The organism is Nocardia rhamnosiphila NBRC 108938 (genome assembly GCF_000720425.1).
Lineage (GTDB): Bacteria > Actinomycetota > Actinomycetes > Mycobacteriales > Mycobacteriaceae > Nocardia > Nocardia rhamnosiphila.
Map to the genome: position 1 here is coordinate 1 of NZ_JOAJ01000003.1, position 57,158 is coordinate 57,158.

Sequence of the window (57,158 nt, forward strand, 5' to 3'; positions counted from 1 at the left end):
CAACTCCCACTCCACGACGGAGACCTTCACCATTTCAACGATCACCTACAGCGTGTCGCCACAAACCCTCGACCAACCTGCCTGGGCAGTACACCTAGGAGGCCGGCCCCCGGCCGGATCCATGAGCGGGTGATCTTCACCTGCGGACCGTCTGGTTTGCTGAGCGAATGGATGTGACCGACTGGTTGATGCTGCTGTCGGCCGCGGCCGCCGCCGGCTGGGTGGACGCCGTGGTGGGCGGCGGCGGTCTGATCGTGCTGCCGACCCTGCTGCTGGTGGCCCCCGGCCTCGCCCCGCAGACGGCACTGGGCACCAACAAGCTGGCGGCGGTCGCGGGCACGGCCACGGCGGCGGCCACCTTCGCCCGCAAAGTTCCGCTCCAGTGGCGGCTGCTGATACCCGCCGCCGTACTGGCGGCGATCACCGCGGCGGCGGGCGCGGCGGCGGTGGCGCTCATCGACCGGGACCTGTTCATTCCGATCGTGCTGGTGGTGCTGATCGGGGTGGCGATCTTCGTCACGGCCCGGCCCTCGATCGGGATCACCCTGGCCACCCATCCCCCGTCGCGGCGCAAGGTCGTTCTGGTGGTGGCGCTGGCCGCGGGTCTGATCGGCGCCTACGACGGACTGCTCGGTCCCGGCACCGGGACATTCCTGATCATCACCTTCGCCACCCTGCTCGGCACCGAGTTCGTCCGGGCGGCGGCGATGGCGAAGGTGATCAACTGCGGCTCCAATATCGGGGCGCTGATCTATTTCGGTGCCACCGGGCATGTGCTGTGGGCGCTGGGCGCGGCAATGGCGCTGGCCAATATCGCGGGCGCGGTACTGGGTTCGCGGATGGCACTGGACCGCGGCGCGGAGTTCGTCCGCGCGGTGCTGCTGGTGGTCGTGGTGGCCATGGTGATCCGGCTGGGCTGGCAGCAGTTCGGTTGAGGCCGGGCGCACCACCCGGCATCCGCCGGGTCGGACTGACTGATCGTTTCAGAATCAAGTTCGGGTGACTGCGGGAAGCTGTCAGCCGTCGAGCCGCTGAAGCAACTGCGTGAACCCACCGCTTTCGACCAGCCCGACGAGCACTTGGGTCATGTTGCTGATGCCGGCAACGCGGACGATGAGCCCGTCCGAGACCCAGAAGCAGCGGCCCCACGGCTTCACCAGGACCGCTGATCACGCCCGCAGCGTGGCGGAAGATCCCCGACCATGCCAGCACAGCCGGTGTTGTGCACACTGTTCAACTGAAGCCCTTGGTCGTTGAAGGTCTCTCCGTCGCAAGAGGACAAGGTCAACCAAGGGCTTCGCTCACGATCTCTCGAGTCATAAATCAGCAGATCAGAGGTTAGAACTCGAGGTAAGAGGGTGTCTGAGATCTCCGATTGCCGGTTCGGATCGGTGGACTGGGGGGTAGAGAGCGTGCGCACTGGCGTAGGGGTTCTGGTACCCATGTTGTCCTGCGGTTCTGCTCGCGGTTCGGAACGTGCCGGAGTCCTTGCCGCGTAACTCGCGAAGTTGTCGGTGGCCTCTGCCATAGTCGCCGGCGATGAGTAGGCACACCGCGTTCCGGTACTGTCTCGACCCCACCGTCGAGCAGCAGACCGTACTGGCCAGGCACGCGGGCGCGGCACGCTTCGCCTACAACCAGTGCCTGGCAATGGTGAAAACCGCGCTCACTCAGCGGCGGACCGACCCCGAACACCCTGTCCCGTGGACCCGGTTCGACCTGATCAACGCCTTCAACACCTGGAAGAAGTCCGAAGCAGCCGGCCGACTGTTCACCGTCGACCCCAGCGGGGTCACCACGGTCGAGGTCACCGGGCTGGTATGGCGTGACCAGGTGTGTCAGCAGGTGTTCGAGGAAGCCGCTACCGACTGCGGCCGCGGACTGGCCGGCTGGTCGGACTCCTGTAGCGGGAAACGCCGGCGCCCGAAGGTCGGGTTTCCCCGGTTCAAGGAGAAAACCACCAGCACCGCATCGTTCCGGCTCCGCAACAAACACTCCAGAACCGGGCGATCGGCGATCCGGGTCGGCGACGACGACACGCCGCGGTCGGTGACATTGCCCGGTCTCGGGCAGTTGCGGGTCCGGGAGGACACGCGTCGCCTGCGCCGGATGCTGACCGCCGGTCGGGCGAAGATCCTGTCCGCCACCGTGTCCCAGCGGGCGGGCCGTTGGTGGGTCAGTGTGACTGTGGAGGCCGCGGATCTGCACCCGGGCCACCACCATCCGGCTCGGGCCCCCGACGACGGTGGCGGGTGGGTCGGTATCGACCGTGGGTTGTCGGCGTTCCTGATTGCCGCCACCAGCGAGGGCCGTGAAGTCGCGCGGGTCGATGATCCGCCGAAACCCCTGGCTCGCGGGTTGGCGCGGCAGCGGCGGCTGGCGAAGACCTTGTCGAGGAAGGAGAAAGGTTCCCGCAACCGGCGAGAGGCAGCCGCCCGGCTGGCCCGCCATCATCATCGGGTCGCGAATGTGCGTCGTCATTTCCTGCATCAGGTCACCAACGAGCTGGTCAAAACCCACGACCGGCTCGTTGTCGAGGACCTGCATGTGGCGGGGATGCTGCGTAATCGCCGGCCGCAAGACCCACCACGATCCCCGGACCTCCGAGCAGGGGGCCGGGTTACCAATGCCCGCCGACGGGAAGGCACTGACCGGCACCCGATGGGTGCCGGTGCAACCGGCCCGGACGACGCGGGAACCAAGGCTCCTATCCCGGTCGGGGTATGAGCCGAGGACGCCCGAGAAGGGCGGTGTCCGATAACTCAGCGAGTTATCGGACGCGCTGTAAGTTGTGCAGGGTGACGGCGACAACCTCTATCGAATCGGGCGGCCTACCGTCCGGGCACGATATCGATCCGGAGTTCGCGAACCTACCGCTGGCGGCGCTGGCGGAGTCGGCTCTCGCCACGGCCCGCGCGGCCGGGGCCGAGCACGCCGATCTGCGGGTGCACCGATTGTGTACGCAGACACTGCGGTTACGCGACGGCCGGGTGGAGGCACTGACCGATACCGTCGAACTCGGGTTCGCGGTCCGCGTCATCGTCGACGGCACCTGGGGTTTCGCCTCGCACGCGGCACTCACCCGGGAGACCGCGGCCGAGGTCGCGCGGTCCGCGGTGGCCGTGGCGACCACCCTGCGCGACCTGAACCGGGAACGCGTCGAACTCGCCGACGAACCCCGCTACGACAACGCCCGCTGGATCTCCGACTACCGGATCGATCCGTTCACCGTGCCCTCGGCCGACAAAGTGGCCCTGCTCCAGGACTATTCCGGCCGGCTGACCGCCGCCGACGGCGTCGACCACGTCACCGCGTCACTTCTCCAGGTCAAGGAACAGACCTACTACGCGGACACCGCCGGTTCCTCGATCACCCAGCAGCGGGTGCGCCTGCACCCGGAACTGGAGGCGATCACTGTCGACACCGCTTCCGGCGCGTTCGAGACCATGCGCACCCTGGCGCCGCCGGTCGGCCGCGGCTGGGAGTACGTCACCGGCGCCGACGGGGTCTGGGACTGGGATACCGAACTCGCCCGGATCCCGGAATGGCTGGCCGAGAAGGTAAAAGCGCCGACCGTCACCGCGGGCCCGACCGATCTGGTGATCGACCCCACCAACCTGTGGCTCACCATCCACGAATCCATCGGTCACGCCACCGAGTACGACCGCGCGATCGGCTACGAATCGGCGTACGCCGGGACCTCGTTCGCGACCCCGGATCTGCTGGGCACACTGCGCTACGGCACGCCGGTCATGCATGTCACCGCCGACCGGGTCCAGCCGCACGGGCTGGCCACCGTCGGCTACGACGACGACGGAGTGGCCGGTCAGCGGTGGGATCTGGTGCGCGACGGGGTGCTGGTGGGCTACCAGCTCGACCGGGTGTTCGCGCCGCGGCTGGGCCTGGACCGCTCCAACGGCTGCTCCTACGCCGACTCCCCGCATCATGTACCGATCCAGCGGATGGCCAATGTCTCGCTACAGCCCGATCCCGACACCGATACCAGTACCGCCGAACTGATCTCGCGGGTCGCCGACGGCATCTATATCGTCGGCGACAAGAGCTGGTCGATCGATATGCAGCGCTACAACTTCCAGTTCACCGGGCAGCGTTTCTTCCGGATCCGCAACGGTGAGCTGGCCGGCCAGTTGCGCGATGTCGCCTACCAGGCGACCACCACGGATTTCTGGGGTTCGATGGAGGCGGTCGGCGGACCGTCGACCTGGCAGCTGGGCGGCGCGTTCAACTGCGGTAAGGCGCAGCCCGGCCAGGTCGCGGCGGTCAGTCACGGCTGCCCGTCGGTGCTGGTGCGCGGCGTGAACGTCCTCAACACCCGGACGGAGGCAGGACGATGACGGTGATCGGTGCGGGGGTACTACCCGCGGGTGCGGTGGTAGAGCGGGCCCTCGGCGCGTCCCGGGCCGACGAGACGATCGTGATCGTCAGCGACGAGTACGAGGCCTCGCTGCGCTGGGCCGGCAACTCCATGACCACCAACGGCGCCTCCGTATCGCGGCGCTGGTCGGTGATCTCGGTGTTCCGGGACGGGCCGCGTTCGGCGCGCGTCGGCAGTGTGGCCTCGACCAGCGTCGACCCCGTCGATATCGAGGCCGTGGTGCGGGCGAGTGAGGAAGCGGCCCGATCCGCCGAACCGGCCCGCGACGCCATGCCGCTGCTGGACGCGGACGCGGTTCCGGCGGCACCGGATTGGGAGCAGGCCCCGGCTGTCACCGGGATCGATGTGTTCACCGGGCTCGCCGCCGATCTGGCCACCGGTTTCGACGGCGGCGACCGGCTCTACGGTTTCGCGCACCATCAGGTACAGACCACCTGGCTCGGTACCTCCACCGGTGTCCGGCGCCGCTACACCCAGCCCACCGGGTCGATCGAGATCAACGGTAAGCGCGGCGACGGGGCGGACCTGGCCAGTGCCTGGGTGGGGGCGGGCACCGCCGATTTCACCGATGTGGACACCCCCGGCCTGCTGGCGGAGCTGTCCCGGCGGTTGGACTGGTCGGCGCGGCGGGTGGAACTGCCCGCCGGGCGGTACGAAACCCTGCTGCCGCCGTCGGCGGTCGCGGACCTCCTCATCTATATGTACTGGTCCATGGAGGGCCGGGGCGCGCAGGAGGGACACACCGCGTTCGCCGCCGCGGGCGGTACCCGGGTCGGTGAGAAGCTCACCGATATCCCGCTGACCCTCTTCTCCGATCCCGCGGCGCCCGGATTGCAGTGCCTGCCGTTCGTGGCCACCCCGGCCTCATCGGAGACGGTGTCGGTCTTCGACAACGGGTTGTCCGCGCCGCGGGTGGACTGGTTGCGCGACGGCGCGATCGCCGATCTGGTGTATCCGCGCGCCACCGCCGCCGACTACGCCGCCTCCCCCACCGTCCCGGTGCAGAATCTGCTGCTCACCGGCGGTTCCGCCGCGACGCTGGACGAGATGATCGCGCGCACCGAACGCGGTCTGCTGCTCACCACCCTCTGGTACATCCGCGAGGTCGACCCGGCCACCCTGCTGCTCACCGGTCTCACTCGCGACGGTGTGTACCTGGTCGAGAACGGGGAGGTCACCGCGGCGGTGAACAACTTCCGGTTCAACGAGAGCCCGCTGGACCTGCTACGCCGGGTCACCGAGGCCGGGGCCACCGAACTCACGCTGCCACGGGAATGGAAGGACTGGTTCACCCGCACGGCCATGCCGCCGCTGCGGATCCCGGACTTCCACATGTCGTCGGTGAGCCGGGCGACCTGAGCCGGGAGGCGTCGTCCCGGAGCTCCACCCCGGACCGGTCGGGTACGGCCCGGCGCCCGGCCGGTCACGCCGCCGCGGTCAGCACCCGGGGCCCGTCGGCGGTGATCGCGACGGTGTGCTCGGAGTGGGCGGTGCGGGAGGCGTCGGCCGAGCGGATGGTCCAGCCGTCGGGATCGGTGACGATCCGGTCGGTGGTCGCGGCGAACCACGGTTCCAGGGCGAGGGTGAGGCCGGGCCGCAGCCGGAAGCCGCGGCCCGCGCGTCCGGCGTTGGAAACATGCGGGTCCTCGTGCATGGTCCGCCCGAGCCCGTGACCGCCGAACTCGGTGTTGACCGGATAGCCGTACGCGGCGGCGACGGCGGAGATCGCCGCGGAGATGTCACCGATCCGGTTACCCGGCTGCGCGGCCTCGATCGCCGCGGCCAGCGCCTCTTCGGTGGCCCGCACCAGCCGCAGATCCGCGGCGGCGGGTGTGCCGACGATGACGGTGGTGGCGGCGTCGGCGACCCAGCCGTCGATGCTCAACGCCAGATCCGCGGTCAGCACATCACCGTCGCGCAGCGCGTAGTCGAAGGGCAGCCCGTGCAGGACGGCGTCGTTGACCGACAGGCACACCGTATTGCGGAACGGACCGCGCCCGAACGAGGGCGCGTAGTCCCAGTAACACGACACCGCGCCCCGCTGCCGGATCCGTTCACGCACGATCATCTCCAGCTCGAGCAGGTTCACACCCACCGCCGCGACCGCCCGCAGTTCCGCCAGGATCTCGGCCACGAACGCGCCCGCGACGCGCATCCGCTCGATCTCCTCGGGCGATTTCAACTCCACCATCACAACCTCCACAGCCAATGGTATTTCTATACCGTCATTGCGGTACATTAATACCACTCTTTAGAGTGGAGGCATGGTCCGCCTGCCCCTCACCGCCTCCCAGATCGACGCCGGCCGCCGCCTCGGAGTCCGATTGCGCACCGCCCGCGACGGGCGCGACCTCGCCGAGGTCGCCCGCGCGGCCGGCATCTCCCCGGAGACCCTCCGCAAGATCGAAACCGGCCGCCTCCCCTCACCCGGCTTCGGCACGGTCGTATCCCTGAGCCGCGTGCTCGAACTGCCCCTCGAAGAGCTCGCCGAGATCTGGACCGCGGACAACCTCGCCGAATCCGCCTGAACGATCGGGAACGGCCCGGCCGCCCACTCCTTCGCGTCCCGCGGAGACCGGACCCGGGCCCACCCGCCGGGACCTACGCGCCGTCGTCGCGAACAGGACGGTAGTGCGCGAACTCCCACCGCGCAATCCGGTCGATCGCACGGGCCAGCGCGTCCCAGGTCGGACGTTCCAGATCACGCAGAAAATCCTGGACGTAGCGGCGAATCTCCGCCGTATCGATACGGGCGAGCTCGAGCGCGTGATCGGCCGGGCGGAACCCGCCCCCGCGCGCGCCCTCCGCACTGCTCCCCCATGCCCGGACGACGAGATCGAACGCCTCTTCACCCGCCCCTTTCACCGGGCCGATCATCAACTGCACCAGCACCTCGTCGGCCGCCCACACAGCGTCCGGGTCCGCGAGATCGACATCCGGACTGTGCATCCCCTTCAGTTCCGCTCTCATCACCGCTCCCCGACCTCCAGATGCGCGTTGCTCTCCCAGTGCCGGCCGGTCTCCGACCGTGACTCGTAATTGGCCTCCACACCCCGCCCGGACGGTTTCTGCTGGGGCGGGCGGTACTGCCGCAATCCGTCTTCGCTGACCCAGCGATGGGTGGTGCCGTAGGGCAACCGTCCGGCCTCGGCCCCGACCCACGCCACACCGGCGGCGTCCGCCTCGGCCCACCCGGCCCGGCCGATACCGAAATTGCCGGCACCCGCCCCCGCACGATGCACGATCTCGACCACCCGCCGCCGATCCGGCCGCGCCGGTGTCGGCTTTTCCGCGCCCGCCCGTGGGATCGCGGCGGCGTCCCGGCCCGATGTGTCCGCGCCGGCCCGCCCCCCGGCAGCGGCCGGCCCGCTCCCGGAGATGCGCTCCGCTCCCGCCGCGTCCTCGGCCACCAGCCTCCCCGGCCCGGTACCGGCGCCGAGGCCGATCAGACCGTCGACTTCGGCCCGGACCTTCTGGACGTATGTCTGGACATAGCCGGACAGACGGTTCGCGAATGCGACGTACTCATGCGGGACCCGCGACACCGGCAGCCTCTCAGAAATCCGAAACGCCGTTGAGTCTATTTTACGGTGTCAAATCGATGTTCACCGGCTATCGATGCCGTTAGAGGCCATGGCACCACTATGCCGACAGGCCGATTTGGCGGTCACCTGAGTGACCGGGTGCGGTCCGCGGTGCCGGGTCAGGCGACCGTGCGGACATCGTCGAGGATGACCAGCGAGAGGTCGCGCGCCCGAATGATGTTCACGAGTTGCTCGTATCGCGGACCCGACCGGACTACCCGGACCGTGGGCGCCCGGCCGGTGATCAGAACTGATCGAACTGTCGGCGACAGCGGCGGACCGCCTACCGTGCCACCTATGGGGTTTCGAGATACTGATGCCGCGCGCGAACGAGCCGAGCCGTGGCCGGGGCACCGCGCCGAACGCCATCACCTCGGCCGGGCTGCCGAGGCGCGAGCGCAACGCGGTACGCGGTGGATTCGTCCGGCGGTCGTCCTGCTCACCGGCCTACTCGTTTCCGCATGCACCGGAGAAGCGCCCGCCCCGGCGGCAACCGACGATGTCCTGGGCACCGTCGTGCACGACACCTTCACGGCGTTGCGCGAAGCGCACGACATTCCCGGCATCGCCGTGGGGGTGGTACACGGGGACCGGACCCGGCTCTTCGAGTTCGGCACCACCGCGCCCGGCGGTGATCACCCGGTCACCGAGCACACGATCTTCGAGATCGGCTCGATCAGCAAACTGTTCACCACATTGCTGGCCGGTACCGCCGCGGCCCAGGAGCGGCTCGACTTCGACGAGACCCCGGGCCGGTACCTGCCGCAACTACGCGATTACCCGATCGATGGCGCGCAGATCAGGGATTTCGCCACCTACACCGCGGGTGGCCTGCCGCAGCAGTTCCCCGGCGAGGTGACGACGGAGGCCGAGATGTGGCGCTACTTCCAGCAGTGGCGCCCGACATACCCGGTGGGAACCACCCGCCTCTACGGCAATCCGGGTATGGCGCTGCTGGGGCAGGCGACCGCCGCGGCGCTCGGCCGCCCGTTCGAGGACGCGATGCGTACGGAGATACTCGAGCCGCTCGGCCTCCGACACACCTACTTCGATGTACCGGCACCGGCGCAGGACGACTATGCCTGGGGGACAGAACGATCGGGCGCTGCGGTACGGGTTTCTCCCGGTCCGGGGGATACCGAGGCCTACGGGTTGAAGACGACCGCGGCCGACCTGCTGGCGTTCGTGGCGGCGAATATGGACAACCGGCGCGCTCCATCGGCCCTGCGCGGACCGCTGGAGGCGACCCGGCACGGCCGCTACCGGGTCGGCTCGATGACCCAGGTCCTGGGCTGGGAACGTTTCGAGTATCCCGTCTCCCTCGAGACGCTCCAGGCCGGTAACTCGGCCGATATCGTCAACCGGCCGCAGCCGGTCGAACCGGCCGCGGCCGCATCCGGTCCGGCGTTGTTCGACAAGACCGGGTCGACCGGCGGATTCGGCGCCTACGTCGCCTACGTACCGAGCCGCTCCCTCGCCGTCGTCGTCCTGATGAACCGGAACATCCCGATACCCGCCCGGGTCGCCGCCACCCACCGGGTGATCGAAGCCCTCGACTCCCCGTAGCGACGACCTGCGGCGGGCGCGCGCCGGGAGCGCATCGGCGCGACCATGCGGGTCCACCGGCTTCGAGGGCACCGCCCGGCCGCTGCCAGGCGACGAGCGTGGGCACGGCCAGGGCGCCGAATGCCGTTCGGAACGGCCCGGTGAGCCCGGTCCAGAACCTCGGAGAACGGTACCTGCGGCCACCCCGGCGAAGTCCAGCAGGTTGTGCACGCCGGCTATCCGGACCGATCTACCCGCGACCGCATCCGCTCAGTGATTGCGTTTGGAGGTGGTGGGTTTGCTGGGCTTCTTCTTGCTGTTGTTCTTGCCGTCGCTGTCGGGCTCCCATTCGTAGCCGGGAGTTCCGTTCTCGCAGTATGAATCGGCGACCTTGGTGTCGGTGGCGTCGAATTCGCACCAGCGGTCGCTGCTGCAGGCGACCGAACCGAAGCCGGCCGCGAGGGCGATCACCACGGTGCCGGTGACGGTGCGCAGACGGGTGCCGGAATACATGTTCTCTCCTGGTTTTTCGTGGGAAGGGCGACCGCGCGGTGGCGGATCAGGGGATGAGCCGGAGGCGGGCCACGACGGCGCGGTGGTCCGTACCCGCAAGGGTGAATGTACTGATGTGCTCGGTGGTGCCGCCGGATACCAGAATATGATCGATACCGATCAGCGGGCCCCAGGTTCGGTCGGCCGGATAGGTGAGCAGCCTGCCCGCACCGGCCTGTTCGGCGGCGGCGGCGAAATCGCCGCTCACCAGGCGGCGGAAGGCCGCGTGGTCACTGGTCGCGTTGAAGTCGGCGCCGACCACCGCCGGTCCCGCAGATGCGCGCAGGATGGTGTCGACGGCGCTCATCTCCTTCGCCCAGACGGCGGCGTCCGCGGTCGGCGGGAGCGGGTGGAAGGCGTGGATCGCGACAGACCCGAGGGCGGGATGGGTGAGCGTCGCGGACAGGTTGCCAAGCACGAACTCCTGGTGGCGCACCGGATCCGACAGCGGGAACCGGCTGTAGATACCGGTACCCCCGCCGCCGGGCCCGGGGTCCAGATAGGTGTACGGGAGCAGAGCGCCGAGACCGTCCGCGGTCAGGGCATCGACCGCCTCGGGCGTGAGTTCGTCCACGGTGAGCACGTCGACGCCGCGTTCCCGGACCGCGGTCACGAGCGCGGTCGTATCCGCGCCGCCGAACAGCAGATTCGATTGCAGGACGGTCAGTTCGGCGCCGGTCGCGGCGCGGCTGTCCGGAACGAACAGGGGCAGCTGGGTCCACAGCACACCGGCGAGCACGATCACCGCCGCCGCGGCGCTGCGCCATCCGCGCGCGGCCAGGAACAGCAGGAGGGCGGCCACGGCGCCCAGCATCAGATACGTCGCGCCCGCGGCCAGCAGGATCAGTTCCCGCCGCTGCCAGCCCCCGAGATGGAGGGCCAGGCCGAAGGTCCCGGCCAGCAGCGCACACCACCCCGCGCCGAGCAGCACCCGGCGGACAACTCCGTGCGTCATACCCGCAAACCTATCGGGCGCGCTCGAGAAAACCTTGCGAAGTCCTTGCGGCGACGCCCACCCCCGCGCTACAGCAGTTCGGTGCGCGCACGCCGGATCGCACCCGCGACACTCCGGCGCGCGAGGGCCGTACTCGTGCAGCCGACACGCGGAGGCACCGGAAACGAGCGGGACGGCTACCTATGGTCGGCGGTCAGAGCGCCCCACCGGCATCGATCTGCTGGGTGGTCCCGGTGATGTAGCGACCGTCGTCGGAGACCAGATGCAGCACCGTGGCGGTGATGTCCTCCGGCTCCAGGGCGACCACCGGTAGCCGGTTCAGGGTGCGGGCCGCCTCTTCGAAATCGGCCCGGTCCGGGTTCGGCAGATCCGGCCGGAACAGGCGGTAGGTGGCGTCGTTGAGGATCATGGGGGTGGCGACGGTCGTGGGGTGCACGGTATTCACCCGGATAGCGTGCGGGGCCAGTTCTTTGGCGAGCACCTTCATCAGCATCACCAGGCCGGCCTTGGACGCCGCATAGTGCGCGGTGTTCTCGTTGGCGTGGTACGCGGCCAGCGAACTGGTGATCACCACGGCACCCCCGCGGCCTCCCGCGATGATATGCGGTACGGCGGCCTTGAGCGATTTCCATACCCCGGTGAGATTGATGTCGATCATGTCCTGCCAGACATCCTCGCCCATCTCGAGGGTCGGGGCCGGACTGGAGATCCCGGCATTGGCGACGACGATATCGAGCCGCCCGAATTCCGCCACCCCCGCGGCGACCGCCGCGGTCAGAGCGGCGAGATCACGGACATCGGCGTCACGGGCGACGATACGGCGGCCGGTGGCCTCCACCAGGCGCACCGTCTCCGCGAGGTCGGCGGCATTTGCCAGCGGATAGGGCACACTGGCGACCTCGGCCGTGGTGTCGACGGCGATGATATCGGCGCCCTCCTGCGCAAAACGTACTGCGTGGGAGCGGCCCTGGCCCCGCCCGGCGCCGGTGACGAATGCGATCCTGCCGTCCAGTTTGCCCATGAGTCACTCCGTATCGCGCGCCGTATCTGCAGCTTTGCCGTAGACCGACAATATGACACCGACTGCCGAAAGTCGATGGCCACTGTGCCCACTCACGGCAACCCGGGCGCAACCTTCCCGGCGCGAAGTGACCTATGATCTTGGTGCCCGCAGCGCAGCGGACCGGCCGAAACAGTTCCCGGGCCAACGTCTCTGCCTCGTCATGCCGTTGGCTGCCGATATGCTTGGAGCACGCCATGATCACGCCGCCCGACCCCGTGCCATCGCCCCCGGGGCCCGGTCGAGGCGACGAAGAGCGATTCCCGCTGTACTCGGCGGAATTCACCGCCGACCCGCACCGCGCCTACCAGGAGATGCGAAAACGCCACGGTTCGCTGGTGCCGGTGGAGCTGGCACCCGGCGTCTCCGCCACCTTGGTCATCGGATACCGCGCCGCGCTGCGGATCCTCAACGATCCGGCGCGTTTCCCCGCCGATCCCCGTCACTGGGAGACAACCGTCCCCGCCGACTGCCCGGTACTGCCGGTACTGCAGTGGCGGCCGAACGCGCCGCGCAGTGCCGGCGCCGAGCACACGCGCTACCGGGGCGCGGTCACCGCGGCGCTGGCCGGGGTGGATCTGCACCGGCTGCGCGCCACCGTCGAACGCTTCGCGGCACCGCTGATCAATACGTTCTGCGAGTCCGGCTCGGCCGATCTGGTCGCCCAGTACGCGTTCCCGCTGACCTTCGAGGTCATCAACGCGATGCTCGGCTGCCCACCCGAGATCAGCGACCGCGCCGCCGCCGCGACCGCCGCAATCTTCGACGGCGTCGACTCGGAGAAGGGCAATCTGATGTTCGGCGAGGCGGTGCAGGAACTGGTGGAGGCCAAACGCGCCGAGCCGGGCGACGATGTCACCACGCGGCTCCTGCACCACTCCGCGGCCCTCGACGCGACCGAGATGACCCACCAGGTGATAGCCCTCTACGGCGTCGGTATGGGGCCGATGCAGAGCCTGATCATCAACACCCTGTGCCTGATCCTCACCGACGACAGGTTCGCCGACGAGATGCTCGGCGGCGCGCTGGCGACCCGTGACGCGCTCGACGACGTGCTGTTCGACGATCCGCCGCTGCCCAACGCCAGCGTCACCTATCCGCGTCAGCCCACCATGGTGGACGGCGTCTGGTTACCGGCCCACCAGCCGGTGGTGATCAGTCTCGCCGGATGCAACAAGGATCCGGAGATCGGGACCGGTCACCACAGCGGCAACCGGTCGCATCTGGCCTGGGGCGCCGGGCCGCACGCCTGCCCGGCCCGGCCGACCGCGTATCTGATCGCGCAGGAGGCCATAGACCAGCTGCTCGACGCGCTGCCCGAGCTGCGGCTCGCGGTCCCGGTGGCGGAACTGGCCTGGCGACCGGGCGTGCTGCACCGCACCCTGGCCGCGCTACCGGTGACTTTCCCGCCCACGCCCCCACTGCCCGTGGGCTGAGGCACGGCCGCGCCGGGAACCGGCCGGGCCGCGATGGCCGATATATTCGGGCTCCCCGTAACGGCTTCCACCAAAAATCGCCGACGCGGGGAGCAGGTGGTGTGGACCGATCGCCCCGCATCGGCGGCCACCATCCCCGCCTCGGCGATACGCCCGGCCTCGGCTGCCGCGTACCCCCATGCCTGCTCCCGGGTCGGGAGCGCGAGCTATCGCGCGACCAGGTCGGGTGCAGAACGACCGGGGACCGGAACAAATCGCGGGATGTACCGGAACATCACTCCCGCACCGGTCACCGAGACCACTCCCAGGGCCGCCACCGCCACGCCGAGCGCGACCACGGTGGCCACGGCCCCGGCGGCCAACGGCCCGAGGAACATGCCGAAATCATGGGTGAGCCGCCAGGCCGCCAGGAATTCCGCGCGGGTGGCGGCCGGGGCCACATCGGCGCCCAGGGTCATGATCACGCCGTTACCGAAACCGTTGCCGATCCCCATGATCACGGCCACCGCGCCGATGGTCCACACATCATGGGCCAGCGGCAGCAGGAAATAGGACAGCGCGATGATCAACAGCGACGGCACCGCGATGAACCGGCGGCCGTAGCGGTCCATCAGCTGCCCGGCCGGATACGAACACAGCAGGTCGAACGCGGCGCCGACACCGAAAACGAGCGAGGCCGAGGCGGCGTCCAGGCCGATATGGTCGGCCCACAGCGGAAGCGCCGCCTCCCGGGAGGCCCGGGCCGCGCCCATGAGCAGCGATCCGGCGCCCAGCGTCGCCAGCAGCCGCCGGTGCCGGCGCAGGATCGTCCCCAGCGAGACCCCACCGCCCGGTGCGTCGTGGGCACGCGGCGGGTCGGGCACCCGCGACATCAGATAGCCGGACACGATCACCCCGGCCAGCTGAACGGCGAACCCGCCGCGGGTGCCCATCCCGAGGATTACCAGCGCGCCCGCGAAGGGGCCGATCAGAAAGCCCAGCCGCCACATCAGCGCGAAGGTCGCCATGGCCCGGGCCCGCATCTCGACCGGGACCACCTCGGCGAGATAGCTCTGCCGGGCCAGCCCCCACACCGCGTTGGACACCCCGGTGAGCAGAGCGCCGACCGCCAGCACCGCCGGCGTCCAGGCCAGCAGCGACAGCAGCACCCCCGTGGTGCCGATCAGCGAGCCGGCGATGATCGAGCGCCGCTCGCCGAACCGGGCGACGATCCGGCCCGCCGGGAGATCGCCCAGGACCGCGCCGAGCCCGACGAGGGCCACGATCAACCCGGCCACGCCCACCGAGGCGCCCAGGTCCCGAGCAGTCAGCGCGATCACGGGGGAACCGGCGCCCTGACCGATCCCGAACACCGCGGACGGCAGGAAAACGGTGGGCAACAGGGGACGCAGCGTTGTCCAGGTGGATGTCATCCGTTCGGCTCGGCCGCGGCCTACCCGACCACCTTGCCGTCCGGTCCGGCGTTCTCCGGATAGGTGCCGTTGGCGTAGGGGTTGAACTCGTTGGTGTAGAGGTCCTTCGCGGTCAGCTTCCCGCTCTCCACCTCACCGTTGCGGACCAGCCAGTCGACCCACAGCTGGATCTCCTGCTCGCGTGTGACACCACCGGGCCCCGCGACGCCGGTGCTCTTCCAGTAGTTCGCCTTGTCGGGGCTCTCGCCCTCCCGTCCGCGGCGCGTGATGATGTCCTTGAACTTGGCGATCACCTGGTCGCGCGGCGTGGTCTGGGCCCAGCGGATCGCGCGGGCGGTGCCCTGGGTCAGATCGGCGACGGCGTCGCGGTTGCGGGCCAGGAAGTCGTCGCGAACGATATAGGTGCCGTAGCTGAACGCACCGAACAGGTCGCCGTCGGTGAACAGCGGCCGGACTCCGCCCCGGGCCACCGCCTCGTCCCGCCAGATATCGAACAGCGCGACCGCATCGATCCGGCCCTGCCGCAACGCCTGTTCCGCATTGACCGGCGGTACCACGGTCAGCTCCACTTGGGCGATCTCGTCATTGGACAGACCCTGCCGGGCCAGCCATTCACGGGCCACGAACTCGTGATGCGCACCGAGGGTGTTCACCCCGAACTTCTTGCCGATCAGATCGCGGGCACTGCGGATCGGGCTGTTGTCCAGCACGTAGTAGCCGGTGAAGTTCTCCTTGTCCGAGCCGTAATAGCTGATCACCGAGGTGATCGGGGAACCCGCGGCGGCGAGTTTCACCACGGCGCCGTTGAACGCGCCGCCGATATCGGTGGCGCCGGTGGCCGCCGATTGGATGTCCTGCGGACCGCTGGTCGTATTGCCGACCCAGTCCAGCGCCACCTTGTCGAAATAGCCCAGATCGGCGGCGAGCTCGGGATAGGTGACCTGGCCGGCCCAGCCCTGGTACCGGATGAGCGTCCGCCCGTCCTCGCTCGTCCGGGCTTCCGACGAGGTGCCGCACGCCGACACCAGGGAGACGGCCGCGAGCAACGCGAAGAGCAAGGCCGGCACACGTTTACGCATGGCGTGATCATGACGACGCCGGCCGCCGGCGACGATATTTGCACTACCCGCGATTCCAATCGTTGTCGCCCGGGTGGGCCCGGGTGCAGCCTGGCATTCGTCACTGTGACCCGCGCTGCGCCGAGGTGGACGCGGTCGTCGGAACGAGGGATTCGAATGACGGATGTGCACGAACTGAGCACCGATGTTCTCGTGATCGGTGGTGGCCCCGCCGCCACCTGGGCAGCCCTGCGGGCCGCCCGAGCCGGCGCGCAGGTGGTGCTCGCCGACAAGGGCTACTGCGGGACCAGCGGCGCCACCGCCTCGGCCGGCACCGGCGTGTGGTACGTCCCGCCGGACCCGGTCGATCGTGCGGCCGCGATCGCGAGCCGCGCGGGCCTGGGCGGCTATCTGGCCGATCGGCGCTGGTCGGAACGGGTCCTGGACGAAACCTACGAACGCCTGAACGAACTCGCCGAACAGGCCCGCTTCCCGTTCCCGGTCGGACCGGACGGGAAGCAATTGCGCAACGGACTGCAGGGCCCGGAGTACATGCGGCGGATGCGGATCCGCGTCCGCCGGGCCGGTGTGCGGATCCTCGACCACAGCCCGGCCATCGAACTGCTGGTCGACGCGGCGGGTGCGGTCGCGGGAGCCGCGGGCTACCGGCGTCAGGCCGGGGAGAGCTATCGGGTCCGGGCCGGTGCGGTGGTACTGGCGACCGGCGGTTGCGCTTTCCAGTCCAAGGCGTTGGGCTGCGATGTGAACACCGGCGACGGCGCGCTGTTCGCGGTCGAGGCCGGGGCCGAGTTGTCCGGAATGGAGTTCTCGAACGCCTACGGCATCGCACCGGAGGGGACCTCGGTGACCAAGACGGCGTTCTATCATTTCGCCACCTTCTATCGCGCCGACGGCAGCGTGCTCGAGGGAGCCGGCGGCCGCAACCGCTCACCCATCGCGGCGGAACTGCTGCGCGACAGGGTTTTCTGCCGAATCGATCAGGCCGACGAACCGGCCCGGGCCGCCATGCGCCGTGCCCAGCCGAATTTCTTCCTGACCTTCGACCGGCTGGGCATCGATCCGTTCACCGAGAAGTTCCCGATCACGCTGATCGCCGAGGGCACCGTCCGCGGCACCGGCGGTATCCGGCTCGTCACCGACGAATGCGGTACCAGCGTGCCGGGCCTCTACGCGGCCGGTGACGCCGCGACCCGCGAACTGATCTGCGGCGGTTTCACCGGCGGCGGCAGTCACAATGCCGCCTGGGCGATCTCCTCGGGCACCTGGGCGGGTGCCGGCGCCGCCCGGTACGCGCTGGCGCTCGGGGCCGGTGCGGCGGGCCGCCGCGTGACGGGGATCGGCGACGTGGGTGCCCGCCCCGAGGGCCGCCGGACCGAGCACGATCCGCGGCAGGTGGTGGCCGCCGTCCAGCGCGAAGTACTGCCCTACGACAAGAACTATCTGCGGCACGGCAGCGTGCTCACCGAATCGCTGAACACCCTGGACGCGCTCTGGTCGGAGATCCGCGAATCCTTGGGCGGCGACGGCGCGGAGCGGGTGCGCACCCGGCAGGCCGCGGCGATCACCGCGCACGCCCGCTGGATGTACCGAGCGGCCCTGGCCCGCACCGAAACCCGGGGCATGGCGAAACGGCTCGATTTCCCCGACCAGGACCCCGATCAGCACCATCGGCTCGTCACCGGCGGGCTGGACCGGATCTGGGTGCGGCCCGAACAGGCGGCGATCCCCGCGGCGGTGGCGTCGTGATCGAACTCGTATCCGCGCAGCGCTGCATCGCCTGCGATAAATGCATCGCCGTATGCCCCACCAATGTGTTCGACCGCGGTGTCGGCGGTATTCCGGTGATCAGCCGGCACAGCGACTGCCAGACCTGCTTCCAGTGCGAGGCGAACTGCCCCGCCGACGCGCTGTTCGTCTCGCCGCGTACCACCCCGGAACCGGAATCCTCGGCGGCCGGAGACCAGGAGGAGTTGGTCCGCAGCGGGCTGCTGGGCAGCTACCGCGCGCAGATCGGCTGGGGCAAAGGCCGCAAACCCGGCACCCTGCGGGCGGTCGGGCCCGCACTCCAGCCCAACGGGTCGCCGCTCACCAGCTGATCGACCGCTACTGCGCGTCCGTACTCGCGGCGATCGCCTCGCTCTGGATCCGGTCGAACTGCGCGCCCATGGCCTCGGCCAGCGCGGTCGCCGCCGAGAGCGGACGCACCATCACCATGAAATCGTCGATCTTGCCGTCCTCGTCGAAGTGCAGGAAATCGCATCCGGTGAGCCGCTTACCCGCGACCGTCGCCTCGAAGACAAGCGCGTGGTCGCGGCCACCGGGGTCGGTGATCTCCCGGATATAGCGGAAATCCTCGAATACCCGCAGCACACCGCGCAGGATGGCCGCGGTGAGGGGTTTACCGGGATAGGGCTTGAACGCCACAGGACTGGTGAACACCACATTGTCGGCCAGCAGTGCCTCGATGGCGGCGGAATCGCGCTCCTCCACGGCCTTGCGGAACGGGTGCATGCGGAACCTCGCTCTTCGATGTGCCGACCGGGGCTGCCCCAGCCGCTTTCAACGCACGCTAATCAGGTCCCTCGCCGATGTCCACGACGTTCCCCGGCGCTTGCCACCGACCTGTGGCGGCCGATCGCAGACCACCGGCCTTCTCGAGCTCTTGCCATGGACCTCGCCGCCACTGCATCGGCCCCACCGGAGGGTCGCGCGAGACCTACCGCGGCCACCGCAGGGCAGAAGTCCATTTCGGCAGATCCGGCGGGCCGACGGTGAATGCTGCCGCTGGAGCGCAGATGGCCACTATCACACTGCGCACGTTACTGATTCGAGTCTTCAGCTGCGTAATCTCTTTTTCTGTGGCCCGTAGCGACCTGGACGCCGCCGTGGCGCAGGCCTTTCAGCGAATCAGCGGATCCATCGACGATGTGGCGGGAATCATCCGTCACGATACCGATTCGATCGCGCTCCGATTGAACAGGGGCACGGACACGCTGGTGGCCCGGGACAGACTGAATATCCGCGATCCGTCGACCGACCTCGTCGGTTCCCGCGACTACATCGAGAGGTTCCTCCCACGGTGGATCCAGCCACCGGTGCCCCGGGTCCACAACGCTCCCGAATTGATAGCGGACGAACTGGAACGTATTCATCGCTCCGGAGCCAAGGCCCGGTGGGCGAACTACGACCCCGAACTTTTCCGGCAGGGGCACCGCGGGTACGAAGGGTGGTTGAAGTCCGACGAACCGCTCGGGCCGCTGAACGACCGCTACGGGCTCAACTGCTGGGAGATGATCTGCTACGCGGCGGCCCGGACCGGCGTAGTGGACAAGCCCTATCTGCGCGAGCTGACCGAGTTGCCACGTGACCCCGACGGCGGTTGGAGCGAGCCTTTCCTCATGAAGGCATGGCTTCCCCGCATGGGCAACTGGTTGATCCCCGAAGGGCGCCGGGTGTACACCGGCGCAGCCGACGGCCCGGCGCCACAGCGCGGCGATATCGTGATGTGGAACCGCGATGCGGAGCACGTGACGATGGCTACCGGGCGCACCGGGAAGGACGGTTCACCCGAGCTGTATTCCTTCTGGTATCTGCCGAAGTACGACCTGCGATACGACGAGGTGACCAAGTCGTACTCGCAGGTTGTGGATGCCGTACAGGTCACCACGATCAAGGAGCTGACGGATTCGATGCTCGCCATGCGCAATGCCGACGGCTCGCTCTACCACAAACCGGGCACGACCTTCGACGTCACCTTCGGCCGCGGGCCGTGGTGAGTCACCCTGCGGCAGAGCCGGACGCGGCGCGGACCCCGCGGCCGCCGACACGGCACCATCTCAACCCGCAGCATCCGGCCGCGGAGTGATCGCGATCCCGACCGATCCGTCCGCCCCGCGCAACAGTTTGTGACCGCGGATCATGACCTTTCCGATCAACCCGTATTTCCGGCCCACGACCTCTCGGGCGCGCTCGGTGCCCGCCGCGTCCAAGACCTCGGCGGCACCGGGGAGTACCTCACCGCCCTGCGTACGACCTCGGTTGTCCGAGATTTGCAGGGTCACCTCGGGGTTGCGGCGGATCCGCTTGACCTTCCAGGAGGCCGGGTTCGTCCACACCAGGAGACGGTCGCCGTCGGGCGCCACCCAGACGGGGGTCCCGACGGGCGAGCCGTCCTTCTTGTAGGTGGTCAGCGAAACATATTTGGCCTGCGCCAGCTGGTCCCAGCTCATTGCTACACGGTAGGCCGACAGCGGTCGCGCGTCACGGATTGCGGGCCGGGGTTTCCACGGCCGCCGGTTCTTCGTTCCCGGCCGGTTGTGGACGGGCCCGCAGGACGAGCGCGCCGAGGAGGGCGGCCGCCGCAGTGAACCCGGCACCCACCCACGCTCCTGTCGATACCGCAGCGGTGAACGCGGTCTTCGCGACCTCGGAGTATCCGAGTTCGAATGCCGCGCCGATGGATTCCCGGGCGGCCGGGGGCGCGTCGGCCGGCATTCGCGCGGTGAAGACACCGGCCAGCACACTGCCCAGAATGGCGATACTCAATGCCATACCCACCTGCTGCAGGGTGTCGTTGAGGGCCGAGCCGACACCCGCGTGCCGCAGCGGGATGGCGTTCATGATGGCGGTGTAGGCGGCAGGTCCGGCCAGGCCGCCGCCGATCCCCATGACCAGCATGCCGGCCAGTACCCACAGATATCCGGTGCCTACGGCCAGAATCGCGAAGGCGGCGGCCATGACCGACAGTCCCGCCACGATGAGCGTCTTGTTCGCGAGGTTCTTGCCCAGGGTCGCGCCGAGGCCGTTGCACACCGCGCCGGCCAGGGCGTAGGGCAGCAGCGCGAGACCCGCTTTCATCGGCCCGTAGCCGAGGACGAACTGCAGGTACTGGGTGAGCATCAGCATTACCGCGCCCATCCCGAACACCATCAGCAGCACAGTGGCGCAGGTGCCGGTGAAATCGCGGTTCGCGAACAGGCCCAGGGGCAGCATCGGATGCTCCTGCCGACGCTCCCACAGCACGAACGCGGCGGCGGAGACGACCGCCAGAATCAGTACCGGGAGGTTCCATTCGCGCTCGATGATCAGGTACACGGTCGAGGCGAGTGCGAGGATCGACAGCACCACGCCCACCGCGTCGATCGGGCGCTGCGCACCGGTGGTCTCCGGCATCAGCACCAGGGCGGCGGCGATCGCCAGGACGGCCACCGGAATGTTCAGCAGGAACACCGACCCCCACCAGTAGTGCTGTAGCAGGAGACCACCCAGCGTCGGACCGGCGACGATACCGAGGATCGACACCGTGGACCAGGCGGCCAGTGCCATCCGGCGTTCGCTCTCGTCGAAGGTGGTCATCAGGATCGACAGCGTCGAGGGCATCAGCAGGGCGCCGCCCACACCCATCACGGCCCGGGCGGCGACCACCTGCCAGGGGTCGATGGCCAGGACCGCGGCCAGTGAACCCACCCCCAGCACGATCAGGCCGAGGATCAGCATCAGCCGGCGGCCGAACCGGTCCGACAGGCTGCCCGCGGTGAGCAGCAGACCGGCGAAGACCAGCACATAGGAGTCCAGGATCCACTGGATATCGGAAGGGGTCGCGTCGAGTTCCCGGATCAGCGAGGGGATCGCGATGGTGAGCACAGTGCTGTCGATCATCAGCACCAGCAACGCGAGGCACAACGCGGCGAGGATCAGCCATCGGCGCGGATCTCGTACAGTGTTCGATTCCACTCGCACACTGTACGACGGAATCGAACACTGTGCGAGTGCGGTTAGGATCGAACTGTGACCGAGCAGTTCAGAAGTGTGTGGACCCGTGCGCCCCGGCGTACCCGGACCTCGGGCCTGAGCCGGGACCAGATCGTGCGCGCCGCAGTGGCCGTCCTGGACAAAGAGGGTCTCGAGGCGCTCAGCATGCGCAGACTCGGCGCCGAACTCGGAGCGGGCGCCACCAGCCTGTACTGGCACGTCGCGAACAAGAACGAACTTCTCGAACTGGCCCTGGACGAGATCTGGGGTTCGATCGACGACGGCGGGCTGGAATCCGCCTCCGGCCTGCGCGAACTGCTCAGTACCTTCGCTTACAACTTCCGCAGTGCGCTGCTGTCGCATCCATGGGCGGCGACGCTCATCGGCCAGATACCGAGTGTCGGCCCGCAGGCCTTCCGGCTGACCGAGCGGCTGCGGCGGGCCTTCACCGAAGCGGGTTTCCGGGGCTTCGACGTCTACCTGGCCAGTGGCACCGTCACCAGTTTCGTACTCGGCCAGGTTGTGCCGTTGATCGCGATGGAGAAGGCCCACGGTGGTCCCGTGGACAGTGGCCAGGTGATGCGGATACTCGACGAACTCAGCGCCGACTACCCCCAGATGCGCGCCGATTACCGGACACTCATGCCCGAGGATTCCGCGGTCGGCAATGCGCTCGGCTTCGATTTCGGCCTGCTGTGCCTGCTGGACGGGTTGGAGGCCCGGCTACGCGCCCAGCAACCCGCGCCACCCACGGATGTGGACGAATCCCACCACCGTCGCTGACGGCCGACGAGCCGACGGCGGGCATGTACGGCGAGCGGCAGGAGACCCGGTCGGACGATACCGACCGGCACCATCGAATCCGAAGGACATGGACGGATATCTGTGACCGACGAAAAGTTCCTCGCCCACGTCGCCGGCCGGTTGGCCGCCCTGCCGATGGTGCATGCCGTCGCCCTCGGTGGATCACGCGCAGCGGACACCCACACCCCGGACAGCGACTGGGACTTCGCGATCTACTACCGGGGCGACTTCGACCCGGCAGACCTGCGTGCCGTCGGCTGGGCGGGCGAGGTCTCCGAGGTCGGCGGCTGGGGCGGGGGCGTCTTCAACGGCGGAGCCTGGCTCACGATCGACGACCGGCACGTAGACGTCCACTACCGTGACCTCGACGTCGTCGAACACGAACTCGCCGAGGCCCGGCAGGGCCGCTTCCATTGGGAGCCGCTGATGTTCCACCTCGCGGGTATCCCCAGTTACCTCGTGGTCGCCGAACTCGCCGTCAACCGGGTACTGCACGGCACTCTGCCCTGCCCCGCCTACCCGGGTGCGCTACGCCGCGCGGCTCCGCCGATATGGCGCGACCGCGCGACCAGGACACTGCGCTATGCGCGCGACGCATACGTCCGGCGCGGACAGGCGACCGAAGTCGCGGGCGCGCTGGCCACCGCCGCTGTGCAGACGGCACACGCGGTGCTGGCGGCTCGCGGCGAGTGGGTCACCAACGAGAAGCGGCTACTGCACCGTGCCGGGCTGCGGGCCGTCGACGAGATCGTGGGCGGACTGACAACCGACCCGGCGGTGCTCGCCCGGGCAGTGGACGCGGCTCGGCAGCTGTTGCTCGCCCCCGAACCGGCCGACGGCGACACCGTGTGACCGGTCCTCGCCGGGTCACCATTCGTCTCGGGTCACGATGCGGTCTCGGCAAGATCGAACATCACAGGTTCGGCAAGATCGGGTTCCCCCGGGTGCGGCGCCGGCCGCGTGGCTTCTAGGCTCGCGGAGGGCCGCCGCCGTTCCCCCCGTGACCAGGTGCGGCCCATCCGGACCCGGCGTCCCGGCGACGCCCACCGCACCGACCGGCCAACGGCGTGCCGGCACCGATAACGCGCTCCGAGCGCTGACGACCCCGAAGGACCTCCTGTGAAAAAGACCGTCCTGGCCGCCGCTGCCGTCGTTCTCCCGCTGTTGTCCGCCACCGCCGCCGGCGCCGAACCGGTCCCGGTGATCCCCGAACCGCCGGTGGCGGCCGCGCAGGATCAGGTTCCTTCCGGACCGCTCGGAACCACGTTCCCGGTTCGTACCGGAGGAGATATGGCCGTCACGATCAACCCCGCCGACGCGGTGGTCGAGCCACGCGCCGACGGTCAGCGGGTGCTGGTGTACGACGTGACCGCCGAGCAGACCGCGGGCAACCCCTACTTCCTGCCGACACTCGACCTGCGCATGGTGACCGCCGACGGGACGACGGTGTATCCGCTCACCGATGTCCCCGGCGAATTCCCGGCCGGGTTCCTGGAGCCGGGACAGCCCCGTCACGGGCTGGTGGCCTTCGGCCTCGACCGGCAGCAGACACCGGCACAGATCATCTTCGCCACCAGCGACTATTTCGTGCAGAGCAGCTGGACCCTCTGACCGGCTATTCGAGTTCGCCCTCGGTCTCCAGGTACACCTGGCGCAGCCGGTCCAGCGTCTCCCGCTCGGGGCTCGCCCACATCCCGCGTTCCGCCGCCTCGAGCAGACGTTCGGCGATACCGTGCAATGCCCACGGATTGGACTGCTCCATGAACTTGCGGTTCGTCTCGTCGAACACATAGCTCTCGGAGAGCTTCTCGTACATCCAGTCGGTGATCACATCGGTGGTGGCGTCGTAGCCGAATAGGTAATCCACGGTGGCCGCCATCTCGAAAGCGCCCTTGTACCCGTGCCGGCGCATGGCCTCGAGCCAGCGCGGATTGACCACCCGGGCCCGGAACACGCGCGTGGTCTCCTCCGACAGCGTGCGGGTACGGACCGCGTCGGGGCGAGTGCTGTCGCCGATATAGGCCTCCGGGTTCTTGCCCGTCAGGGCGCGCACCGTGGCGACCATCCCGCCGTGGTACTGGAAGTAGTCGTCGGAGTCGGCGATATCGTGCTCGCGGGTATCGGTGTTCTTCGCGGCCACCGCGATCCGGCGGTACGCGGTACGCATATCGTCGGCCGCCGGCGCGCCGTCGAGGTCGCGCCCGTAGGCGTAGCCACCCCAGGTGGTGTAGACCTGCGCGAGATCGTCGTCGGTGCGCCAGCTCTTGGAATCGATCAGCTGGAGCAGCCCCGCACCGTAGGTCCCCGGTTTCGAGCCGAAGATACGGGTGGTGGCCCGACGCTCGTCACCGTGCTCGGCGAGATCGGCGCGGGTGTGGGCGCGGACGTAGTTGGTCTCCGCGGGCTCGTCGAGTTCGGCCACGAGCCGCACCGCGTCGTCGAGCAATGCCAGCACGTGTGGGAAGGCGTCGCGGAAGAATCCACTGATCCGTACCGTCACGTCCACGCGCGGCCGGCCCAATTCCGCGGAATCGATCACCTCGAGGGTGGTGACCCGGCGGCTGGCCTCGTCCCAGACCGGGCGCACCCCGAGCAGGGCGAGTACCTCGGCGATATCGTCGCCGGAGGTGCGCATGGCCGAGGTGCCCCAGACCGACAGACCCACCGAGCGCGGATACTCGCCGTGGTCGGCCAGATAGCGTTCGAGCAGTGATTCGGCCATGGCCTGCCCGGTTTCCCAGGCCAGCCGCGACGGTACGGCCTTCGGGTCCACGGAGTAGAAGTTACGGCCGGTCGGCAGCACATTGATCAGGCCGCGCAGCGGCGAACCACTCGGGCCGGCCGGGATGAAACCGCCGTTCAGCGCATGCAGTACCCGGTCGATCTCGACCCCGGTCCCCCGCAGCCGCGGCACCACCTCGGTCGCGGCGAAACGCAGCACCGCGGCGACCGCCGTAGGATCGCCGCCGGCCGTTTCGAACAATTCGTCCGCGTGCTGGGCGACGAGCCGGTCCACTGCCTCGGACGCCCACCCGGCGGCCTGCAGCGCGACGATCAGTTCCCGGGCGCGGGCCTCCACCGTATCGACCCGTTCCCGCGCCTCGCCGCCGGATTCGCTGAGCCCCAGCGCTTCCCGCAGCCCCGGTACCGACATCTCCCCGCCCCACAACTGCCGGGCCCGCAGCATGGCCAGGACCAGGTCGACCTCGCCGTCACCGGCCGGGGCGCGGCCGAGAATATGCAGGCCGTCGCGGATCTGCACATCCTTGATCTCGCACAGCCAGCCGTCGACGTGCAGCAGCATATCGTCGAAGGATTCCTCGTCCGGGCGTTCGGCCAGCCCCAGATCGTGGTCCATCTTCGCGGCGCGCATGAGCGTCCAGATCTGCTGCCGGATGGCGGGCAGTTTGGCCGGGTCCAGCGCGGAGATGTTCGCGTGCTCGTCGAGCAGCTGTTCGAGACGGGAGATATCGCCATAGCTCTCGGCGCGCGCCATCGGCGGAATCAGATGATCCACCAGGGTGGCGTGGGCGCGGCGTTTGGCCTGGGTGCCCTCCCCCGGATCGTTCACCAGGAACGGGTAGATCAGCGGCAGGTCCCCCAGAGCGGCATCGGTACCGCACGCTGCGGACATACCCAGGGTTTTGCCGGGCAGCCACTCCAGGTTGCCGTGCTTGCCCAGATGCACCATCGCGTCCGCGCCGAAACCCCCGGCCGCGGGGTCGGTGGACAGCCACCGGTAGGCGGCGAGGTAGTGGTGGCTCGGCGGGAGATCGGGGTCGTGGTAGATGGCGACCGGGTTCTCGCCGAAACCGCGCGGCGGCTGCACCATGAGCACCACATTGCCGAATCGCAGCGCGGCGATGACGATTTCGCCGCGCGGGTCGGCGGAACGGTCCACATAGAGCTCACCCGGGGGCGGCCCCCACGCTTCGACGACAGCGGTGCGCAGCTCCTCGGGCAGCGTGTCGAACCAGGCGGTGTAGACCTCGGCGCCGATCCGTACCGGGTTGCCCTCGAGCTGTTCGGCGGTGAGCCAGTCCGGATCCTGGCCACCGGCGGCGATCAGCGCGTGCATCAGCGCGTCGCCGTCACGTTCTTCCAGGCCCGGGACCTCACCCGGGGCACCGAGATCGTATCCGGCGGCACGCAATTCGGTGAGCAGCGCAATAGCGCTGGCGGGCGTATCCAGTCCGACGGCGTTACCGATACGGGCGTGTTTGGTGGGGTAGGCCGAGAGCATGAGCGCCAGGCGTTTGCGGCCGGCGGGGATGTACCGCAGCCGTGCGTGCCGCACCGCGATCCCGGCGACGCGGGCGGCGCGTTCGGCGTCGGGCACATAGGTGGACAGCCCGTCCTCGTCGAACTCCTTGAAGGAGAACGGCACCGTGATGATCCGGCCGTCGAACTCCGGCACCGCGACCTGGGTCGCCACGTCCAGCGGGGACAGCCCGTCGTCATTGGCCTCCCACTGCGCGCGGCCACTGGTCAGGCACAGGCCCTGCAGGATCGGGACATCCAGTTCGGCCAGCGCGCCGATATCCCACGCCTCGTCGTCACCGCCCGCCGCGGCCAGCGCCGGTTTGCTGCCGCCGGCCGCCAGCACGGTGACCACCAGCGCGTCGGCCTGCCGGAGGGTGGCGAGCAGGTCGGGTTCGGCGGTACGCAGGGAGGCGCAGTAGACGGGCAGCGGTACCGCGCCGGCGTCCTCGATCGCACCGCACAGTGCGTCGATATAGCCGGTGTTCCCGGCCAGATGCTGGGCCCGGTAGTAGACGACGCCGACCGTCGGTTTCCCGGCCACCGGTTCGGGATACCGTGCGGCGCGGTCGAGCCGGCCCCAGGCGGGCAACTGCACCGGCGGTTCGAACCCGTGCCCGGTGAGCAGGACCGTATCGGAGAGGAAGTTGTGCAGCTGGCGCAGATTCTGCGGTCCGCCGGCCGCCAGGTAGTTGTGCGCGTCGGAGGCCACGCCGACCGGTACGGTCGAGCACTCCATCAGTTCGGCGTCGGGGGCCATCTCCCCGCCGACCGCGACCACCGGCACCCCGCTCGCGCGCACCGCGGCCAGGCCGTCCTCCCAGGCCCGTTTGCCGCCGAGGATCCGCACGATCACCAGATCGGCGTCCGCGAGCAGGCCGGGGAGATCCTCCACCAGCAATCGGGCCGGATTGGCCCACCGATACTCGGCGCCACTGGCGCGCGCGCTCAGCAGATCGGTATCGGAGGTGGACAGCAGCAGAATCACAGCGATGACCTTCCTGGGGTGGCGCGCCCGTGGGGGGTTGTGTGCTCGCCGGAGAGGGTCTGGCTGTGTCAGTGGCGCGACCGCACCGGAGTTCCACCGGTTTCCTCGTCACCCGTCGAGCCCCCGGATGCTACCGCGACCACCGAGGCCGTCCGTCACCACACCGGTGAGCGGCACCCGCGCGCCCGTACTTGCCGACGCTTCTCGTTCCGGGTTGGCTTCCTCCCATGACCGATGACGCGGGGACGCAACTGTTCCACCAGTCCATGCCCTTCACCGAACGCCTCGGCGTGGAGGTGCTCGAACACGGTCCCGGTTTGGTGCGCAGCCGCATCACCTGGGACGAGACACTGTGCACACTGGGTGGCGCGCTGCACGGCGGCGTGCTGATGGCGCTGGCGGATTCGACCGCGGCGGTCTGCGCGTTCCTCAATCTGCCCGAAGGCGCCCAGGCGACCACCACCGTCGAATCGAAGACGAACTTCCTGCGCGCCGTGCGGTCGGGTCATGCCGAGGCGTCGTCCCGGCCGTTGCACACCGGGCGGTCGTTCATCGTCGTCGAGACCGAGGTGCGCGACGACGCGGGCAAGCTGGTGGCGAAGGTGACGCAGACCCAGGCGGTGCGGTAGTCCGGCGTCCGTAAACTGGTCGGATCATGGCACGTACCGATCCCGATTCCTGCCCCGGCGTCCTGCGCCTGCACGAGGCCGCCGACGGCCCGCTGGCCCGGGTCCGGGTGCCGGGCGGGATGCTCGCGCCGGAGCAGGTGCAGACCCTGGCCGCGGCCGCCGGTGAGCTCGGGGACGGCAATATCGAGCTGACCTCGCGCGGCAATGTGCAGTTGCGCCGGATCCGCGACGCCGACGCGCTCACCGAACGGCTGGCCGGTGCCGGGCTGCTGCCGAGCCGGACCCACGAGCGGGTCCGCAACATCATCGCTTCGCCCCTGTCCGGCCGGGTCGGCGACCACCCCGATATCCGGCCGCTGGTCGCGGCCCTCGACACGGGGCTGCTCGGCTCGCCCCGGCTGGCCGAACTCCCGGGCCGGGTCCTGTTCACCCTCGACGACGGCCGGGGCGATGTGACCCCGCTCGGCCCGGATATCGGCCTGCACGTCCTCGACGGCGACCGAGCCGCCCTCGTGCTCGCCGGACGGGACAGCGGTATCCGCGTGACCACCGCCGAAGCGCCCGAGGTGCTGCTGGCGGCCGCGCACGGATTCCTGGCACTCGCCGACGGGCAGTGGCGCCTGCACGAGGTCGCCGACGGCGCCGCGCGACTGGCCGCGCTGCTGGGGCTCGAACCCCGGTCCGAGCGGCTGGAGTTCAGCGGGCCCGGGGACCCGCCGATCGGCTGGCTGCCCCAGCACGACGGTCTCGTCGCGCTGGGCGCGGGTGTTCGGCTGGGCGCCCTACCCGCCCGCACCGCCGAATTCCTCGCCGCTGTCGAACGGCCGATCCTGCTCACTCCGTGGCGCAGCCTGATCGTCACCGATCTGGAGGAGTGGCCCGCCGAGCAGGTCGTCCGGGTGCTGGCGCCGATGGGCCTCGTCTTCGACGCGGATTCACCCTGGCTGCGGATCACCGCCTGCGCCGGAGCGCCCGGGTGCGCGAAATCGCATACCGACGTCCGGGCCGACGCCGCGGCCGCTGTCGAATCGGGCCGGACGGATACCTCCGACGCCGGCGGCTCGGATACGCCGATCCCGGCCGCCGAGATCACCACGGCCGGTCGGCAACACTGGTCGGGGTGCGAGCGCCGCTGCGGCCGGCCCGCTGCGGCGGTCACCGAGGTGACCGCCGGTCCCGAAGGCTACCGGGTGATACCGCCGCGCACCTGAGCCGCCGCACCGCGGAGTACCGCGGTCGCCCCCGGCCGGGCCGCCCTACTGCTCCTGCGAGGTCGAGGACTTTTCGATCGGCCGCGAGCGACGGTCCCCGTCGTCCCCTTTGCCGTGGCTGGCCACCAGGAGCACCACGATCAACAGCCCCATCATCGCCGCGACGGCCAGCGCGGCCGACGGTTTGCGCAACTGCTCGGTTTCCTCGCGCACCGACATCTCCTCCGGCAACAGCACGACGGGTTCGGCGGCACGGCGCTCGGGACGCACCGCGGCTGCCGGACACCCATTCGACCGAATCGTATTCCCGGTGACGAACGACGACCTGCCTTGCGGCTCCTGAACTGTGAGCATGCGGAAATCGTATCGACGTGCGACCGGCGGTTTTTCGGAAACTTCCCGGCAATGGGGAATTTACTTCGTAATAATGTCGAGGTGTCCCAGGTCACGTATGCGCCGGTCAGCGGCTCGGAGCCGGGAACAGCAGGCCCACAACGTAAATCGGCCCGCTGTGACGTGCGGTACGCTGTCCGGCCGTCTCCGGTTTTGTGTCGCAAACCATAGATCAACCGGCCCGGACGCGCCGGACACCCGCATAGGCACGCGGGGCGTATCGCAGGCGATCGGGCAGCAGCGGCCACACCGTACGCACCACCGCCGCGAACACCCCGAACAGCTTCTGGTCCACCGCTGTCCAGCGCAGATCGAGGATCTCGCGGGCGCGTTCGGGCATGAGCGCATTGGCGAGCCAGACATTGAAGGCCATCACCGGCTGCCAGATCACCGACCACACCGGTTCCGGGACTCCGGGCAGCGCCGGGATCCGGGTGCTGCCGAGCCGGAGTGCGAAATCGGTGGTGGCGTTGGCCTCGAGCACCTGGTCGATGGTGCGGTGCCAGTACTCCGCGAACTCGGCGTAGTTCGCCACCAGCACCCGGTCGGACAGTCCGTACATCCGCCACCAGGTGATGCCCTCGGCGATCAGCTGGTCCTTTTCCGCAGCGGTGAGCGGGGTCCCGAAATGCTCGTTGAGGGCGATGGTGAGTTCGACGAAGGTCGCGTGCGTCCACCAGTACACCTCGGGATTGAGCGCGTGGTAGCGCTCCCCCCGGGAATCGGTGCCCTTCAGCGGGCGGTGGTAGTCCCGTACCCGGGCGGCCTGCGCCTCGTTATCGGCGTCGTAGATCATGCCCTGGATCTGCGGCAGGGAGCGGATGAGGCGGTCCCACGGGTCGCGGAAGAAGTTCGAATGGTCCTGGAGGGCCGCGCCCACCGCCGGATGCATGTTCTGCAGGATGCCGGTGCGGCCGAGGAACAGCATGTTCCGCAGATCTCCGGCGTACTCCCAGGTCAGCGACCCGGGTCCGATCGGTGCCCCCACGAGACGGGATGTGGCGGCGGTATCCGGAGCACCCACGATCTGACCTCCTTGTCGAACGGCGCGAAACTCTGAGACGAATAGTAGGTCATCATCTCAGTTTCTCGCCGACCGAGGGTGGCAGACATTCCGCCGGATGGATTTCGCAACGCCCGCCGCCCTCGTGTCGTATGGTCGTCTGGACTAATGTCCATACACTTGTGCATACAGCCGGGCCCGGACACTTCACGAGCCCGGAGCGGTAGGAGAAAGCAGGTTCACCGATGAAGACCAAAGGCGCTCTCATCTGGGAATTCGACCAGCCGTGGCAGATCGAGGAGATCGAGATCGGCGATCCCCGCAAACACGAGGTCAAGGTCCAGCTGGAAGCGGCCGGAATGTGCCATTCCGACCACCATCTGGTCACCGGCGGTATTCCGATGATGGGCTTTCCGGTACTCGGCGGGCACGAGGGCGCCGGCATCGTGACCGAGGTCGGCGAAGGCGTGGAGGACCTCGCGGTCGGTGACCACGTTGTCCTGTCGTTCATCCCGTCGTGCGGGAAATGCAAATCCTGTCAGGCGGGTCTGCGCAACCTCTGCGATCTCGGCGCCCTCCTGCTCGCGGGCACCTCGGTGACCGACGGATCGTTCCGGATCCAGGCCCGCGGTCACGACGTCTACCCGATGGCCCTGCTGGGCACCTTCTCCCCGTACATGGTGGTGCACCAGAGCTCGGTGGTGAAGATCGACCCGTCCATCCCGTTCGAGGTCGCCTGCCTGGTCGGTTGCGGTGTCACCACCGGGTACGGATCCGCCGTCCGCACCGCGGATATCCGGCCGGGCGAGGATGTCGCGATCATCGGCCTCGGCGGCGTGGGTATGTCGGCGTTGCAGGGCGCGGCCCACGCGGGCGCCCGGTACATCTTCGCGGTCGACCCGGTGCCGTGGAAACGCGAACAGGCCGTGAAGTTCGGGGCCACCCACACCTACGCCACCATCGAGGAGGCGACCGCCGGCTGCGCCGAGGTCACCTGGGGCGGTATGGCGAAGAAAGTGATCGTGACCGTCGGCGAGGTGCACGGCGAGGACGTCGACAGCTGGATGGGCATCACCGCCAAGGCCGGTACGTGCGTCCTCACCGCCATGGGCAGCCTGACCGAGAACAAGACGACCCTGAACCTCGCCATGCTCTCGCTATTGCAGAAGAACCTGCAGGGCACCATCTTCGGTGGCGGCAACCCGCACTACGACATCCCGCACCTGCTGTCGATGTACCAGGTCGGCAAGTTGAATCTCGACGATATGGTCACCCGGCAGTACCGGCTCGAGGACATCAACGACGGCTATCAGGACATGCTGGCCGGCCGCAATATCCGCGGCATCATCCGCTACACCGACGCGGACCGCTGAGCCGCCCGGACCACCGGCGCCGGCCTGCCGCGCGACCGGACAGTGACGAGGAGGACGTGTGAGCTACCGGGTCGTGCAATGGGCCACCGGATCGGTCGGCCGGGCCGCGCTGCGAGCCGTTATCGACCATCCGGAACTCGAACTGGTGGGGTGCTGGGTGCATTCGCCGGACAAACGCGGCCGTGACGTGGGTGAGATCCTCGGCCGGGCGCCCGTCGGGGTGCGGGCGACCGACAGTCTCGACGAGATCCTCGCGCTGCCCGCCGACGCCGTGATCTACGCGCCGCTGCTCCCGCGCGCGAAGGAGGTGGCGGCACTGCTGCGGTCGGGGAAGAACGTGGTGACGCCGGTCGGCTGGTTCTATCCCGACGACGAGCAGGCCGAACCGGTCCGGCAGGCATGTCTGGCGGGCGGGACCACACTGCACGGCACCGGAATAGATCCCGGCGGGGTCACCGAGGTGTTCCCGCTGATGCTGTCGGCCATGTCCGCGGCGGTCACCTTCGTGCGCGGCGAGGAGTTCTCCGATATCCGGACCTACGGCGCGCCCGATGTGGTGCGCCACATCATGCGATTCGGTGCCACTCCCGCCGAGGCCGCCGCGGGCCCGATGCGGCAACTGCTCGACGGCGGCTTCCGCCAATCGGTCCGGATGATCCTGGACACGCTGGGCTTCGGCGGGAACCCGGAGATCCGCACGGTGCACGAGACGGCGGTCGCGACCGCACCGATCGAATCACCCATCGGCACCATCGAACCCGGGCAGGTGGCCGGCCAGCGCTTCCACTGGGAGGCGGTGGCCGGCGGCGAAACCGTCGTGCGCATCGGGGTCAACTGGCTGATGGGCCAACAGCATCTCGACCCGCCGTGGACACTCGGCGCCGAGGGCGAACGGTTCGAGATCGAGATCGACGGCGACCCGGGCACGTTCGTCACCATCCGCGGGTGGCAATCCGAACCCGGAGACCCGCCGGAGGCCGAGAATCCCGGGATCGCCGCGACGGCCGCGCACTGCGTCAACTCCGTCCCGTACGTCTGCGCGGCCGAACCCGGTATCCGTACCTCGGTCGAACTGCCGATGGTGGCGGGCCGGGCCCATCCGCGGTTCACGACCGGGTCGCGGTAGGCGAGCAGCGGACTACCGGGTGCGCCGCAACGCCAGAACCGGGATGGTGCGGAAGCCGGCCGCCTTCTGCTCGTATTCGGCGAAGCCGGGATAGCGGCGCGACTGTTCGCCGTAGATGCGGTCGCGCTCCGCGCCGGTCACCTCCGTGACCGTGACGGGATAGGTCTCGGTCCCCCGCTCCACCGTGGCCTCCCCGGCCGCGGTCAGGTTGCGGTACCAGTCGGGATTCGTCGGCGCACCCGCTTTACTGGCGAATACGTAGACCAGGCCGTCGGGATCCTGTTCATCGGCCAGGTACATCATCGGGGTCACCGATTCACGGCCGGTGCGCCGGCCGCGATGGTGCACCAATGCCAACGGCGCATCCTTGAAGAACCCGCCGACCCGGCCCTCGTTGGCCCGGAATTCCGTGATGATCCGGTCGTTCCAGTCATCTGCCATACCCGGCATTATCCAGCGGACCAGCGGCCGGTCCCGTAGTCCCGGCCGCGCGGCGGGTCATCACCGGACCGTTCGACGGCACCGCGACCGGCGCCCGACAGCCCGGCACCACACACATCCTGCCCGCGAACCGCTCACATATCGCGTGACGTGCCATGACCGCCGAAACGGTCAGCGCAGACACAACGGCGTGATATCGGAGCGGCCACCGGTGGTGGGCGAGCTCAGGTACATGCAGGGTGTCTGTCCCGCCGCGGTGATGGCGGACTTCACCTGGTCCCAGGTCGGCGCGTCGAGCGCGGCCGAGCGGGCCAGTACGAAACCCGACAGGCGGCTCGGGTCGGTCACCAGCGCCCAGGAGTAATCGGGGGCCAGCGCGGTGACGATGTAGTTCGTCGGGCCGTCGAGCGAGTCCTGATTCGGCACTCCGGGGAAGCTGACGTGCAACTGCGCGCCGGTCACCGGGTCGTTCACCTTCGCGGTGCCGCGGATCTCGTTCCGGCCGCCCGCCCAGGTGGTGCAGGAATTGTGTACGGCGACATTGCCCTGCGGATCGAGCGTGTACTGCGCGCGGGTGTCGCGCGCACAGTCGAGATTGAACGGCTGGGGTACCGCGGCGAGCTGGTTCCAGTCACCGAGGTACCGGTTCAGGTCCAGCGTGGGGACCGGGGCGGGGCCGGGCGGCAGCGGCGGCTGGGCGACCGCGCCACCGGCGGCCAGGGCACCGAAGGTCAGCAGGGCGGCCACGAGGCCGGTGGTGCGGCGAACTGCACGATGTGCTGTCACGAAAACTCCTCGCGTTCGGCGGTGTGTGACCACTCTAACCCATATAGATGCATAATCGATGCATACCTATTCGGCGCAGGAGGATCGATGGTAGCTATGGGTTTCGCCCGATTCATGGGAGCGGCCACGGCGTGTTACGGACTGGCCGTGGCGATCCTGCTGTGCTGCGCGGCGGGCCCGACCGCGACGAGGGCACGGTGAACACGGCCGTACGCCGACGGCGCCCACGCCGAAGTCGCGGGTCCGCCTCGGCCGGCGAATCGGGACAGGCAGAATAAGACGATGCCCGACGGTTCCACCCCCGCCTCCGACGCGGCCGGCTACACCGTCCGCGCGGTCGCCGAGCGGCTCGGTATCCCGACCGCCACCCTGCGCAGCTGGAACCGTCGCTACGAGATCGGCCCCACCGGCCACCGGCCGGGCACCCACCGGCTGTACACCGAAGCCGATATCGTCCAGCTCGATCGGATGCTCGGACTCATCCGCGGCGGCGCCACCCCGGCCGGTGCCGCGGCCGCGGTGCGCACCCCGGCCGTCGCCCCCGGCGACCTGTCCTCGCTGCTGTCCGCCGCCTTCGCCCTCGACTATCGGTCGGTGACAGCGCAATTGGCCGGCGCGCTGCGGACCTACGGCGTGATCGACACATGGGAACGACTGTGCCGCCCGGCTTTCGCCGAGATCGTCGCCCGCCAGCTGGGCGGCGAGGGCTGCATCGATGTCGAACATCTGCTCTCGTGGTGCATCACCTCGGCGCTACACCGCAACAACCCGCCGGACCGGCTGCGCCCGCGGCCGATCGTGCTCGCCTGCACCGGCGGCGAATCCCACGCGCTCCCCCTCGAGGTGCTGCGGGCCGCGCTGGCGGAGCTCGAAATCGGGGCGCAGATGCTCGGGGCGGATGTGCCCACCACCGCCCTCGCCGACACTCTGGCGCGTCTGGGCCGGCCGGCCGAACTGGTGCTGTGGTCGCAGCACGAGTCGACGGCACTGACCTCCAGTGTGCGGGCCGGCACCGACGCCGGCGCGCAGGTCTTCGTCGGCGGCCCGGGCTGGGACGCGGTCATCCTCCCGGCGGCGGTCGTACGCCTGGCGAGCCTTCCCGAGGCGATCCGGCGACTCGGCTGAGTCCGGTCCCGCCCGCTCGTTCACCCTCATCCATCCGCTATCCCGAAAACGGCGAACCTCTTCGCGACCACGCGCCCGATCGACCGCGGAGCGGCACCCGGCTGGCCATCTACCATAAAACGATGCATACTCGATGCAGACCTGGCCGATGGTCATCGAGCAGAGGAGCGTCATGACCGAGCAGCGCGAACCGGACCGGTCCCGTCCCTGGGTCACGCCTGTGGCACGCGCGATCCGATGGGTATATCGACAAGACGAGCGCGCTCGGTTTCGACCCCGCGTTTAGCGCATGTGGCGGTTGCCTCCGGCGTATGCCGGCACGGGCCGCCGCAGCGGCTTTCCGGAGGTCGGGCAGTTCGTGCCGACGAGACGAGGCGAGGTGTGATCCGATGATCCGTACAGTCGACGCTCTGCTCGACCGGGCCATAGTGCCCGGCTACACCCGCCTCGGGTACCACCTGCGCAAGGTCTCCTGGACCCGTGACGATCCGCCCACCGGCGCCCTGCACGGCAAAACCGCCCTGATCACCGGCGCGACCTCGGGAATCGGCAAATCGATCGCCACCGGCTTCGCGGGCTTGGGCGCCCGCACTGTGCTCGCGGTCCGGGACCCGGCCCGCGGCGAGCGCGCACGCCGGCAGATCCTCGGCGCGGTCCCCGAGGCCCAGGTGGAACTCGAGATATGCGATCCCGCCGAACCCGGCAGTGTCGACGCCTGCGCCCGGGCCGTGCACGAACGCCACGACGCGCTGGACATACTCGTCCACAATGCGGGAATACTGCCCGGCGACCGCACCGAGAACTCCGCCGGCCACGAATTGAGCCTGGCCACCCATGTCCTCGGCCCGCTACGCCTCACCGACCGGCTCGCTCCGCTGCTCGCCGCCTCCGGCGACGCCCGCATCATCTTCGTGGCCTCCGGCGGGATGTACACGCAACCGCTGCCGTTCCGGGATCCGCAGTATCGCCGCGGGGAATACCGGGGTGCCACCGCCTATGCCCGCACCAAGCGAATGCAGGTGGCGTTCGGGCCGCTGCTGGACGGGCGCCTCGCCGACCACGGGGTCAGCGTCCACAGTATGCATCCGGGCTGGGTTGCCACACCCGGGATCACCGCCGCACTCCCCCGTTTCGGTTCCGCGCTGCGCCCGGCGATGCGCACCGCCGCCGAGGGTGCCGATACCGCGGTATGGTTGGCCACCACCACCCCGGCTCCGCTGTCCGGTCATTTCTGGCACGACCGGCGTATCCGTGACGAGCACTATCTGCGCCACACCCGCTATGCGGAGGGCAACCTGCTGTCACTGTGGGAGTACTGCCTCGACGCGGCGGGTGTGCCGTTGCGTCCGCACTGACGCCCCGCGCCGCGGCCGCATCGGGCCCGGCGGATCCGGCAACCGATGAATTCCGCACGCCCACGCCGTCGTTCACTGTGAGTCCGCGTGGATCTCGTTGCGAGAAGGAGTCCCGATGCCGGATACCGATCACGACCCCGCCGCCCCGCGGCGGCTGGCGCAGCATCCGACCGTCCAGCGGATGGCCGGCCGTGAGCGCGAAAAACCCGACCCGGTCCTCGCCGCCGACCGGCTCCGCGAGATCTGCCTCGCGGCCGGCGCCGATGATGTGGGGTTCGTCGCCGTCGAGGACCCGCGGGTGGCCGACGAACTCGAGCACGCACGGGCGATCCTGCCCGCCGCACGCACATTCGTCTCGTTCTGTGTGCGGATGAACCGGGACAATCTGCGCAGTCCGCAGCGCAGTCTCGCCAATACCGAGTTCAATCACGCCGACGACGAGACCAACGCGGTGTCCCGCCGGATCACCCGCGCGCTCCAGGACGCCGGCTACCGCGCGGTCTATCCCGCGCCGGGATATCCGATGGAAGTGCAACAGTTTCCCGGGCGTATCTGGGTGATCGCGCACAAGGTGGTGGCCGAGGCCGCCGGGCTGGGCGTCATGGGCATCCATCGCAATGTGATCCACCCCCGGTTCGGCAATTTCGTCCTGCTCGGCACCGTGGTCACCGACGCGGTGATCGACACCCCGAGCGCACCGCTGGATTTCAATCCCTGCCTGGAATGCAAACTGTGTGTCTCCGCCTGCCCGGTGGGTGCGATCACCCCGGACGGCGGTTTCGATTTCCAGGCGTGCTACACGCACAACTACCGGGAGTTCATGGGCGGCTTCACCGATTGGGCGGAAACCGTCGCCGACAGCGCCGACCGCGACGAATACCGGCAGCGGGTCACCACCGGGGAATCGTTCTCGATGTGGCAGAGCCTGTCGTTCAAACCGAACTACAAGGCCGGCTACTGCATGGCCGTGTGCCCGGCCGGCGAGGACGTGATCGGCGCCTACCTCGACGATCGCCGAGCCCACCTCGACGAGGTGGTCCGGCCACTGCAGAGCAAGACCGAGCCGGTGTACGTGCTACCCGGTTCGGCGGCCGAAGAGCATGTCGCGCGCCGCTTCCCGAACAAGACACCGCAGCAGGTCACCAATGGTTTCCCGGACGAGGTCAACGATCTGCTCGACCAGATCGGCCCGCGCCCGCGGGGCGGCGCCGGCGAGACCGCGTAAGCCCGCTCCGCTCCGCCGGTGAGACGGGTGCCGCTCCGGTAACGGTGTCCTTCGACGACCCGGCCCGGGGCCTGGGCCGTCCTCGACATCTCGTGGCCGCACCACACCGGGCGGGAGATCGTCGATCAGTGGTGGGCGGCGGCTCCACTGTGACCCGGGTACCCCGGCGGCCGAGGCCCACCCGCACCGGCCCGGTGCGCTCGGCCCGGCATAGGGTGTCGGCATGCCCGACACGCGCACCAGCTACGTCACCGACGCGGCCGAGATCTACCGCCGGTCGTTCGCGATCATCCGAGCCGAGGCCGAGCTGGACCGGTTCCCGGCCGATATCGCGCAGGTCGTCGTGCGGATGATCCACGGCTGCGGCCAGGTCGACCTGGCCGGGGACGTGCTGTTCACCCCGGGGGTGGTGGCCGCGGCGCGGGCCGCGCTGCGCGCCGGCGCGCCGATTCTGTGCGATGCGAACATGGTCGCCTCGGGAGTCACCCGGACCCGGCTGCCCGCGGACAACGAGGTGCTGTGCCTGTTGCGGGACCCCCGGGTACCGGAGCTGGCGGCCGAACTCGGGACCACCCGGTCGGCGGCGGCACTGGAGTTGTGGCGGGAGCGGCTCGACGGCGCGGTGGTGGCCATCGGCAATGCGCCGACCGCGCTGTTCCACCTGCTGGACATGATCGCGGCGGGCGCCCTGAAACCGGCCGCCGTGCTCGGTATCCCGGTGGGCTTCGTCGGCGCGGCCGAATCGAAGGACGCGCTCGCCGCGAGCACGGGCGTGGAGTATCTGACGGTGCGCGGGCGGCGCGGCGGCAGCGCCATCACCGCGTCCGCCCTGAATGCGATTGCGAGCGAAGTGGAATGACGGTGGCTACGGGAAAGCTGTGGGGGGTCGGGCTGGGCCCGGGCGATCCGGAACTGGTGACGGTGAAGGCGGCCCGGGTGATCGCCGCGGCCGATGTGATCGCGTTCCACAGTGCCCGGCACGGCCGCAGTATCTCGCGCGGTATCGCCGAACCGTACATGCGGCCGGGCCAGCTCGAGGAACACCTGGTCTACCCGGTCACCACCGAGACCACCGATCATCCCGGCGGTTACCAGGGCGCGATCGACGAGTTCTACGCCGCGGCGGCCGAACGGCTGGCCGCGCATCTGGCGGCGGGCCGGTCGGTGGCGCTGCTGGCCGCCGGGGACCCGCTTTTCTACAGCTCCTATATGCATATGCACCGCCGGCTGGCCGACCGGTTCGAGGCGGAGATCGTCCCCGGAATCACCTCGGTGAGCGCCGCGTCGGCGGCCCTGGCCACTCCGCTGGTGGAGGGTGAACAGGTACTGACGGTTCTGCCCGCGACCCTGCCCGCCGACGAACTGACCCGCCGCCTCGCCGACAGCGAGGCCGCCGCGATCATGAAACTCGGCCGCACCTACCCGGCCGTCCGCAAGGCGCTCGCCGACTCCGGCCGCCTCGACCGGGCCTACTACGTCGAACGGGCCAGCACCGGACGCGAGCGGGTGCTCCCCGCCGGCGACGTGGACGACGCCCAGGTCCCGTATTTCGCGATCACCCTCGTCCCGGGCCCCGAACCGACCACTCCGGTCCCCGCCCGCCGGGGCTCTGCGGCCGCCGAACCGGTGACCCGCGCGGCGAGCACCCCGGCAGCCGAGAGCGCCGCGCCGAGCGGCGCCACGGACGCCGGAGAGGTGGTGGTCGTCGGTCTGGGCCCGGGCGATACGCGCTGGACCACCCCGGAAGTCTCCGCCGCGCTCGCCGCCGCCACCGACCTCGTCGGCTACACCACCTATATCGACCGCGTCCCGGCCCGCCCCGGTCAGCGGCGGCACAGCAGTGACAACCGGGTCGAATCCGAACGCGCCGCCATGGCCCTGGACCTCGCCCGCCGCGGCGGGCGGGTCGCCGTGGTCTCCTCGGGCGACCCGGGGGTGTTCGCGATGGCCGCGGCCGTCCTGGAGGAATCCGCGGACCCGCAGTGGGCGGGGGTGCCGGTGCGGGTCCTGCCCGGAATAACGGCGGCGAACGCGGTGGCCAGCCGCGTCGGCGCCCCGCTCGGACACGACTACGCCACGATTTCCCTGTCCGACCGCCTCAAACCGTGGGACGTGGTGGCCCGGCGCCTGGCGGCGGTGGCCGCGGCCGATATGGCCATCGCCGTCTACAACCCGGCCTCGAGCAAACGCACCTGGCAGGTGGGCGCGATGAAGGACATCCTGCTGGCCCACCGCGCACCGGACACCCCGGTGGTTCTCGGCCGCGATGTGGGCGGCCCGGGCGAATCGGTGCGGGTGGTGACGCTGGGCGAACTGGAACCCGCCGAGGTCGATATGCGGACCCTGCTGATCATCGGCGCCTCCACCACCACGGTTGTCGAGGGCGCCGGCGCATCGCGGGTCTACACCGCGCGGCGCTACCACGCCTGAGCCGAACCCATCCGATAGCATTCCACTATGGAATAGCGACGGTGGAAGGACACGTGGTGAACGGCAAACAGAAGCGGCCGCTGAATTCCACGGCCGCCTCACTTCTGGGTTTTCTGCACGAGGGGCCGATGTCGGGCTGGGACCTGGTGACGCTGGCCCAGGACCGCATCGGCGATTTCTGGACCATCACGCAAAGCCAGGTCTACCGGGAACTCGCCACCATGGATTCGGCGGGCCTGGTCGTCAAGGGCGAAACCGGTGCCCGCGAACGCACTCCGTACCGCATCACCGAGGCCGGCCGCGCCGCATTCGCCGAGTGGATCGCGCGCGACCCGAGCCCGGAGACCATCCGGTTCCCGCTGCTGCTCACCCTGCATTTCGGCGGTCACCTCGAACCGGCGCATCTGGCCTCGATCATCGACAACGCCCGCAAGGTTCACCAGGAACGGCTGGACCGCTACCGCGCCGAGGAAGCGGGCCCGGATCTGTCCCCGCACACCCGGGCGACGCTGGAATTCGGTATCGGATACGAGCGCGCGGTCCTGGACTGGTTCGACCGGCTCCCCGAACTGCTCGGCTCCTGAACGCGCGTCACCCCTCTCGCGCCGGCCTTCGCAGCTACCCCTGGTCGGAAGCCGAACCCGAGCGGTGGCTGCGGGACGACCCCGGTTTCCCGCGCAGCGCCGCCGAAGCCGAACAGTTCCTCGACGGGCTGGCCTTCGACGACACCGCGCGGGTGCCGCCGCTGCCGCCGGCCACCGACGAGGTCGAACGCGGGACCGCCGAACGGCACCGACCGGCGGATTCCGCCGAGCGCGGGGTGGAACGGCCGACCGCGCCGAGCACATCCGGCCGGACCGGGTGCCGTCCGGAAGCGGGACCCGACATCGATCACGGCGTTCCGCCCGGCCGCCCACCCCGGCCCTCGGCGTCCCACGCGGACAGAACTTCTCGCGCTTCCCCGACCGTGGCCACCACCGTGACACCGGACGGCACGGGTGGACGGTCCACGACCACCACCGGAAGCCCGGCGGCGCGCGCGGCGGTGAGCTTCGCGGCGGTCGCCGTACCCCCGCTGTCCTTGGTGACCACGACATCGATCCGGTGCCGGGCCAGCAGTTCCGATTCCTCGGCGACCGTGAAAGGCCCACGGGCCAACAGTATTTCGTGCCGTGCGGGAAGTTCACCCGTCGGCGGGTCGATGGCGCGGATCAGAAACCAGGGCCGGGCATGGCCGGCGAAGGCCGCCACCCCCTGACGGCCGATGGTGAGCAGTATCCGGTCCCCCAGTCCGGCGGCGGTGTCCGCGGCGGCGGCCGGATCGGGGACCCGGTACCAGCGGTCGCCGGGGCCGGCGGTCCAGCCCGGACGGCTCAACCGGATCATGGGCAGTCCGAGTCGCGCGGTGGCCTGCGCGGCATTGGCGGTGATCTTCTCGGCGAAGGGATGGGTGGCGTCGACGACGAGTTCCGTCCGGTTGTCCGCCAGCCATTCGCGCAGCCCCTCGGCACCGCCGAATCCGCCGATCCGCACCTCGCCCGCGGGCCGGATCGGCTCGGAAACCCGACCGGCGAGCGAGGACACTATCTCGTGTTCTCGCTCGCCGGTGAGCAGCCGGGCGAGTTCCCGGGCTTCCCCGGTGCCGCCCAGCAGCAGAATTCTCAGGGCTGGCCGCTGAAGTAGGCGATGGCCGAATCCAGCAGCGGCGGGCCGCCGGCGACCGCGAGGCCGATACCCGCGCCGATGATGGCGCCCGGGATGACGCCGACACCCAGGAACAGGAGGCCGACAGCCGCGCCGATGGCGGCGCCCACGGCCGCACCCAGCGAGGCCGCCTGCAGTTCGCTCATGAACCACTGCTGGGCCCCGATGAACTGCGCCTGTGACGGCGCGCCCGCGACCGGCGTGGCCCGCGGGGTCAGCGTCAGCCGGCTGTTGTCCTCGTCGAGGGTGGCGGCGATCGAGACCACCTGGCCATTGGTGGCCTGGGTGAGCGGGATACTGGTCAGCCGCTCCCCGGCGGCATTGCTCAGCACCACCGCGTCGTTGGCGGCGTCGAGGCTGAACGCACCGCCGGAAACCGTGGTGACCAGCGACTTTCCGGCCTCGGCCAGTGCCAGGGTGTAGTCCACGCCGCGATCGTGACCGGTGACCTCCGGAACCGCGTTCTGCTGCTGCTCGACAGCGGGCGCCGTCGGAGCGGGCGCCGCGTAGCCCGTGCCCGCGGCGATACCGGTGGCCGCCGCCGCCATGATCGCGGTCGCGGCGAACTTCTTGTATTTCACTATCGATCTCCCCGTCGCGCGCGAATCCGCGTGACCCACGCTAGGAACCCCCGTGACCTTACTCCCGATGCCCGATTCGTCCATTCGTGTTGTCACATACGGGAAGTCTCGCCGGACCGGCCCTTGACCACCGACCATTGGGTCACCGGTAGCTGGGGCCGCCATGTGGTGAAACGCCCCAGCGGTTCCCCGCGGTAGACCTGGAAGCGGCGCAGACCGCCCCCGTGCGCCCCGGCCCAGTCCAGCAGCAGTGCCTCCGATTCCGCGGTGACCGCGTTCGCCACCAGCCGGCCGCCGGCGGGCAATCGGGACCAGCAGTGCTCGAACAGCGCGGGTGTGGTGAGCCCGCCACCGAGGAAGATCGCGTCGGGATCGCCGGCCACCGCGTCTCCGGCGAGTTCGGCCACCGCCTCGCCACGCACCTCGATACCGGGTACGCCGAGCGCGACGGCATTGGCGGCGATCTGCGCCCGGCGCCGCGCCAGGATCTCGAACGTGACCGCCCGGCAGGCGGGATCGGTGCGGCACCATTCGATGGCGATACTGCCCGAACCGCCGCCGATATCCCACAGCGTTTCCCCGGGTCCGGGAGCGAGCGCCGCCAGCGTGAGCGCCCGGATCTCGGTCTTGGTGAGCTGCCCGTCCCCGCCGTAGGCGTCGTCCGGCAGGCCGGGCAGCCGGGTGAGGCGGGTGCGCCCGGGTTCGCCCGCCGCGGTGACGGCCACGATATTGAGGGGGTCGCCCGCGGGCTCCCGCCAGGTGGCGGCGGTTCCGGACACCATGCGTTCGGTGGGCCCGCCCAGTTGTTCCAGCACGGTCAGCGCGGAAGGACCGAACGCGTTGTGTCGCAGCAACTCCGCGATCCGCTCGGGCGTATCGGCGTCGGCGCTGAGTACGAGGAGCCGTCGGCCGTCCGCCAGTTCGGGCAGCAACCGCTCCAGCGGCCGGCCGACCACGCTGACGATCCCCACCTCGGCCACCGGCCAGCCCAGCCGGGCACACGCCAGCGAGGCCGCCGACGGTTGCGGGAACACCCGCAACGCGCCGGGCCCGAGCAGCCGGGCGAGGGTGACACCGATCCCGTAGAACATGGGATCGCCGCTGGCGACCACCCCGAGGCGGGTTTCCCGATGCTCGGCCAGCAGCCCGGGCAGCGCGGGAACCAGCGGTGACGGCCACGGTTCCCGCCGCGCGGTCACCTCACCGGGGAGCAACGCCAGCTGGCGCGCCGAACCGAACAGCACCGCGCAGTCGCGCAGGACCTGCCGGGACCGGTCGGGCAGCCCCGCCCAGCCGTCGGCGCCGATACCCACCACCGGAATCGGGTGCCCCGCCCCGGAGAGCGCGGGGTCGGCGGTCACCGGGGCAGCCGCCGCCAGACGGCCTGCGGCAGCAGGCGCATGCCGAAGAACACCGGACGCAGTATTCCCGGGATCCACACCCGTGCCGAGCGGCGGTTCAGCGCGGTCACCACCGCGGCGGCGACCTGGTCCGGCGTGCTGGAGAACGGCGCCGGACTCATCCCCTCGGTCATCTTGCCCACCACGAAGCCCGGCCGGGCCAGCAGCAACTGCACCCCGCTACCGTGCAGCGCGTCGGCCAGCCCGGAGGCGAATCCGTCCAACCCCGCTTTGGCCGATCCGTAGACATAGTTGGCCCGCCGCACTCGGACCCCGGCCACCGAACCGAACACCACCAGCTGACCGCTGCCCCGGGACCGCATCTCGTTGGCCAGGACGGTCAGCACGCTGATCTGGGCGGTGTAGTCGGTGTGTACCACCGCCAGCGCGTGGGCGGGGTCGGCCTCGGCGCGGGACTGGTCGCCCAGCACCCCGAAGGCCAGCACCGCGACCCCGATCGGCCCGTAGTCGGCGGCGATCTTGCCGAGCAGGGCGGGATGACCCGCGGTGTCGTCGGCGTCGAACTCCACCGGATGCACCGCGGTCGCGCCGGCGGCGGTGAGCGCCGCGGTCTCGGCGTCCAGATCCTCGCAGCGTCGCGCGGCCAGCACCACCGCCCGCCCGGGCGCGAGCCGCAGCGCCACCTGCAGACCGATCTCACTGCGTCCACCCAGCACCAGCACCGTGCCCGGGTCGATCCCTCGTGTTCGACGCACAACCATGCGCTCAGTCTGTCATCCGCACACGGCGAGGTGCGGAACCGGGAGACGTGCCGGGCGCGCGCGGCGACCCGCTACGGTCGATCCATGACGCTGCGTACTGCCGAATTGTCCCCGGCGGCCGTCGAGTTCCTCACCGAACGGCACCTGGCGACCCTCACGACTATGCGGGCCGACGGCACCCCGCACATGGTGCCGGTGGGGTTCACCTGGGATCCCGACGCCGGGCTGGCCCGGATCATCACCGACGGCGCTTCGGTGAAAGCCCGTAATGTGCGGCGGTCGGGTTACGCCGCCGTCGGCCAGGTGGACGGTGCGCGCTGGCTGACCCTGGAGGGTCCGGCGGTCGTCCTCGACGATCCGGCCGCCGTCCGGGAAGCCGAACGGCGCTATGCCGAGCGCTACCGGGTGCCGCGGGAGAACCCGACCCGGGTGGTGCTGGCCATCGAGGTCCAGCGGGTGCTGTGCGGGGTCCGGTTGCGCGAGGCCTGAACGCCGGGCCGGCTAGCTGTCGGCCGGCAGGACGGTCAGCCCGTGCGGGCGCTCGTTCATCGCCACACAGCCGTCCTCGGTGACGACCACGATGTCCTCGATCCGGGCACCCCATTCGCCCGGGAAGTAGATCCCGGGTTCGATACTGAACGCCATACCCGGCCGCAGTTCCAGGTCGTTGCCCGCGACGATATAGGGCTCCTCGTGCACCGACAGGCCGATCCCGTGCCCGGTCCGGTGAACGAACGCGGGCCCGAACCCGGCGGCTTCCAGCGGTTCGCGGGCGGCGGCGTCCACGGCTTCGGCGCGGGCACCGGGACGCACGGCGGCCACCGCGGCGGCCTGGGCACGTTCCAGTTCGGCGCAGCGCGCGGCGATCTCCGGACCGGGTTCGCCCAGCACATAGGTCCGGGTTGAATCCGAGTAGTAACCGGGCTCCACCGGACCGCCGATATCGATCACCACCACGTCACCGGCCTCGATCCGGCGCTCCGATACCTCGTGGTGCGGGTTGGCGCCGTTGGGCCCGCTGCCCACGATCACGAACGCGGCCTCGGTATGGCCCTCGGCCACGATGGCGGCGGTGATATCCCTACCGACCTCGGCTTCGGTCCGCCCGACCCGCAGGAACTCCCCCATCCGGGCGTGCACCCGGTCGATGGCCGCGCCCGCCCGGCGCAGCGCCGCGATCTCGGCGTCGTCCTTGATCATGCGCAATTCGCGCAGGACCGGGGTCGCCGAGACCGGGAGCCCGCTGAAACTGTGCGCCAGCGGCAGTAGATGCAGTGCGGGCATGGAATCGGCCACCGCGACGCGGGAGCCGATGTGCAGCGCCGACCGGACCAGCTGATACGGATCCACCCCGTCCACCCAGTCCAGGACCCGCAGGCCGAGTTCGTCGACCGCGGACTCCTGCAGGGCCGACACCTCCAGCTTCGGGATCACCACCGAGGGGGTGGCCTTGTCGGAGGTGATCACCAGACAGGTCAGCCGTTCGAACGACTGGGCCGCCGATCCGATGAGGTACCGCAGGTCCGGGCCGGGGGTGATGAGCAGGGCGTCGAGATGGGCGTCGCGGATCAACTGGACCGCCCGCTCCAATCGCTGCCCGTAGACCTCCGCCGCGAACCGTGACTCCGTGTGCGCGCTCATGACCTCGAACCTACCTCGCACCCGGGGGGCGGCACATCGGATACGTCGGTGGGTCCTTGTAGATTCACCGGGTGACTACGACCGAATCCACGCCGCGTCCCCTGCTGCTGCTGGACGGCGCGAGTCTGTGGTTCCGGGCCTTCTACGCGATCCCGGACAAGCTCACCGCGTCCGACGGCCGGTCGGTGAACGCCCTGCGCGGGTTCACCGATATGGTCGCCTCCCTCGTCACCAGGCATCGCCCCGCCCGGCTCGTGGTGTGCCTGGACCTGGACTGGCGGCCGAAGTTCAGAGTGGATCTGGTACCCACCTACAAGGCCCATCGTCTCGACACCTCCGCCACGGCCGCACCGGGCGCCGAGGAAGTACCGGACCGGCTGACTCCGCAGGTCGACATGATCCTCGAGGTGCTGGCCGCCGCCGGTATCGCCACGGGCGGTGCGGAGGGCCTGGAAGCCGACGATGTACTGGGCACGCTGGCCTCCACCGAGCTCACCGACCCGGTGATCGTGGTCAGCGGCGACCGGGATCTGCTGCAGCTGGTCCGCGATACCCCCGAACCGCCGGTGCGGGTGCTGTACGCGGGCCGCGGCCTGGCCAAGGCCGAGTTGTTCGGGCCGGTGGAGGTCGCGGCGAAATACGGCGTCCCGGAGCAGAACGCGGGCCCGGCCTACGCGGATATGGCGACGCTGCGCGGGGATTCGTCGGACGGGCTCCCGGGCGCCGCGGGGATCGGCGAGAAGACCGCCGCCACCCTGATCAGCAGGTTCGGTTCCCTCGAGGCGCTACGGGCGGCGGTCGATGATCCCGCGGCCGACCTGGCCCAGGGCGTCCGGACCAAATTACGCACGGCCGCCGACTATCTCGACGCGGCGGCGCCGGTGGTGCGGGTGGTGCGCGACGCCGATGTGATCCTGTCCCGGCCCGACACTCTGCATCCGATCCCGGCCGATACCGACGCGCTGCGGGAGCTCGCCCGCGCCTACAACGCGGAGAGTCCGGTCGAGCGGTTGATCACCGCGCTGGCGAACTGCTCCTGACCGGCCCGGGACAGCGAAAACCCGCCGGAGGGCAGCGTCCGGCGGGTTCGTTCGGCGAGAAGATCAGCTCGGGCGGCCGACTTCGTAGGTGCCGTCGTCCTTGGTGATCTTGATGTTGACCTTCTTGGCCTCGCCACCGACCTTCAGATCACAGGTGAACGTGGCGTCCACCGCGACCTCCTGGCCCGCGGGGCACTGAACATCCTTGACGTCGTCGATACCGTAGGAATCCGCGAGGACCTGCGCCACGCCCGTCTGCACGGCGGCCTGGTCCAGCTGGTCCTTGGCGGTGAGGGTCAGAATGCCCACGACCGCGCCGACCACGAGCACCACCACCAGCACGGCCACGCCGATGATGACGCCGGTTTTCTTACCACCGCCCGACGGCTGCTGCTGACCGGCCCACTGCTGCTGATTCGGCTGACCCCACTGCTGCTGCGGCTGCTGCCCCCACTGCTGCTGATTCGGATCGCTCCACTGTGGCTGCTGCTGATTCGGATCGCCCCACTGCTGCTGGGGCTGCTGGCCCCACTGCTGCTGATTGGGGTCGTTCCACTGCTGCGGCTGGGGCTGCTGCGGTTGCGGCTGCGGCTGGCTCCACTGCTGCTGCGGGGGCGGGGCGGGCTGCCACTGCTGACCACCCTGATCGCTGCCCCACTGCTGGGTGGGCTGCGCCTGCTGCGGGTCGGGCACCGGAGGCTGCGCGGGCGGCTGGTTCCCCCACTGCGGCGCCGCGCCGGGCGGCTGCTGCCCACCCCAGACCTGGGTGGGATCGTTACGTCCCTCCCCGGTGCCCGGGGCGTCGTTCGGTCCGTACGGCCCGCTCATCTGGTTGCCTCCACTCGCATTGTCCAACACACGGTAGCCCCCCGCGTGCGGTTGAAATCAAATCACAATCGATGGTCTCACGCTGTGCCTACCGAGGCATGAGCGAGGACCCTGCGTGGTTACGCTCCGCTACCGCCTCCGGGCCTGACTCTCTCATGCCGCGTCCACCGCGACGACACCACGCCGGATCGCCCGGACGGCCTTGGCCGCGGTGGCCGCGACCTCGGTATCGTCTGCGGTGGTGTGGATCTGGTCGAGCAGATCGATCACCTGCCGGCACCAGCGCACGAAATCCCCCGCCGACAGCGGTGTGCCCTGATCGCCGCTGGCCAGCAGCGAATCCGCCAGTGCGTCCCCGCGCGCCCATTTGTAGATACCGCCGACGAACCCGAGATCCGGTTCGCGACTGGGGGCCAGCCGGTGCTCGGACTCGTCGTTGCGCAACCGTGACCACTCGGCGATGGTGTCGGCGACCGCGCGGCGGATCGGCGCGGTCGGTCCGGTGGCGCCGAGATACCCGCCCTCCGAACGCGATTCGTACACCAGAATCGACACCACGGCCGCCAGTTCGGCCGGGCCCAGTCCGCGCCACAGCCCCTGCCGCAGACATTCGGCCACGAGCAGATCGCTCTCCGCGTAGATACGGGCCAGCCGCCGCCCGTCCGCGGTGACCTCCCCCTGGTGCACGAAACCGCGTTCCTCCAGCAGCCCGACGATCCGGTCGAAGGTGCGGGCCAGCGAATTGGTGGTCGTCGCGACCTTCTGCCGCATCGACTCGGTCTCCCGCGCCACCCGGTTGTAGCGCTCCCCGACCCGGGCCAGCTGCTCCCGATCAGGCCGGGTGTGGGCGGCATGGGCCCGCAGCGCCCGGCGCAGGGCGCCCAGTTCGGGATCGTCGGCACCCGCGGCCCGTTTGTCCCGGCGGGGGCGGTGCGGCGCGATGATCCCGGTGCTGCGCAGCGCCGAGGCGAGATCGCGGCGGGTCCGCGCGGTGCGATGGTCCACCCGGCGCGGTAAACGCATCCGGCCCAGCGGCTGGGCCGGCACCGGGAAATCGGCGACCGAGACCCGGCCCGCCCATTTGTCCTCGGTGAGCACCAGCGGGCGCGGATCACCGGGGGTGGCGTCGGGTTCCAGGATCACGGCCAGGCCCGCCCGGCGCCCGGCGCCGATGGCGACCACATCGCCGCGGCGTAGTTCGGTCAGGGCGGCGACACCGGCAGTGCGCCGGTCGGTGCGGGTCTGCTGGTTGAGTTGTCGTTCGCGCTGTTTGATCCGTTCCCGCAGCCCGAAGTACTCCAGGAAGTCCCCGTCCTCGCCGCCGAGCTGGACGGCGAGTTTACGCAATTGGCTCTCGTTGCGTTCGATACCGCGGACCAGACCGACCACCGACCGGTCGGCCTGGAACTGGGCGAAGGAACGCTCCAGCAGCAGCCGCGCCTCCTCGGCGCCGAGCCGGTCGATCAGGTTGATCGACATGTTGTAGCCGGGTTTGAAGGAACTGCGCAGCGGATAGGTGCGGGTGGAGGCCAGACCGGCGACCGCGCTGGTATCGACCTCGGGCTGCCACAGCACGACCGCGTGGCCCTCCACGTCGATACCGCGCCGGCCCGCCCGCCCGGTGAGCTGGGTGTACTCCCCCGGGGTCAGTTCGGCGTGGGTCTCGCCGTTGAACTTGACCAGACGCTCGAGCACCACCGTGCGCGCGGGCATATTGATCCCCAGCGCCAGCGTCTCGGTCGCGAATACCGCCCGGACCAGCCCTTTGACGAACAATTCCTCGACGGTGTGCCGGAACGCGGGCAGCATTCCGGCGTGATGGGCGGCCAGGCCGCGGTGCAGCGCCTCCCGCCACTCCCAGTAGCCGAGCACCTCGAGGTCGGCGCGCGGCAGTTCGCCGGTGTGTTTGTCGATGATCGCGTCGACGACCTCCGGATCGGCCGCGCCGCCCAGATCCAGCCCGGAGCGCAGGCACTGGGCCAGCGCGCCGTCACAGCCGGCCCGGCTGAAGATGAAGGTGATCGCGGGGAGCAGGCCCTCTTCGTCGAGCCGGGCCAGGACTTCGGGCCGGGGCAGCGGCCGGAAGAACCGCCGCGGCCCGCCCCGCCCGCGCGGACCACCCCAGCCTTCCATCCGGTCGGCGCTCTCCCGCTGTTTGATGTAGCGGACCAGATCCGAATCGACCAGCACCCGCTGGTCGGAGGATTCGCTGTCGAACAGGTCGAACATGCGGCGCCCGACCATCACGTGCTGCCACAGCGGCACCGGGCGGGTCTCGTCCACCACCACCGCGGTATTACCGCGCACGGTTTCCATCCAGGCGCCGAACTCCTCGGCATTGGACACCGTGGCCGACAGGCTCACCAGCCGCACTTCCGGCGGCAGGTGCAGGATCACCTCCTCCCAGACCGCGCCGCGGAACCGGTCGGCCAGGTAGTGCACCTCGTCCATCACCACATGGGACAGGGAGCGCAAGGCGTCGGACGAGGCGTAGATCATGTTCCGCAGCACCTCGGTGGTCATCACCACCACCGGGGCATCGGCATTGATCGACTGATCGCCGGTGAGCAGACCCACCTGACCCCGGCCGTACCGCTCGGTGAGATCGGCGAACTTCTGGTTCGAGAGCGCCTTGATGGGCGTGGTGTAGAAACATTTCCCGCCCGACGCCAACGCCAGATGCACCGCGAATTCGCCGACGACGGTCTTCCCGGCGCCGGTGGGCGCGCAGACGAGTACCCCATGCCCCTGCTCGAGGGCGGTACAGGCCTGGCGCTGGAAGGGGTCCAGCTCGAATGTCAGCTGGGCGGCGAACCGGGACAGTTCGGCGGTCAGCGACGCGTTCGGTGTCACGGCTCCGAGACTAATCGAGGAATCCGACACCGGTCGCGCCGATAATTTCCGGGGACGGGCCCGCAGCGGTCAGAGTGTGTCCGAATAGTCCGTGGTCGGGCGACCGGTCCGCTCCGGGGCGGGCACCGTATCGGCCGACGGAATGGGTGTGGCCGGATCGACCGAGGTCGGCGCCTCGATACGCGAGGCATCCTCATCGTCGAGGGCGCCCAGCTGCTGCGCCTCGATCCGGGCCCGGCGCCGGTCGTTGAACCGGGCGAACTGCACCGCGAACTCGAACAGCACGGTCAGCGCGAGTGCCAGCGCCAGCATGGAGAACGGGTCCTGCGGGGTGACGATCGCCGCGAACACGAACAGACCGAAGATGATGCCGCGCCGCCAGGCCTTCAGCTTCTCGTACGGCAGCACCCCGATCAGGTTGAGACCGACGATCAGCAGCGGAGTCTCGAAACTGACGCCGAAGATGATCAGCAGCTGAATGATGAAGCTGAAGTACTGGGACCCGCTGAGCGCGGTGATCTGCACATTGTCGCCGATACTGAGCAGGAAACTCAGCGCGTGCGAGATGACCCAGTAGGCCAGCACCGCGCCGCCGACGAACAGGAACGAGCCGGTCACCACGAAACCGACCGCGTACCTGCGTTCCTTCGGATACAGACCCGGCGTGATGAACGCCCATGCCTGATACAGCCAGACCGGGCAGGCCAGCACCACACCGGCGGTCAGGCCGACCTTCAACCGGAGCATGAACTGCTCGAACGGTGCGGTGGCCAGCAGGCGGCACTCACCGCCGGGAGTCAGCGAGGCACGCGCCGAATCGGGTAGCGAACAGTAGGGGCCGCGCAGAATCTCGCCGAGGCTCTCCAGGCCGAAGAACGAATGCGCGTACCACAGGAAACCCACGATCGTGGTGACCAGCACGGCCGCCAGCGAGATCAACAGCCGGGTGCGCAACTCCCGCAGATGGTCGACCAGGGACATGGTGCCATCGGGATTGGTCCGGCGCTTGCTGTGCCGGGGGTCGAACGGAATTCGCATGGTGTGTGGATGCCCTCGTATCAGCGTGCCTCGCTCCGCTCGGCCTGCGGCGCTGCCCGGTGCCCCGGCGATACTCCGCCCGGTGTTCGGTCAGGGCCCGGTCGGCAGCGCCGGGTCGACAGCGTCGTATCGGGGTCCGGGTGCGCCCGGACCCGCGAATACGGGCTCAGAGCGTTTTCGACTCGCTCCGCGTCTCCGTCGCCTGCGGCGCCGCCTCCCGGCCGGCCGGCAGTTCCGGTGCGGGCTGCGTGGTCGCGGTGCCGGCGGGCTTGCCGTCGTTGTGCATCTCGCTCACTTCGCTCTTGAAGATGCGCAACGACCGGCCGAGACTGCGGGCCGCGTCGGGCATCCGCTTCGCGCCGAAGAACACCACGAACAGCGCCGCGATGATCAGCCAGTGCCAGATGCTCAGACTGCCCATTGTGGTTACCTCCCAAGACTGTGGTCTTTCCGATGCTACCTGCCCAGACAGGCGCATCGAACGCAACCTGGGGCAGATGCCCGCACGTCACCCGCCGGTAGACCGCCGTTCACCACCGCATCCGGTGGTTGCGGGCGCGTGGCGGGTCCTCCGGTTGTCAGGCGGGCTCGTCGAGCCCCGCGGCCGCATATGCCGCCAGGGCGGCATCGGAGCGCTCCCGGACCGCCGCCACCAGATCGGGCGGACCCAGCACGGTCACCCCGGATCCGAACCCGAGCGCCAACCGCGCCATCCAGTCCAGTGTGGCGAAACGCATGGTCGCCTCGATACTCCCGTCGGCGTGCACCGCCACCCGGTGCATCGGATACTGGTCCAGCACCCAGCCGTGATCGGCGGCGATCCGCAGCCGCGCCAACGGGACCGCGGGATCGTCCTGGAACAGATCCAGCCCCGCCTCCGTATCGCGCGCCTCCCGCGGCGGGCGGGCCGCTTCGTCGAGTTCGGCCGCCGACTCGATGCGGTCGAACCGGAACAGTCGCACCCCCTCGGCCTCCCGGCACCACGCCTGCAAATAGCTGTTGTCGTCGACGGCGACGATCCGGATGGGATCGACCACCCGGTCCGACACCACATCGCGGCTCGCCGAGTAGTACTCCAGTCGCAGCGCCCGGCGCGCCGCCACCGCGGACCGCACCGTGGTCACCGCCGGCGCCTCGGCGGGCAGGTCGCCCACCGGAACGGCCCCCGCGTCCGCGGCCGGCGCCGCGCCGGAGATCGCCGCCTCGAGCTTGGCGATGGCCGAATGCGCGGCGGTCGGATCCACCATGCCCGGCAGGTCGACGATCGACCGCAGCGCCACCAGCACCGCCGTCGCCTCGATCGAGGTCAGCCGCAACGGCCGCTCGATCCCCGCGGTAAACGTGACCTGCACGCTCTCCTCCGAAAAGGACAGATCGATCAGGTCACCGGGACCGTAGCCGGGCAGCCCGCACATCCAGAGCTGATTCAGATCGGCCATCAACTGCTTGGTCGTGACCCCCAGATCGGCCGCGGCCTCCGCCGCACTGATCCCCGGATTGGCCACGAAATACGGGACCATGTTCAGCAGCCGCGACAGTCGCGCCGACAACCGCGTGCTCACAACGCCACCTCCGTCCGGTCGATCACCGAACGCAACCGCGCCACCACATCGGCCCGCAACTCCGCCGGTTCGAGCACCAGCGCATCGGCGCCCAACCCGGTGATCAACCGGGCCAGCCAATGCTGCGATCGAATCGGCACCTCGAGCACACTGCCCGGCCGTTCACCGACGGTCCGGCTACCCACCACATCGCCGATCCGGCGCAGATCCCGGCCCCGGCCCTGCGCCACCCAGATGGTCGCCGACCCGGTGACCGGCGCACTACCGGTCACCCGGGTCACGATCTCCCGCAGATCCGTCCCCGCCGGCGGATGCACGGCATTACGCGGCCCGTACGCGGTGATCTCCTCCCCGATCCGGGACAACCGGAACGTCCGCACCGCATCCCGGTCACGATCGTGCCCCACCAGATACCAGCGCCCCCGCCACGTCACCACCCCCCAGGGCTCGACATCCCGCATCAGAAACGGCGCGTTACTGGTACCACGATGCTCGAACCGCACCGCCTGCCCGGCATCGATCGCCGCGAGCAACTTCCCCAGCACCGGCTCGGACCCACGGGTCCGCGCCGGCACCGCCGGAATGGCCGCGAACGCGGTATCGGTCTCCACGTGCACACCCCCCGCCCGCAATTTCAGCAGCGCCCCCGCCGCGGCCGCCGCCAACTCCGGCGACTCCCACATCTGCAGAGCCACCGCCACCGCCGCCGACTCCTCACTGGTCAGATCGATATCCGGCAGCTCGTAGGCGTCCCGGTTGATCCGGTAACCCTCCACCGTGGAAAAACGACCGGACGGGCCCACCTCGAGAGGTATGCCCAGATCCCGGAGCTCGTTCTTGTCCCGCTCGAACATCCGGCTGAACGCCTCGTCGCTGGCACAGTCCTCATAGCCCGCGACACTCTCCCGGATACGCTCCGCAGTCAGGAACTGCCGAGTCGACAGCAGCGCGATGACCAGATTCATCAGGCGCTCGACCTTGGATATCGCCACCCGAGCAGGATAATGCAGTGTCTGTTTGCGGCGCCTCCGGCGCCGCGGGTCGAGGCCCTGTGACCCCGATTCTTCCCTCCTCCGCGCAGTCGCTACGCTCCTTCGCTGCGTCGGTCCAGACTCGGGGGCGGGCCCCGAGCACTGAGGCAGACCATCCGGAGCAGACAGAAGGTGCCTGCTGTCGTGCGCCTCGACCGGCCTCGGGAGGCTCACGTCACTGTAAGCGCTCAATGGTCACCGGTCTCTGAACTGTTGACTGCACACGCTCAGACCTCGTCCGCTCCGAGTCCGGCGGGAAAGCGATCGGTTTACTGGTCTGCGGTCGACGAAACCTTCCGGCGATCGGCCAGGTAGTCGCGGACCGCCGGAGAGAAGTCGACCTCGTCCAGTTCGTCGTAAACGACTTCGAACCAGGCCGTGTTCTCGACCCAGAACCGGTAAAGGAACCGCTCGAAATCGTCGGCCACCAAGATCAGCGCGGAGTTCAGGTGTGCGACGGACGGCACAGGTCCGTCGTCACAGTACCGTTCGCCGGCAGCGACAACCTGGTGGGTGCCGTCGGACAAAATGTGCAGGTACCACAGCACACAGTCCTGTGAATCGGCGAGAAACCGGACGAGGCGGTCGCCGTCACCGTACGGACCGGGGATGGTCGAGGCGCTGACATCCCAATAGCAGTCGGTGCACGACGGGATGGCCTGTTGCAGCTCGGGCCGATCGAAGAAGGCGGCGAAAACAGCCGGGACCTGGCCCCGCAGCGCTTTCGGCAGCGAGTCGGCGCCGACACTTGCACGGACCTCGTCCCGTACCAGCCAACCGAACGTTCCGTCGAAAATGCGATCGGGCAAGGCCGGGAGCGCCTCGACCGCGTAGTGATCGTAGGTGCTGTCGCACGGGCGATAGGGGCCGAGATCGGTACCGATCCAACTCATCCGAAGATCCATTGGGCGCACGCTAGTGCCGAGCACCGACACGTGAGAATTCACGCGGCAAATTTCGTACGCGTCCCGGGCGATGGGAAATTCGGCGGATCGACGGCAGACGACCCCCGGCGCCGACCGGCCTGGGGTCGGCGCCGGGGACGCGGCCTACATCGAAGCGATGAGGCGATCCACTCGCTCGTCCACCGAGCGGAACGGGTCCTTGCACAGCACGGTGCGCTGGGCCTGGTCGTTCAACTTCAGGTGGACCCAGTCGACCGTGAAGTCCCGGCCGGCCGCCTGGGCGGCGGTGATGAAATCACCGCGCAGTTTCGCCCGGGTGGTCTGCGGTGGGGTGTCGACGGCGGTGTCGACCGCGTCGTCCTCGGTGATCCGCTTGGCCAGACCCTTACGCTGCAGCAGGTCGAAGACGCCGCGGCCGCGTTTGATGTCGTGGTAGGCCAGGTCCAGCTGGGCGATCTTGGGATCGGACAGCTCCATGCTGTACCGGTCCTGGTAGCGCTGGAACAGTTTGCGCTTGATCACCCAGTCGATCTCGGTGTCGACCTTGGCGAAATCCTGCGACTCCACCGCGTCCAGGGTGCGGCCCCACAGATCGACCACCTGATCGACCTGCGGGTCACGGTCCCGATTGCGCAGATGCTCCACGGCGCGGGCGTAGTACTCGCGCTGGATGTCCAGGGCGCTGGCCTGCCGGCCACCCGCCAACCGCACCGGACGGCGGCCGGTGAGGTCGTGGCTGACCTCGCGGATCGCCCGGATGGGATTGTCCAGCGCGAAATCGCGGAACGACACTCCGGCCTCGATCATCTCCAGCACCAGGGCGGCGGTGCCGACCTTGAGCATGGTGGTGGTCTCGGCCATATTGGAATCGCCCACGATCACGTGCAGGCGCCGATACTTCTCGGCGTCGGCATGCGGCTCGTCCCGGGTGTTG

General features: G+C 69.5%; 55 protein-coding genes (1 of these 55 running past the window's edge). 25 read left to right on the top strand and 30 right to left on the bottom strand.

All coding sequences use genetic code 11. The annotated features are described in order from the left end of the window. Positions 1-167: 167 nt before the first annotated feature. A complete protein-coding gene (locus tag IG75_RS0111790) occupies positions 168-935 on the top strand; it encodes a TSUP family transporter (protein WP_030521266.1) in 768 nt (255 codons plus the stop codon). An 81-nt stretch (positions 936-1,016) separates the two neighbouring features. Here IG75_RS0111790 and IG75_RS39565 read toward each other — a convergent pair whose 3' ends face one another. After that, positions 1,017-1,157 carry a hypothetical protein gene (locus IG75_RS39565; RefSeq protein ID WP_162183790.1) on the bottom strand — a complete coding sequence of 47 codons (141 nt, stop codon included), beginning with the start codon at positions 1,155-1,157 and terminating at the stop codon, positions 1,017-1,019. Positions 1,158-1,539: 382 nt separating this feature from the next. Here IG75_RS39565 and IG75_RS0111800 point away from each other — a divergent pair, with 382 nt between their 5' ends. The 3 genes from IG75_RS0111800 to IG75_RS0111810 are packed head-to-tail and all read left to right on the top strand — an operon-like array spanning position 1,540 to position 5,755. Next, positions 1,540-2,727 (top strand): RNA-guided endonuclease TnpB family protein, encoded by a 1,188-nt coding sequence (locus IG75_RS0111800; RefSeq protein WP_051714526.1) that lies wholly within the window; start codon positions 1,540-1,542, stop codon positions 2,725-2,727. Then, positions 2,724-4,355 (top strand): TldD/PmbA family protein, encoded by a 1,632-nt coding sequence (locus IG75_RS0111805; protein ID WP_081876827.1) that lies wholly within the window; start codon positions 2,724-2,726, stop codon positions 4,353-4,355. Before IG75_RS0111800 ends, IG75_RS0111805 begins: the two co-directional genes overlap by 4 nt. Continuing rightward, a complete protein-coding gene (locus tag IG75_RS0111810) occupies positions 4,352-5,755 on the top strand; it encodes a TldD/PmbA family protein (RefSeq protein ID WP_030521269.1) in 1,404 nt (467 codons plus the stop codon). Before IG75_RS0111805 ends, IG75_RS0111810 begins: the two co-directional genes overlap by 4 nt. Before the next feature lie 64 nt (positions 5,756-5,819). On the opposite strand, the gene map is transcribed toward IG75_RS0111810, so the two are convergent. After that, positions 5,820-6,587, bottom strand: coding sequence for a type I methionyl aminopeptidase (gene map / locus IG75_RS0111815; RefSeq protein WP_030521270.1), 768 nt, complete (start codon positions 6,585-6,587; stop codon positions 5,820-5,822). 73 nt (positions 6,588-6,660) lie between these two features. On the opposite strand from map, the gene IG75_RS0111820 reads away from it, so the two are divergent. After that, positions 6,661-6,924 (top strand): helix-turn-helix transcriptional regulator, encoded by a 264-nt coding sequence (locus IG75_RS0111820; protein WP_030521271.1) that lies wholly within the window; start codon positions 6,661-6,663, stop codon positions 6,922-6,924. A 73-nt stretch (positions 6,925-6,997) separates the two neighbouring features. Here the strand turns inward: IG75_RS0111820 and IG75_RS0111825 are convergent, their stop codons facing one another. Beyond that, entirely contained in the window at positions 6,998-7,366 is a 369-nt protein-coding gene (locus IG75_RS0111825) for an Imm8 family immunity protein (RefSeq protein WP_030521272.1), read from the bottom strand. After that, positions 7,366-7,941: a hypothetical protein gene (locus tag IG75_RS37330; RefSeq protein WP_030521273.1), complete on the bottom strand. Its 576-nt coding sequence runs from the start codon at positions 7,939-7,941 to the stop codon at positions 7,366-7,368. The genes IG75_RS0111825 and IG75_RS37330 overlap by 1 nt, the downstream gene beginning before the upstream one ends. Positions 7,942-8,277: 336 nt before the next feature. On the opposite strand from IG75_RS37330, the gene IG75_RS0111835 reads away from it, so the two are divergent. Then, complete coding sequence (locus tag IG75_RS0111835) at positions 8,278-9,546, top strand: serine hydrolase (RefSeq protein WP_156058866.1); 1,269 nt, start codon at positions 8,278-8,280, stop codon at positions 9,544-9,546. Between the two features lie 249 nt (positions 9,547-9,795). Here IG75_RS0111835 and IG75_RS0111840 read toward each other — a convergent pair whose 3' ends face one another. From IG75_RS0111840 to IG75_RS0111855, 3 genes are all read right to left on the bottom strand, one after another. Beyond that, positions 9,796-10,038, bottom strand: coding sequence for a hypothetical protein (locus IG75_RS0111840; protein ID WP_051714527.1), 243 nt, complete (start codon positions 10,036-10,038; stop codon positions 9,796-9,798). Positions 10,039-10,084: 46 nt separating this feature from the next. Continuing rightward, positions 10,085-11,032, bottom strand: coding sequence for an endonuclease/exonuclease/phosphatase family protein (locus IG75_RS0111845; RefSeq protein WP_030521276.1), 948 nt, complete (start codon positions 11,030-11,032; stop codon positions 10,085-10,087). 193 nt (positions 11,033-11,225) lie between these two features. After that, positions 11,226-12,053 (bottom strand): mycofactocin-coupled SDR family oxidoreductase, encoded by an 828-nt coding sequence (locus tag IG75_RS0111855; protein WP_030521277.1) that lies wholly within the window; start codon positions 12,051-12,053, stop codon positions 11,226-11,228. 236 nt (positions 12,054-12,289) lie between these two features. On the opposite strand from IG75_RS0111855, the gene IG75_RS0111860 reads away from it, so the two are divergent. Further along, on the top strand, positions 12,290-13,528 hold the full coding sequence (locus tag IG75_RS0111860) for a cytochrome P450 family protein (protein ID WP_030521278.1): 1,239 nt from the start codon (positions 12,290-12,292) through the stop codon (positions 13,526-13,528). Positions 13,529-13,734: 206 nt separating this feature from the next. On the opposite strand, the gene IG75_RS0111865 is transcribed toward IG75_RS0111860, so the two are convergent. Then, a complete protein-coding gene (locus IG75_RS0111865; protein ID WP_030521279.1) occupies positions 13,735-14,940 on the bottom strand; it encodes an MFS transporter in 1,206 nt (401 codons plus the stop codon). A 20-nt stretch (positions 14,941-14,960) separates the two neighbouring features. After that, on the bottom strand, positions 14,961-16,019 hold the full coding sequence (locus IG75_RS0111870) for an ABC transporter substrate-binding protein (RefSeq protein WP_030521280.1): 1,059 nt from the start codon (positions 16,017-16,019) through the stop codon (positions 14,961-14,963). 156 nt (positions 16,020-16,175) lie between these two features. Between IG75_RS0111870 and IG75_RS0111875 the strand changes: the two genes are divergently transcribed. Further along, complete coding sequence (locus IG75_RS0111875) at positions 16,176-17,765, top strand: FAD-dependent oxidoreductase (protein WP_030521281.1); 1,590 nt, start codon at positions 16,176-16,178, stop codon at positions 17,763-17,765. Continuing rightward, positions 17,762-18,115, top strand: a complete 354-nt coding sequence (locus tag IG75_RS0111880; protein ID WP_030521282.1) for a 4Fe-4S dicluster domain-containing protein — start codon at positions 17,762-17,764, stop codon at positions 18,113-18,115. Before IG75_RS0111875 ends, IG75_RS0111880 begins: the two co-directional genes overlap by 4 nt. 7 nt (positions 18,116-18,122) lie before the next feature. Here the strand turns inward: IG75_RS0111880 and IG75_RS0111885 are convergent, their stop codons facing one another. Next, entirely contained in the window at positions 18,123-18,530 is a 408-nt protein-coding gene (locus tag IG75_RS0111885; protein ID WP_030521283.1) for a nuclear transport factor 2 family protein, read from the bottom strand. A gap of 347 nt (positions 18,531-18,877) precedes the next feature. Between IG75_RS0111885 and IG75_RS0111890 the strand changes: the two genes are divergently transcribed. Next, positions 18,878-19,795 carry a hypothetical protein gene (locus IG75_RS0111890; protein WP_030521284.1) on the top strand — a complete coding sequence of 306 codons (918 nt, stop codon included), beginning with the start codon at positions 18,878-18,880 and terminating at the stop codon, positions 19,793-19,795. A gap of 60 nt (positions 19,796-19,855) precedes the next feature. On the opposite strand, the gene IG75_RS0111895 is transcribed toward IG75_RS0111890, so the two are convergent. Further along, positions 19,856-20,248 (bottom strand): PPOX class F420-dependent oxidoreductase, encoded by a 393-nt coding sequence (locus tag IG75_RS0111895; protein ID WP_030521285.1) that lies wholly within the window; start codon positions 20,246-20,248, stop codon positions 19,856-19,858. Between the two features lie 31 nt (positions 20,249-20,279). Next, positions 20,280-21,752, bottom strand: coding sequence for an MFS transporter (locus IG75_RS0111900; RefSeq protein ID WP_030521286.1), 1,473 nt, complete (start codon positions 21,750-21,752; stop codon positions 20,280-20,282). 54 nt (positions 21,753-21,806) lie between these two features. Between IG75_RS0111900 and IG75_RS0111905 the strand changes: the two genes are divergently transcribed. The 3 genes from IG75_RS0111905 to IG75_RS0111915 all read left to right on the top strand — a co-directional run bounded on the left by IG75_RS0111905 (position 21,807) and on the right by IG75_RS0111915 (position 24,185). Next, the gene (locus tag IG75_RS0111905) at positions 21,807-22,553 is read left to right on the top strand and encodes a TetR/AcrR family transcriptional regulator C-terminal domain-containing protein (protein ID WP_051714528.1); all 747 of its coding nucleotides are present in this window, start codon (positions 21,807-21,809) and stop codon (positions 22,551-22,553) included. A gap of 96 nt (positions 22,554-22,649) precedes the next feature. Next, positions 22,650-23,426 carry a nucleotidyltransferase domain-containing protein gene (locus IG75_RS0111910; RefSeq protein WP_030521288.1) on the top strand — a complete coding sequence of 259 codons (777 nt, stop codon included), beginning with the start codon at positions 22,650-22,652 and terminating at the stop codon, positions 23,424-23,426. Positions 23,427-23,693: 267 nt separating this feature from the next. Continuing rightward, positions 23,694-24,185, top strand: a complete 492-nt coding sequence (locus tag IG75_RS0111915) for a hypothetical protein (RefSeq protein WP_030521289.1) — start codon at positions 23,694-23,696, stop codon at positions 24,183-24,185. Between the two features lie 4 nt (positions 24,186-24,189). On the opposite strand, the gene cobN is transcribed toward IG75_RS0111915, so the two are convergent. Continuing rightward, a complete protein-coding gene (gene cobN, locus IG75_RS0111920; RefSeq protein WP_030521290.1) occupies positions 24,190-27,822 on the bottom strand; it encodes a cobaltochelatase subunit CobN in 3,633 nt (1,210 codons plus the stop codon). Between the two features lie 227 nt (positions 27,823-28,049). Between cobN and IG75_RS0111925 the strand changes: the two genes are divergently transcribed. Together IG75_RS0111925 and cobG are read left to right on the top strand one after the other, a co-directional pair. Then, complete coding sequence (locus IG75_RS0111925; protein WP_030521291.1) at positions 28,050-28,451, top strand: PaaI family thioesterase; 402 nt, start codon at positions 28,050-28,052, stop codon at positions 28,449-28,451. A gap of 26 nt (positions 28,452-28,477) precedes the next feature. Next, a complete protein-coding gene (gene cobG / locus IG75_RS0111930; RefSeq protein ID WP_030521292.1) occupies positions 28,478-29,662 on the top strand; it encodes a precorrin-3B synthase in 1,185 nt (394 codons plus the stop codon). A gap of 45 nt (positions 29,663-29,707) precedes the next feature. Here cobG and IG75_RS0111935 read toward each other — a convergent pair whose 3' ends face one another. Together IG75_RS0111935 and IG75_RS0111940 are read right to left on the bottom strand one after the other, a co-directional pair. Then, the gene (locus IG75_RS0111935) at positions 29,708-30,016 is read right to left on the bottom strand and encodes a hypothetical protein (RefSeq protein ID WP_156058868.1); all 309 of its coding nucleotides are present in this window, start codon (positions 30,014-30,016) and stop codon (positions 29,708-29,710) included. Between the two features lie 211 nt (positions 30,017-30,227). Next, positions 30,228-31,079: an oxygenase MpaB family protein gene (locus IG75_RS0111940; protein ID WP_245713193.1), complete on the bottom strand. Its 852-nt coding sequence runs from the start codon at positions 31,077-31,079 to the stop codon at positions 30,228-30,230. A gap of 224 nt (positions 31,080-31,303) precedes the next feature. Between IG75_RS0111940 and IG75_RS0111945 the strand changes: the two genes are divergently transcribed. Both IG75_RS0111945 and IG75_RS0111950 read left to right on the top strand, forming a co-directional pair. Continuing rightward, complete coding sequence (locus IG75_RS0111945; RefSeq protein WP_030521295.1) at positions 31,304-32,431, top strand: NDMA-dependent alcohol dehydrogenase; 1,128 nt, start codon at positions 31,304-31,306, stop codon at positions 32,429-32,431. Between the two features lie 58 nt (positions 32,432-32,489). After that, entirely contained in the window at positions 32,490-33,557 is a 1,068-nt protein-coding gene (locus IG75_RS0111950) for an NAD(P)H-dependent amine dehydrogenase family protein (protein ID WP_030521296.1), read from the top strand. 12 nt (positions 33,558-33,569) lie between these two features. On the opposite strand, the gene IG75_RS0111955 is transcribed toward IG75_RS0111950, so the two are convergent. Both IG75_RS0111955 and IG75_RS0111960 read right to left on the bottom strand, forming a co-directional pair. Then, positions 33,570-33,998 (bottom strand): nitroreductase family deazaflavin-dependent oxidoreductase, encoded by a 429-nt coding sequence (locus IG75_RS0111955; protein ID WP_030521297.1) that lies wholly within the window; start codon positions 33,996-33,998, stop codon positions 33,570-33,572. A 171-nt stretch (positions 33,999-34,169) separates the two neighbouring features. Continuing rightward, positions 34,170-34,784, bottom strand: a complete 615-nt coding sequence (locus IG75_RS0111960; RefSeq protein WP_081876830.1) for a lipocalin family protein — start codon at positions 34,782-34,784, stop codon at positions 34,170-34,172. Between the two features lie 282 nt (positions 34,785-35,066). Here IG75_RS0111960 and IG75_RS0111965 point away from each other — a divergent pair, with 282 nt between their 5' ends. From IG75_RS0111965 to IG75_RS0111990, 6 genes are all read left to right on the top strand, one after another. Then, positions 35,067-35,909 (top strand): MerR family transcriptional regulator, encoded by an 843-nt coding sequence (locus IG75_RS0111965; RefSeq protein WP_030521299.1) that lies wholly within the window; start codon positions 35,067-35,069, stop codon positions 35,907-35,909. Between the two features lie 389 nt (positions 35,910-36,298). Beyond that, the gene (locus tag IG75_RS0111970; RefSeq protein WP_030521300.1) at positions 36,299-37,264 is read left to right on the top strand and encodes an SDR family NAD(P)-dependent oxidoreductase; all 966 of its coding nucleotides are present in this window, start codon (positions 36,299-36,301) and stop codon (positions 37,262-37,264) included. A 115-nt stretch (positions 37,265-37,379) separates the two neighbouring features. Then, positions 37,380-38,489 (top strand): 4Fe-4S binding protein, encoded by a 1,110-nt coding sequence (locus IG75_RS0111975; protein ID WP_063834136.1) that lies wholly within the window; start codon positions 37,380-37,382, stop codon positions 38,487-38,489. A 223-nt stretch (positions 38,490-38,712) separates the two neighbouring features. Next, positions 38,713-39,348: a precorrin-8X methylmutase gene (locus tag IG75_RS0111980; RefSeq protein ID WP_030521302.1), complete on the top strand. Its 636-nt coding sequence runs from the start codon at positions 38,713-38,715 to the stop codon at positions 39,346-39,348. Continuing rightward, on the top strand, positions 39,345-40,919 hold the full coding sequence (locus IG75_RS0111985; protein WP_030521303.1) for a precorrin-2 C(20)-methyltransferase: 1,575 nt from the start codon (positions 39,345-39,347) through the stop codon (positions 40,917-40,919). The genes IG75_RS0111980 and IG75_RS0111985 overlap by 4 nt, the downstream gene beginning before the upstream one ends. A gap of 56 nt (positions 40,920-40,975) precedes the next feature. Beyond that, positions 40,976-41,503: a PadR family transcriptional regulator gene (locus IG75_RS0111990; RefSeq protein WP_036513800.1), complete on the top strand. Its 528-nt coding sequence runs from the start codon at positions 40,976-40,978 to the stop codon at positions 41,501-41,503. Positions 41,504-41,810: 307 nt separating this feature from the next. Here IG75_RS0111990 and IG75_RS0112000 read toward each other — a convergent pair whose 3' ends face one another. From IG75_RS0112000 to dprE2, 4 genes are all read right to left on the bottom strand, one after another. Beyond that, positions 41,811-42,584, bottom strand: coding sequence for a cobalt-precorrin-6A reductase (locus tag IG75_RS0112000; protein WP_030521306.1), 774 nt, complete (start codon positions 42,582-42,584; stop codon positions 41,811-41,813). After that, positions 42,581-43,204, bottom strand: a complete 624-nt coding sequence (locus IG75_RS0112005; RefSeq protein WP_030521307.1) for a DUF8020 domain-containing protein — start codon at positions 43,202-43,204, stop codon at positions 42,581-42,583. The genes IG75_RS0112000 and IG75_RS0112005 overlap by 4 nt, the downstream gene beginning before the upstream one ends. A gap of 92 nt (positions 43,205-43,296) precedes the next feature. Further along, positions 43,297-44,565 carry a bifunctional cobalt-precorrin-7 (C(5))-methyltransferase/cobalt-precorrin-6B (C(15))-methyltransferase gene (locus tag IG75_RS0112010; RefSeq protein ID WP_030521308.1) on the bottom strand — a complete coding sequence of 423 codons (1,269 nt, stop codon included), beginning with the start codon at positions 44,563-44,565 and terminating at the stop codon, positions 43,297-43,299. Further along, the gene (gene dprE2, locus IG75_RS0112015; protein ID WP_030521309.1) at positions 44,562-45,326 is read right to left on the bottom strand and encodes a decaprenylphospho-beta-D-erythro-pentofuranosid-2-ulose 2-reductase; all 765 of its coding nucleotides are present in this window, start codon (positions 45,324-45,326) and stop codon (positions 44,562-44,564) included. The genes IG75_RS0112010 and dprE2 overlap by 4 nt, the downstream gene beginning before the upstream one ends. 84 nt (positions 45,327-45,410) lie before the next feature. Here dprE2 and IG75_RS0112020 point away from each other — a divergent pair, with 84 nt between their 5' ends. Then, positions 45,411-45,815, top strand: a complete 405-nt coding sequence (locus IG75_RS0112020) for a pyridoxamine 5'-phosphate oxidase family protein (protein WP_030521310.1) — start codon at positions 45,411-45,413, stop codon at positions 45,813-45,815. Between the two features lie 12 nt (positions 45,816-45,827). On the opposite strand, the gene IG75_RS0112025 is transcribed toward IG75_RS0112020, so the two are convergent. Continuing rightward, positions 45,828-46,967, bottom strand: coding sequence for a M24 family metallopeptidase (locus IG75_RS0112025; RefSeq protein ID WP_030521311.1), 1,140 nt, complete (start codon positions 46,965-46,967; stop codon positions 45,828-45,830). Between the two features lie 71 nt (positions 46,968-47,038). On the opposite strand from IG75_RS0112025, the gene IG75_RS0112030 reads away from it, so the two are divergent. After that, on the top strand, positions 47,039-48,007 hold the full coding sequence (locus tag IG75_RS0112030; RefSeq protein WP_030521312.1) for a 5'-3' exonuclease: 969 nt from the start codon (positions 47,039-47,041) through the stop codon (positions 48,005-48,007). Between the two features lie 63 nt (positions 48,008-48,070). Here IG75_RS0112030 and IG75_RS0112035 read toward each other — a convergent pair whose 3' ends face one another. The 8 genes from IG75_RS0112035 to pafA all read right to left on the bottom strand — a co-directional run. Further along, positions 48,071-48,835, bottom strand: a complete 765-nt coding sequence (locus IG75_RS0112035; RefSeq protein WP_030521313.1) for a DUF4333 domain-containing protein — start codon at positions 48,833-48,835, stop codon at positions 48,071-48,073. A gap of 153 nt (positions 48,836-48,988) precedes the next feature. Beyond that, a complete protein-coding gene (locus IG75_RS0112040) occupies positions 48,989-51,688 on the bottom strand; it encodes a DEAD/DEAH box helicase (protein WP_030521314.1) in 2,700 nt (899 codons plus the stop codon). A 69-nt stretch (positions 51,689-51,757) separates the two neighbouring features. After that, positions 51,758-52,726, bottom strand: coding sequence for a twin-arginine translocase subunit TatC (tatC, locus tag IG75_RS0112045; RefSeq protein WP_030521315.1), 969 nt, complete (start codon positions 52,724-52,726; stop codon positions 51,758-51,760). Between the two features lie 166 nt (positions 52,727-52,892). Then, positions 52,893-53,147 (bottom strand): Sec-independent protein translocase subunit TatA, encoded by a 255-nt coding sequence (gene tatA, locus IG75_RS0112050; protein WP_030521316.1) that lies wholly within the window; start codon positions 53,145-53,147, stop codon positions 52,893-52,895. A 157-nt stretch (positions 53,148-53,304) separates the two neighbouring features. Next, the gene (locus IG75_RS0112055; RefSeq protein ID WP_030521317.1) at positions 53,305-54,288 is read right to left on the bottom strand and encodes a helix-turn-helix transcriptional regulator; all 984 of its coding nucleotides are present in this window, start codon (positions 54,286-54,288) and stop codon (positions 53,305-53,307) included. Next, positions 54,285-55,280, bottom strand: a complete 996-nt coding sequence (locus tag IG75_RS0112060; protein WP_030521318.1) for a helix-turn-helix transcriptional regulator — start codon at positions 55,278-55,280, stop codon at positions 54,285-54,287. Before IG75_RS0112060 ends, IG75_RS0112055 begins: the two co-directional genes overlap by 4 nt. A gap of 308 nt (positions 55,281-55,588) precedes the next feature. Further along, on the bottom strand, positions 55,589-56,266 hold the full coding sequence (locus IG75_RS37335; RefSeq protein WP_156058870.1) for a hypothetical protein: 678 nt from the start codon (positions 56,264-56,266) through the stop codon (positions 55,589-55,591). 102 nt (positions 56,267-56,368) lie between these two features. Beyond that, a protein-coding gene (gene pafA, locus IG75_RS0112070; protein WP_030521320.1) for a Pup--protein ligase crosses the window boundary here: on the bottom strand, positions 56,369-57,158 show its 3' portion. 569 nt of this gene lie beyond the right edge of the window; only the last 790 of its 1,359 coding nucleotides appear in the window; its start codon lies beyond the right edge, outside the window; it ends in the stop codon at positions 56,369-56,371.

Excerpts from the sequence above, each read along its gene's own strand:
- IG75_RS0111790 (WP_030521266.1), top strand. The coding sequence starts at position 168 with ATGGATGTGACCGACTGGTTGATGCTGCTGTCGGCCGCGGCCGCCGCC.
- IG75_RS0111800 (WP_051714526.1), top strand. The coding sequence starts at position 1,540 with ATGAGTAGGCACACCGCGTTCCGGTACTGTCTCGACCCCACCGTCGAG.
- IG75_RS0111805 (WP_081876827.1), top strand. The coding sequence starts at position 2,724 with ATGAGCCGAGGACGCCCGAGAAGGGCGGTGTCCGATAACTCAGCGAGT.
- IG75_RS0111810 (WP_030521269.1), top strand. The coding sequence starts at position 4,352 with ATGACGGTGATCGGTGCGGGGGTACTACCCGCGGGTGCGGTGGTAGAG.
- map (WP_030521270.1), bottom strand. The coding sequence starts at position 6,587 with ATGGTGGAGTTGAAATCGCCCGAGGAGATCGAGCGGATGCGCGTCGCG.
- IG75_RS0111820 (WP_030521271.1), top strand. The coding sequence starts at position 6,661 with ATGGTCCGCCTGCCCCTCACCGCCTCCCAGATCGACGCCGGCCGCCGC.
- IG75_RS0111825 (WP_030521272.1), bottom strand. The coding sequence starts at position 7,366 with ATGAGAGCGGAACTGAAGGGGATGCACAGTCCGGATGTCGATCTCGCG.
- IG75_RS0111835 (WP_156058866.1), top strand. The coding sequence starts at position 8,278 with ATGGGGTTTCGAGATACTGATGCCGCGCGCGAACGAGCCGAGCCGTGG.
- IG75_RS0111840 (WP_051714527.1), bottom strand. The coding sequence starts at position 10,038 with ATGTATTCCGGCACCCGTCTGCGCACCGTCACCGGCACCGTGGTGATC.
- IG75_RS0111845 (WP_030521276.1), bottom strand. The coding sequence starts at position 11,032 with ATGACGCACGGAGTTGTCCGCCGGGTGCTGCTCGGCGCGGGGTGGTGT.
- IG75_RS0111855 (WP_030521277.1), bottom strand. The coding sequence starts at position 12,053 with ATGGGCAAACTGGACGGCAGGATCGCATTCGTCACCGGCGCCGGGCGG.
- IG75_RS0111860 (WP_030521278.1), top strand. The coding sequence starts at position 12,290 with ATGATCACGCCGCCCGACCCCGTGCCATCGCCCCCGGGGCCCGGTCGA.
- IG75_RS0111865 (WP_030521279.1), bottom strand. The coding sequence starts at position 14,940 with ATGACATCCACCTGGACAACGCTGCGTCCCCTGTTGCCCACCGTTTTC.
- IG75_RS0111870 (WP_030521280.1), bottom strand. The coding sequence starts at position 16,019 with ATGCGTAAACGTGTGCCGGCCTTGCTCTTCGCGTTGCTCGCGGCCGTC.
- IG75_RS0111875 (WP_030521281.1), top strand. The coding sequence starts at position 16,176 with ATGACGGATGTGCACGAACTGAGCACCGATGTTCTCGTGATCGGTGGT.
- IG75_RS0111885 (WP_030521283.1), bottom strand. The coding sequence starts at position 18,530 with ATGCACCCGTTCCGCAAGGCCGTGGAGGAGCGCGATTCCGCCGCCATC.
- IG75_RS0111895 (WP_030521285.1), bottom strand. The coding sequence starts at position 20,248 with ATGAGCTGGGACCAGCTGGCGCAGGCCAAATATGTTTCGCTGACCACC.
- IG75_RS0111925 (WP_030521291.1), top strand. The coding sequence starts at position 28,050 with ATGACCGATGACGCGGGGACGCAACTGTTCCACCAGTCCATGCCCTTC.
- cobG (WP_030521292.1), top strand. The coding sequence starts at position 28,478 with ATGGCACGTACCGATCCCGATTCCTGCCCCGGCGTCCTGCGCCTGCAC.
- IG75_RS0111935 (WP_156058868.1), bottom strand. The coding sequence starts at position 30,016 with ATGCTCACAGTTCAGGAGCCGCAAGGCAGGTCGTCGTTCGTCACCGGG.
- IG75_RS0111945 (WP_030521295.1), top strand. The coding sequence starts at position 31,304 with ATGAAGACCAAAGGCGCTCTCATCTGGGAATTCGACCAGCCGTGGCAG.
- IG75_RS0111955 (WP_030521297.1), bottom strand. The coding sequence starts at position 33,998 with ATGGCAGATGACTGGAACGACCGGATCATCACGGAATTCCGGGCCAAC.
- IG75_RS0111965 (WP_030521299.1), top strand. The coding sequence starts at position 35,067 with ATGCCCGACGGTTCCACCCCCGCCTCCGACGCGGCCGGCTACACCGTC.
- IG75_RS0111970 (WP_030521300.1), top strand. The coding sequence starts at position 36,299 with ATGATCCGTACAGTCGACGCTCTGCTCGACCGGGCCATAGTGCCCGGC.
- IG75_RS0111975 (WP_063834136.1), top strand. The coding sequence starts at position 37,380 with ATGCCGGATACCGATCACGACCCCGCCGCCCCGCGGCGGCTGGCGCAG.
- IG75_RS0111980 (WP_030521302.1), top strand. The coding sequence starts at position 38,713 with ATGCCCGACACGCGCACCAGCTACGTCACCGACGCGGCCGAGATCTAC.
- IG75_RS0111985 (WP_030521303.1), top strand. The coding sequence starts at position 39,345 with ATGACGGTGGCTACGGGAAAGCTGTGGGGGGTCGGGCTGGGCCCGGGC.
- dprE2 (WP_030521309.1), bottom strand. The coding sequence starts at position 45,326 with ATGGTTGTGCGTCGAACACGAGGGATCGACCCGGGCACGGTGCTGGTG.
- IG75_RS0112020 (WP_030521310.1), top strand. The coding sequence starts at position 45,411 with ATGACGCTGCGTACTGCCGAATTGTCCCCGGCGGCCGTCGAGTTCCTC.
- IG75_RS0112025 (WP_030521311.1), bottom strand. The coding sequence starts at position 46,967 with ATGAGCGCGCACACGGAGTCACGGTTCGCGGCGGAGGTCTACGGGCAG.
- IG75_RS0112035 (WP_030521313.1), bottom strand. The coding sequence starts at position 48,835 with ATGAGCGGGCCGTACGGACCGAACGACGCCCCGGGCACCGGGGAGGGA.
- tatC (WP_030521315.1), bottom strand. The coding sequence starts at position 52,726 with ATGCGAATTCCGTTCGACCCCCGGCACAGCAAGCGCCGGACCAATCCC.
- tatA (WP_030521316.1), bottom strand. The coding sequence starts at position 53,147 with ATGGGCAGTCTGAGCATCTGGCACTGGCTGATCATCGCGGCGCTGTTC.